This is a genomic window from Comamonas suwonensis, assembly GCF_012844455.2.
GTDB lineage: Bacteria > Pseudomonadota > Gammaproteobacteria > Burkholderiales > Burkholderiaceae_C > Comamonas > Comamonas suwonensis.
This window is the reverse complement of record NZ_JABBCQ020000009.1, coordinates 1-57412: the sequence shown is the minus strand read 5'-3', so window position 1 is coordinate 57412 and position 57412 is coordinate 1. Positions and strand designations below refer to the sequence as shown.

The window sequence follows — 57412 nt, the reverse complement described above, 5'->3', positions numbered from 1 at the left end:
CCTTCATGCATGGTCAGATTCACGGGAGCCAGGGCTTGCAAATGCCCACCCTTGACCTCGTAATTGACGGTCAGATCGCGTATATCCAGAGTCGGCATGAGATTGCCTTCCAAAGAGAAATAAAGCAGGAATTCACGACAGTGCGATTACCGCTGCCGGCCGTCGTGAGCGGATTCAGGCAATTAGCGGCCTAGCGCCTTTTGGACATAGCTGTTGGTCACGAACGCGGCATAGTCTGGCTTGATTTCCTGAATTCGTCCCTGCGACTTCAGAAAGCTTGCGGTGTTGGTCATGGCCTTGGCGGCACCGCCTTCCAGCCATTGCGCGCTGAGTTGCTCTTCTGCACTGGGGAAACGGTACAGCGCCATGGCAGCAGGCACGTCCTTGGGGTCGGCTTTGCTCCATTTGGCAATGGCCTTGATCTCTGGGGAGTCAGGCGTCCATTTGGCCAGGTTGTCGCGAACCTGAGCGCTGGCGCGATTCAGCGCCTTGGCAAAGGCCACCAGGAACTGGGGATTTTCCTGAGCGAACTTGCTGCTGACCGCAATGCCTTCGAAGGTGGGGTAGCCCATTTGCGCAATGCTGCCGGAGGTGGCAATCACCTTGCCTTTTTGCTTGACCTTGGCCAGTACCGGATCCCAGACAAAGGTGCCGTCGATATCGCCGCGCTCCCAGGCTGCGGCAATCTCTGGCGGGCGCATGTTCATGATGTTGACCTTGCGCGCATCAACCCCTTCTTTGCCAAGGGCTGCGATCAGCTGGTAGTGCGCGGTGGAGACAAATGGCACGCCGATGCGCTTGCCTTCCATGCTTTTGAAGTTGCTGATGCCGCCGCCATCGCGTGCCACCAGCGCTTCCGCGCTGGCGATGTCTGCGGAGATCCATAAAAGCTTGATGTCCTGCCCCTGGCTGGCCGCTGCCGTCAGTGGGCTGGAACCTAGCTCGCCCATCTGGACATCGCCCGAGGCCATGGCCCGGATCACGTCGCCGCCACCCGAGAACATGCGCCAGTTGATCTTGTAGCCGGTTTCCTTCTCCACTTCGCCGGATTCCATGACCAGACGCAGCGGCACCAACATGTCCTGGTTGGCAAAGGTCACCGTTTTTTGTTGCGCCAGCGCGGAGCCGGCCAGGGCCAGTGCTGCGGTTGCGATGCCAGCTTTCAGTGTCAATCGTTTTTGCATTTTCATTTCAGATTTCTCCATTTCTAGAACGATATCGGTTGCATATCTCGGCCAAAAATCCCTTGCATCCGTCCATTTCTCCGCCCTGCTGATGTCTTCCTTTTTCTGACTGAACCGATGGAAAGCCATGTCAAGAAGGTCAAAAGCTTTCTCGATGGATCGTAGTGAGCAACCCTGCGAAGCCAGTAGGGCCAGTTGATGTCAATCGTTAGGTCCAGCAAAAACGGAGGCTTGGTTTTTTCGAAAGCAGCAGTGCAGGATCTGTTTGCATGCACAGCAACAGTGCGTCGGAAAGCCATGTCTGGCACGGTTTTCTGTTGAAATTCATGCGTTGAGGAAGTTTGTTTTTTCTGCATTTTTCAGGGTGTTAGGTGTATTCACTGATCGCCGACTTAAACCGTGAATAACTTCATTTTTCTAGCGCTTTAGATGCCGGAAATTACGGCTAAGAGTGCATACGCAAGATGCATTCCAGAGGTACACAGGCACGTTCTTGCTGGAGTTGAGATAGATGAAACTCCAATGAAAAAGAGCAGCTTTCTTGCGGAAGCTGCTCTTCATGTGTTGACGAGTTTGCGGAGTTGGTCTGGCTCAGTTTTTTTCGTCGTTCATGTGATACCAGTGGTAGAGGAAGCGTTGTCCCATGCGGCGAAATGGTGCAAATGCCTCGGAGCGCACCATATTGAACACGTTCGGATATTCGAGCGGTGAGTTGTAGATTGGCAACTCGAAGGCCTTGATATTCTGGCCGGCAATGCGTTGCGCCATACGGCGGCCGGCATGCGCAGAGAAGGACACACCGTTGCCGCCGTAGCCGACCGCATAGAAGATGTTCTCTTTCGGGTCGGGCTGGGTGATGCGCGGCATCATGTCGTGGCTTACGTCAACCCAGCCCCACCAGGAGTAATCCACCTGAATGCCCTTGAGTGCCGGGAATTTGTGGTGCAGACCCTCGACCAGCTTGGCCATGTGAATCGGATTGGGTGCATCGGCACCGGTGATGGCGCTGCGGCTGCCAATCTGCACGCGGTTGTCTGGCAGCTTGCGGTAATAAAAGCGCAGGGTGCGGGTGTCGGTGATGACTTGCGTGGTCTTGAAGTTGGTGGCTGCCAGCTCTTCTTCGGTCAGCGGTCGGGTGACCAACGAGTTCGAAAGAATCGGCATGATCTTCGAATTCAGTTGGCGGTGCAGACCATTGCTGGTGTAGCCGCCGGTGGCAAAGCCGACGGCACGCGCCTTGATGGTGCCGCCCGGTGTTTTAAGGTAATGCACGCCATTGCGTGTTTCCATGCCGATAACGGGGCTGGCGGTGTGCACTTTTACTCCCAGTTCGCGGGCCTTGCTTAGATAGCCGAAGGCCAGTTTGAGCGGGTGAACGCCGATGCCATCGGGCTCATGCATGGCGCCACGGCAATCGGCATCATCGACGTAATCGCGGCGGACTTCGTCAACGCTGAGCATGCGTGCGTCATAGCCGAAGACGTCGCGCATGACACGGGTCTCGTTACGCAGAAAATCCATCTTTCTGTCGCGGTGGGCAATGTACAAATGTCCACCCCGTTGAGGCTCGCATTCAGGGAATTCCTCCACCAGTTTCTTGAAGGTATCAAAGCCTTCGCGGATCTCGGCATCCAGCTTCAGGGCCACGTCCTTACCCCAACGTTCTATCCACTGTGAGCGATAAAGACGGCCGCTGGCATTCTGACCCTGGCCTCCGTTGCGGCTGGTACAGCCCCAGGCGGTTTGATTGGCATCGAGGACGACGGCGCGAATGCCATGTTCGCGGGCCAGAAAGAGTGCGGTGGACAGGCCTGTGAAGCCCGAGCCCACGATGACCACATCGGCCTCCATGTCGCCACAAACAGGGCCATCGTCTTCTGGTGGCCTGCCTGCTGTCCCTACCCAGTAGGTCGGCGCATATCCGGTTCCATGGCCCGGATTGGCTGCCACCAGCGGATCGTATTGCGGATCATAAGGGCGCAGATGGCTGGGGCGAATGTCCTCGGCTTTCATGGTGCTTGTTTCCTTGTCTGCTGCGCTCGAAGCGTCGCTTTGTTGCTGTGGTAGGGGTGGACACAAAGCCGATGCAGATGCCGCTGTGGGTCATCGCATGGGATGCTGAACGCAGCATAGCCAGCCCCTTGCGCTCTTCGTTAGGGCCACGGAATGGGTTTTGATGGAGCCAGGGAGCAGGTTCTGTGAGCGGTATCCAAGGACTGCTCGCTGATACCGAAGCGGCTAGCTCGGGTGCACTTCAGCGGTGCCGTATGTGCTCCAGACTCCCAAAAGATGAACGCAGAGATTCAGCCATTGCGGCTGGTTTCTTTGAGATGGCGATTGCCGAGCAGGCTTGAATAAACCGCCTGCTTGCTATCTATCGTTTTCACCTAAATGGCGATAGAAAAACGGGCGATGCAGATTGCCTGTTTTCGGCGTTGGAAAGAGGTATGAGAGGTGGCGCTTCAGAGGTGGAGGTGGTTTTTTCTCAAGACGTTTTCAACAGTTTTTCTCATTTCGCCATCATGTCGATGCTGCAGCAAGGTATGGCATTGGACTTAACGATTACCGTTAACTGGTTCTACGAAATGGAGCCACTGCTACCTACCATGGGTCATCGGAATTTCTGACATTTTCGATCAAGCGGTACCGCAGTTTCAGAAGCAGGTACCTACGACATCACAGCAATCTGGAGAGTACATGAGCAATAAAGAATCACAACCCGATGCCCAGTTTCTGGCGAGCTTCTCCGATGCCTGGAACCGGCATGACATCGATGCACTGATGAGCTTTATGGCCGACGAATGCGAGTTTCACGCCGTTGCCGGTCCAGACTTGATGGGACGCAGTTTCGTGGGACGTGAGGCCGTGCGTGATGGCTTTCAACTGGCCTGGCAGGCCTTCCCCGATGCATCTTGGGTGGATGGCGAGCATTTTGTGCAAGGTGAACGTGGGGTCTCCGAGAGTACCTTCAAAGGTACCAAGGCAGATGGTCTGCGTGTCGAAGCGCGCATGGTCGATGTGTTCACCTTCCGTGACGGCAAGATCGCTGTCAAGAACGCATACCGCAAGGATCGTCCGCCAGTCGCGGCAGTTTGACTCTAGGTTCAAGCACGATGCCGGGCATTGCTGCTTACCAGCAGATTGTCCGGCACACAGATTTCAGAAGAAATTTTCAAGCACCCAACTGAACGACCACAGCAACAGCTCGCGTGAACTGCAGGGCTGAACTACATACACAAAGCCGTGGTGTCTGACATGCCAATGTCAGTAAGACAGGAGACAAAAAATGATTGGAAATCCGCACTCATCGTCGGATGGGCTGTCGCACGGACTCAAGCAGCGTCACATGACCATGATTGCCCTGGGGGGCGTCATCGGAGCCGGACTTTTTGTTGGCAGTGGCGTGGTCATCAAGTCTGCGGGGCCTGCGGCCGTCATCTCGTTCCTGATCACCGGCCTGCTGGTGGTTCTGGTCATGCGCATGCTCGGCGAGATGGCTTGCTCCATGACGGGGGGCTCATTTTATGAATACGCCCGCGAGGCCTGGATCGACAAGCCTGCCGTGGGGCAACTGGCGGGTTTTCTGACAGGTTGGATGTACTGGTATTTCTGGGTGATTGTGGTGGCGCTGGAGGCGGTCGCGGGTGCTGAGCTGGTGCGCTATTGGTTGCCTGATGTGTCGGCATGGAGCATCAGCCTGGTCTTGTTGATCTTGATGACGCTGACCAATCTGGTTTCGGTCAAATCCTTTGGTGAATGCGAGTTCTGGCTAGCTTCCATCAAAGTGGCAGCCATTGTGGTGTTTTTGTTCATTGCTGGCGTCTATGTACTGGGTTTCACGCCTGCAGCAGGCGGCATGCATATCGCCAACCTGACCCAGAACGGAGGCTTCATGCCCAATGGCATTGTTCCGGTGTTGACTGGGGCGGTGGCGGCCACCGGCTTTTACTTCGGCGCTGAAATCGTGACGATTGCCGCCGCAGAAACGGCGGAGCCGCAGAAGGCAGTGGCGAAAGCGACGAGTTCGGTCATCTTGCGCGTGTTGGTGTTTTATGTCGGATCGGTGTTGCTGGTGGCTTGCCTGGTTCCATGGAGCTCTGCTGGCATCTCCACGCCTTACGTCAGTGCGCTGGAGGCAATGGGTGTGCCGGCCGCTGCACAGATCATGAATGCCGTGGTACTGACGGCGGTTTTGTCGGCGCTCAACTCTGGTCTTTATGCTTCCTCGCGCATGCTGTTTGCTCTGACTCGCCGTGGTGATGCCCCCAAAGTACTGGCTAGGGTCAGCCGCAACGGCGTGCCGGTCTATGCCATTCTGGTCGCCACTTTGTTTGGTTATGGCGCCATCGTCATGTCCTATCTTTCTCCCGACAAGGTGTTCGCCTTTCTGGTGAATTCCTACGGAACGGTCGCCATCTTTGTTTACATCCTGATTGCCATTTCGCAGTTACGTCTGCGCTATCGATTGGAGAACGAGGCTCCACATCTGCTCAAGGTGCGTATGTGGTGCTTCCCGTACCTGACCTGGCTGGCGATTGCCGGGATGGTGTCCATCGTGGTCGCCATGGGCTTTATCCCCGAGCAGCGCACGCCGCTGGCACTGGGTGTGGCCAGTCTGTGCATCTTGCTGATTGCCTATTGGGTACGCCAGTTCCTGCGGCGAGGCGTGTTGCCGGAAGTGCGGCTGGATGAACTGGCGCCGCCCAAGTTGCGCAAGAACTGATGGCTTTAACGAAGGCCCCGGACCCAGCGTCCGGGGCCTTTTTGACGTCTCTATATGCTATGCATGGCTTTGGCCAGCGCCTTGATGCCTTGGTCGATCTGGTCGGCAGGGATGGACTGATAGCCCAGACGTATGAAGTTTCCCGTGTTGCGGGTCGCAGTGAAGAAGACATCACCGGGCTCGATCAGCACGCCATGCTCGGCGGCCTGTTGCGCGAGTGTCTTCGCAGGCACATGAGCTGGTAGCTGAACCCAGCAAGAACCGCCGCCGCGTACCGGAGTGATGCGGCATTCTGGAAGGTGCCTAGCCATGGCCGCTGTCAACTCTGCATGGCGCTCTTTCTGTGCTTGCCCGAGACGGCGTAACTGGGCTTCATAGTGGCCCAAAGAAATGAACATGGCCAGCGTTCGCTGGATGAAGGTGGATGGGTGACGGATCATGAGGCGACGCAGGGCGCGCAGCTCCTTGATCAACTCGGGTGGTGCCACTATATAACCGACGCGCAAGCCCGGAGCCAGGCTTTTGGAGAGGCTGCCGATGTAGATTACGCGGTTGCTGCGATCCAGACTCTTGAGTGCCGGTATGGGCTGTTCATCAAAGCTGCTCTCGCTTTCGTAATCGTCCTCGATGATGATGAGGTCATGCTTTTGTGCGGCCTCCAGCAGGGCTTCACGTCGCTCCAGCGGCATGGTGACACCGGTGGGACATTGATGGCTGGGCGTGACATAGAGATACTCCAGCTTGCGCATGGCATTGACGATCGGCAAGCCATCGCCGTCTACAGCGATGGGGATGACTTGCGAGGTGCGGCTGCTGAAGATGTTGCGTGCATCGGGGTAGCAGGGATCTTCAATGCCGATGGAAGATCCTTCGCGCATCAGCAAATCGGCCACCATATATAGCGCATGCTGGGCACCGACGGTGATGATGATTTCATCGGGCGAAGCCCAGACGCCGCGGCGCGGCAGGATCTTGGTCTGCACCTGCTGGATGAGGCTGTCGTCATCGCGAGTGATGTGATCGGGCGCCCACAAACGGATGTCCACCACGCCCAAGGCCTTGAGGCAACATTCACGCCAGGCGGCCGTAGGAAACAATTCCTTGTCGAACTGGCCGTAGAGAAAGGGATAGGGAAAGCGTTGCCAGTCGTCTTCCTTCACGATGCTGCGCTGTTGGCTGGGGCGCAGCCAAAGGCGTCGCGACCAGTCCGTGTTCTCCTTGGTGTCCATGCACTTGTCGTGGGATGGTTTGCGCTCTGCTCCGGAGGTGCGCCCTTGCAATACATCGGGGTGTATGAAATGGCCTTTTCTCTCACGGCTGAGTAAAAAAGCTTCCTCGCTCAACTGCTGATAGGCCATGACCACGGTGATGCGACCAACGCCCAGGTGCTTGGCGAGTTCGCGGCTTGACGGAACGGGTTCACCGGGCGTCAGAACCCCTGTGAGAATGGCATCCACCAGCATTTCGCGAATCTGGCCTTGCAGGCTGAGTGACGGCCTTGCGCTTCGGCGAAACAGCTGCTCCCACATGGCCACGGAGGGAGGGATTTGGGAAGGGGCTTGTTGGGTGTCTGTCGTCATTTATTGTTGTGAACTCGTTGCCTAAACCCATGAAAAGCCGGGTTTGAGTTGTCTCCTGATACCTTGCTCAGTGGGCGCGAGCCAGGTCCAAGCTTATGCAGGTGCCTTCTCAATTCATTCTTGAGCGAATGCTGCGAGATGCTCAGTTTTGCCAATATAGGGCAGAGCACATGCGTGTTCAATCAATGCGGCTTTTGGGCATCGACAGAGGCCGTCAAGGCACCTGAAAATGTGGAGCATTTCTGCATTGTTTGTTGTTTTACGTTGGGTCTTATTTATTGGTATATAATTCGAGGCTTAGCGGCTGTAGCTCAGCTGGATAGAGTACTTGGCTACGAACCAAGGGGTCGTGGGTTCGATTCCTGCCAGCCGCACCAAACGACAAGCCTCAGAACTGAAAAGTTCTGAGGCTTTTTCGTTTAACCCCTATGTTGAGGGTACTGGTCTGTTTGTAAGGCTGAACCATGACGCTGAAGGGAAATCTGAAGGAGAGTGCGGGTTTTCACTGAGGGGTCTGAAAAATCGCATACAATAGTGGCTTAGCGGCTGTAGCTCAGCTGGATAGAGTACTTGGCTACGAACCAAGGGGTCGTGGGTTCGATTCCTGCCAGCCGCACCAAACGACAAGCCTCAGAACTGAAAAGTTCTGAGGCTTTTTCGTTGATGTCTCGAGTAAGAGCATTGGCATTTCATCGCCTGATCTGTGTGAAGATTGCAGCCTATGAGCAAGGCTTTCACCAAAGAATCAGATGGCGACGAAGATGATGACCTCGGCGGTCTGCCGCCGTTGCCCGCTGGCGGCAAAAATTACATCACTCCTCAAGGCTATCAGCGTATCAAGACGGAGCTGCTTGATCTGATCGACAGCGAGCGCCCTAAGATTGTGGAAATCGTGCACTGGGCGGCCAGCAATGGAGATCGCTCGGAAAACGGTGACTATCTCTACGGCAAGAAGCGCCTGCGCGAGATTGATCGTCGTATTCGCTTTCTGACCAAGCGGCTGGAAATTGCCGAGGTGGTGGACCCTGCCGTGCATGCCGGTAGTGATCAGGTCTTTTTTGGCGCGACGGTGACTTATGTGGATGACGAGGGTGTCGAGCGCACGATCACCATCATGGGCATTGATGAAGCGGAGAGTGCTAAGAACCAGGTCAGCTGGATTGCGCCCGTCTCCCGCGCATTGCTCAAGTCGCGTGTTGGCGATGAGGTCGCTTTGCCCACGCCCGCGGGTGTGCGCATGCTGGAAGTGCTGGACGTGAGCTATCCGCAGCCTGTCGACAAGTCCTGAGTGAACATGCAGCAAAAAGCGCCGCTTCTGAATGAGGCGGCGCTTTTATTTTGTGAGCTGCTAGCGTCTAAATTTTATGGGTTTCAGGTGGTTTTAGTCTTGAGCTCTATGAATATCAGGCGGTAGTAGCTATCTTTTTTAATTAGTTGCTCGCCTGCAGCCGCTGCAGCCGCTGCAGCAGCTCAAGCGTTGGGTAGCCATCAGCCACCAGACCTTGGCTTTGCTGGTACAGGCGCAGGCCTGCTCTTGTCGCGGGCCCCATCACGCCATCAGCCGAGCCGGTGGCAAAGCCGCGCTGGGTGAGGGTCATTTGCATGGCCTTGGTTTGTTCGCGCGTCAGTGCGCTCAGATCGCGTGGCCACTCGGCAACGATGCCGCCATTGCCCGCCAGTTGTGACGACAGCAGGCTGATGCCAAGCGCATAGTTGGTGGAGTTGTTGTAGCGCAGGATAGCGCGGAAGTTGCTTCCGACCATGAAGGCCGGGCCGCGAGCGCCGGCTGGGGCGATGATGCTGGCGCCCGCCATGGCTGGCAGGGGCTGGCCATTCATGCTTTGCACGCCTTCGGCAGACCAGGCGCTGCTGTTTTGGCGAATGGAAAGCTCGGTGCGTGCGTAATCAAAATGAGCAGGCAGGCGGACTTCTGTGCCCCAGGGCTCGTTAGCAGTCCAGCCTGAGCTGGCCAAGTAGTTGGCGGTGGAGGCGGCTACGTCGGCCATGGAGCCCCAGATATCACGGCGGCCATCGCCATCGGCATCGACGGCGTATTGTAGAAATACCGAGGGCAGAAATTGCGTGTTGCCCATGGCACCAGCCCACGATCCGATCATGTGGGCGGCATCAATGTCGCCGTTGTCGATGATGCGCAGCGCGGCGATCAGCTCCTTTTGCGCCCATTCGGCACGACGGCCATCAAAGGCGAGGGTGGCGAGTGCATCAACCGCCGAGAAGCTGCCAAAGTTGCTGCCGTAATTGCTTTCCATGCCCCAGATAGCGGTGATGACCTGCGCTGGCACGCCATAGCGCTGGCTGGCTGCTTGCAGCGCAGATGCATATTCCTGCATCTTGAGTTTGCCGGTCTTGATGCGCTGTGCGGACACGGCGCTATCCAGGTATTGCCAGGGCGTGCGCGTGAATTCGGGCTGTGAACGATCAAGCTTGATGATGCTGGGCTGCAGCTTGGCACTGGCTAGCGCGCTGCGCAGCGTGCGCTCTGAGATGCCAGCGGCGCTTGCGCGCGGGGCAAACTCTTGCTTCCAGTGCGCGAAACTGCTGGCTTGGATGGGACTTTCTGCCGGTGCTTCGCTTTCGCTCCTGGTGTTGCTACCGCTGTTACCGCTGCTTTGCGCTGCTGCGGGCTTGGGCGTGGCTTGTGGCTCAGGCCGGGTAGCACAGCCTGCAAGCAGGGCTGCGGCGACAGTGACTGCCAGCAGGTGTGGACGAGCGTGAAAGAGCGAGAAGGCAGTGTGGAGCATGAAGGTGATTGTCACCTGCTGCCGAGCTTGAGGGTCGCTTGGCATCAGCGATTGAGGTCGCAGAATGCAACAAAATCTTTCACCCATGAAAAAAGCCGCCAACGGCGGCCTGGTGCTGGGTTTACGTTATCAGTATCAGGCGATGATGCGGCTGGCACGAATCACCGAATGCAGGCGCCGCAGATTACGCAGCGCATTTTCAAGCTGCACATTGTTTTGTACCGAGATGACAAAGCGCAGATCGGTGGTGCCCACAGCAACTTCATCCGTCATTTCAACGCGCACGATATCGGCTTCAGCATTGGCCAGCTCAGCCGCAACGCGGGCCAGGACGCCCTTGTTGTTTTGAACGGTGACAACAATGCCTGCTTCAAATGCGCGGGTGATGTCTTCCGCCCAGTCCACAGAGATGAAGCGGTCAACATCTTTTTCGCGCAGTTTGATGGCGTTGTGGCAGTGGGCGTGGTGCACAACCAGACCTTGCCCGCCGAGATAGCCCAGAATAGGGTCGCCGGGCACGGGGCGGCAGCAGTGCGAGTAGTGAACGGAACTGCTCTCGTCGCCATTGAGGGTGACGGCACCCTGGAAGGGGCGGTTGTCGGTGTTGAAGCGCTCTTGCGTGATCAGCAATGCATCGGGGCGTACGCCTTGCTTGGTCATGAAGGAGGTCATGCGCGCAGCGACCAGGGAGGCAATGCGTCGGCCCATGCCGATATCGACCAGCAACTCGGCTGGCGTGCGGTTGCCGGTGATGCGCAAGATCTCGTCCCAGACGCCTTTATTGGCCTCATCTTGGGCGGGAACGCTGTCAATGCCTTCGGAGCGCAGGGCCTGGGCCAGCAAGGTATCGCCCAGTTGGCCGGCTTCGGATTGTGCTGAGTTCTTGAGGAAGGAGCGAATTTTGGAGCGCGCACGCCCGGTCTTCACAAAGCTCAGCCATGCCGGGTTGGGCGTCGCGGTTTCAGACGTGATGATCTGTACCACATCGCCACTCTTGAGTTCGGTGCGCAGCGGTACTTCTTCGTCGTTGATTTTCGCGGCAATGGTGCGGTTGCCAATCTTGCTGTGAATGGCATAGGCAAAGTCCACCACAGTAGCGCCGCGCGGCATGGCCATGATCTCGCTCTTGGGCGTGAACACATAGACGGCGTCAGGGAAGAGGTCAACCTTGACGTGATCCCAGAACTCAGTGGCGTCGCGGGTTTCGTTCTGAATATCGAGCAGTGATTGCAGCCACTGCGTGGATAGGTGCTCGGAGTCGTGACCTTTCTGGGCTTTGTACAGCCAGTGAGCGGCAACGCCAGCCTCGGCCACGATGTTCATCTCTTCCGTGCGCAGCTGAAACTCGATATTGACGCTGGAAGGGCCGACCAGCGTGGTGTGTAGCGACTGGTAGCCATTGCTCTTGGCGATGGCGATATAGTCTTTGAAGCGGCCCGGCATGGGCTTGTATTTCTGATGCAGCACCCCAAGGGCGGTGTAGCAGTCCAGCGTTTTGGGGACGATGACGCGAAAGCCGTAAATGTCGGTGACCTTGGCAAAGCTCAGCTGGTTTTTCAGCATGCGCAGGTATAGCGAGTACAGCGTGCTTTCACGCCCCAGTAAACGCACCGGCAGGCCTTGTGCACCAAAGGCGGTGCTGACTTCGTCCTGCACGCGCTGCACCAGATCACGGCGGCGCGTGCGCGAGCGGGCGATGGCTTTTTCCAGCGTGGCATAGCGCCAGGGATGCAGGTGCTTGAAAGACAGGTCTTGCAGCTCGCGATAGGTCTGGTTCAGACCCAGACGATGTGCGATGGGGGCATAAATTTCCAGCGTCTCTGACGAAATGCGGCCCCACTTGCTGCGCGGCATGTCGCTCATGGTGCGCATATTGTGGGTGCGGTCTGCCAGCTTGATGAGGATGACGCGCACATCGCGGGCCATGGCCAGCAGCATCTTGCGGAAGGACTCGGCCTGGTTTTCTTCGCGGGTATTGAACTGCAGCTTGTCCAGCTTGGTCAGCCCATCGACCAGATCGGCCACATCTTCGCCAAAGCGTTCATTCAGATCGTCTTTGGTGATACCGCAGTCTTCCATGGAGTCATGGAGTAGGGCCGCCATCAGGGCGGGGGCATCCAATTTCCAGTTGGCGCAGATAGCTGTGACCGCGATAGGGTGGGTGATGTAAGGGTCTCCACTGCTGCGCCATTGGTCAGCATGTGCATTGTCGGCATAGAGGTAGGCCTGCCGTACCCGCTCAGCGCTGTCGGCGTCCAGATAGCCGAGATGCTCCATCAAACCTTCAAAAGCAGAGGCAGACACGCGCGCAGCTTGCTCGGCAGACATGCGCAAGGGCTTGGCTGGTGCCGTAGAGGAGGGAGCTATCGTCGAGTTCTGGGCCGCTGTCATATTGCTTAAATGTAGCTTGCAAGTGCAGCGCACAATCTTATAGGTACAAAAAAGCACCGACGAGCGGTGCTTAATTGCGAATTGTGGTGCTGCATTGCAACAGCTTAGCCTGGCACCTTCTTCAGCATCTCCAGGCCAACCTTGCCTTCTGCGATTTCGCGCAGAGCGGTAACGCCAGCTTTGTTCTTGGCTTCAACTTTGGGCGTGTGGCCTTGGTTGAGCATACGGGCGCGGTAAGTCGCGGCCAAAACGAGCTGGAAGCGGTTGGGGATTTGCTCCAGGCTATCTTCAACAGTAATGCGTGCCATCAGGTACTCCGGGAACGGTCAGTTAGATTCAGGGATGTTGAGCGACTCGAAGGTATCGGCGCGAAGGCGCCGCTGGGCCGCATATTTGAGGCGTTGCGCGTGAATGATCGCTTTCAGATCAAAGAGCGCACTCTCAAACAGTTCGTTGATTATAACGAAGTCGAATTTGGCAACTTGCGCCATTTCCTCTTCGGCATTTCTCAGGCGCAGTTCTATCACTTCGGGAGCGTCTTCACCACGGTTTTCAAGGCGTGCGCGCAGCTCATCCCAGCTAGGGGGCAAGATGAAGATCAGGACGGCATTGGGAAATGCGTTCTTGACCTGCAGTGCGCCCTGGTAGTCGATTTCGAGCAGCACATCGGTACCGCCCTGAATGCGTTCTTCCAGAGACTTCTTGGCCGTGCCGTAACGGCGGCTGTGCACATTGGCCCATTCGACGAAGCCGTTGTTGGCGGCCATGGCGTCAAATTCAGCGTCAGAGACGAAGTAGTACTCGCGACCATGCTTTTCCTGACCACGCGGGGCACGCGTGGTGTGGGAGACGGACGGGTAGACGCGGGCATCGAATTCACGCAGCGCGCGTACCAGAGAGGATTTGCCGGCGCCGCTGGGGGCCGACACGACAAATAGATTTCCAGGATGTTCCATGACTTGGGGCATGACTTGGGGCATGAATTTCGGCGTATGGGGTGGATACGCTCAGAGATTGCTTACTCGATGTTCTGCACTTGTTCGCGCATTTGCTCGATCAGCACCTTCATGTCCACGCTGATGCGGGTCAGCTCCAGCGTGGCAGATTTGGAGCCCAGCGTATTGGCTTCGCGGTGAAGTTCCTGAATCAGGAAGTCCAGACGCTTGCCAATTTCGCCACCTTTTTTCAGCAGGCGTTCGATCTCGTCCAGGTGAGAGCCCAGGCGCGTCACTTCTTCGGCTACGTCGATGCGGATGGCAAAGGCAGTTGCTTCAGACAGGGCACGGTCCTGAGCGGCCTCAGGTGCGACAGCGCCGTCGCCCAGAGCCATGGCATCTTTCCAGCGCTCCAGAAATTTCTGGCGCTGCTGCTCAACCAGAAGGGGCACCAGCGGCACGGCTGTTTTGGCCAGTTCGCTCAATTGCTTGATATGGCCTAGCAGCATGTTTGCAAGACGTTCACCTTCGCGGGCGCGGGCGGCCAGCAGATCGGTGATGGCTTGCTCTGCCAGTGGGGGGGCGATCTCGCTCCAGTCCGTGGAGGCCGTGCTGGTCCCGCTGCAAAGGCGCAGCACGTCGGCGACGGAGAGATCTCGCGCCTTGGGCAGCCAGGCCTGAACGGAATCCTGCAGGGTTACCAGTCGCTGCAACTGAGTTGCGGCGGGGATGGACAGGGATTGGTTGTTGGAGACGTCGATGGCGGCGCGCACTTCCACCTTGCCGCGCTTGAGCCGCGCGGTGAGCAAGGTGCGCAGGGCCGGTTCAAGGGCGCGCAGTTCGTCGGGAAGGCGGAAGGACAAATCCAGAAAGCGACTATTGACCGCTCGGATCTCAAGGCCCAGGCGACTATTGGACTGGGACTCTTGACCACCCTCAACGGATGCGCTGTGCTGTGCACTGGCGTATCCGGTCATGCTGTAAACTGGCATTGGACTTTTGATGGATGCTTGCAATTACCCGATTATCCGGGTTTCGAATCATCCTTGAGGTTTACCGGTAAAAAATGTCTACAAAAACCAAGCCAGCCTCTTTACCGTCAGGCAGCACAATAGGCGGTTATCGGGTGGTGCGCAGGATTTCCTCGGGGGGGTTCGGGATTGTTTACTTGGCTCTGGATGCAGATGGCCAGCAAGTAGCAATCAAGGAATACCTGCCAGCCTCGCTCGCCACGCGTGCCGTCAATGAGCTTCAGCCGGTTGTGGCACCAGAAAAGTTGTCCCTGTATCGCCTCGGGCTCAAGAGCTTTTTTGAGGAGGGGCGCTCACTGGCCCAAATTTCGCATGCCTCCGTGGTGAGCGTGCTGAATTTTTTCCGCGAAAACGAAACCGTCTACATGGTGATGAATTATCTGGAAGGGGCCACTCTTCAGGAATTCATTGTCACGGCGCGCGAGCTCAAAGCCGACAAGGTGTTCAGAGAGTCGACCATTCGCTCTTTGTTTGATGAAGTGCTGCGCGGCTTGCGCATCGTGCACCAGCACAAAATGCTGCATCTTGACATCAAGCCCGCGAATATCTTCATCACCAATGACGACAAGGCTGTGATGATCGACTTTGGTGCAGCGCGTGAAGTGCTATCCAAAGAAGGAAACTTCATTCGCCCCATGTACACGCCCGGCTTTGCCGCCCCCGAGATGTACCGCCGCGATTCGCAACTGGGCCCGTGGACAGACATCTACGCCATCGGTGCCTGTATTTACGCGTGCATGCAGGGCATTCCCCCCAATGAAGCACCGCAGCGCCAGGACAAAGACCGTCTGGCTCTGGCCCTGAACAAACTGCGTGGCGTGTACTCGGACAATCTGATTGAGGTGGTGGAGTGGTGCATGGCCATGGACCCACTCTCGCGTCCTCAGTCGGTGTTTGCGTTGCAAAAAGAGCTGAGCCGCGAGGGCGAGCGCCGCTACACCAAGCTCAGCGTGCAAGAGCGTATGCGCATGCAGTTTGACAACATGGTGCACGACGCCAAGAAGAATTTGCAGAAGATTGGGAGCTCCGATCGCGGAGCGGGGGCAGACAACAGCAATCGCAAACCATGAAATTTTCCGTATTCCAGCTCAGTCGCCGCGGGGGCCGTGCACTCAATGAAGATCGCATGGGCTACTGCTATACGCGAGAGGCGGCTTTGTTTGTGCTGGCTGACGGCATGGGGGGGCACCCGGATGGCGAGATTGCTGCGCAGATTGCGCTGCAGGTGGTTTCGCTGCACTTTCAGCAAAAAGCCAAGCCTTTGCTGGCCGACCCCAGGCTTTTTCTGGAAGAGGCTTTGCTGCTGGCCCATCGGCAGATTCTGCGTTATGCCGGTGCCAAGGGCATGATGGATACGCCGCGCACCACGCTGGTCGCCGCTGTGCTGCAAGAAGGCCGGATCACCTGGATTCATTGCGGTGATTCGCGCCTGTATTGGGCGCGCGATGGGCAGCTGGTCGAGCGCACGCGCGACCATTCCTATAGCGAGATGCGCAAGGTCTCGGGTGTGCTCACGCCGGCTAATCGAAATGTGTTGTTCACCTGTCTGGGCTCGCCTTCCAAGCCTATTTTTGATGTGAGCGAGACCAAGCGGCTGGAAGAGGGCGATCAGGTCATGCTGTGCTCTGACGGGCTCTGGAGCAGTCTTTCCAATTCGGAAATTCTCCAGCTCATGCATGGCAAGGCAGTAGCACACTTTGTGCCCATGCTGGTCGATACAGCGCTCAAGCGTGCTGGCGACAGTAGTGACAATGTCACCGTGCTGGCACTGGTATGGGAAACGCCCAATAATTTCGAGCCGTCCTCTATTTCCACGCTGGAGATGGAAGACCAGGGCTTCGAGTCCACGATACAGGCCGGGCCGATCGAAGAGAGCGAGGATGAGCTGGACGACGAGGCCATCGAGCGATCGATTGCCGAAATCAACGAAGCCATACGCCGCTCGGCAGAGCGCCAAAAAGCCAAGACCTGAATGGGCAACCCGCAGTGCCGGGCTTTGGCTTACTACTGAATCAATAGCTGATTGCGCAAGCGCCACAAGCGTTTGTCTGGATTTTTATCATGAAAATTGTGCTGGCATCCAACAACCGCGGCAAGCTCGTCGAGTTGCAGGCCATGTTCGCCCCGCTGGGCGTAGAGCTGATTAGCCAAGGTGATCTTTTCGAGGGCGAAGCCCCCGAGCCCTATGGCACGTTTGTTGAAAACGCGCTGTCCAAGGCCCGCTTTGCGGCCGAAAAGACCGGTCTGCCTGCCATTGCGGACGATGCAGGCATGTGCGTTGATCATTTCGGCGGCCTGCCCGGTGTGGATACGGCGTATTACTGTACCCAGTTCGGCTACGAAAAAAGCGATGACAACAATGTGCGCGCGCTGCTGGAGCAGATGCAGGGCGTGGACAACCGGCGTGCGGCCATGGTCAGCACCTTGGTGGGCGTGCGCAATCCCAAAGATCCCGAACCTCTGATCGCCGTGGGCCGCGTGCAAGCGCTGCTCACCACCGAGCGTCGCGGCAGCAACGGTTTTGGCTTTGACCCGGTGCTGCTCATTCCCGAGCTTGGCATGACCTTTGCCGAGATGACCCCCGAAGTCAAGCACGCGCACAGCCACCGTGGACGTTCTTCGCAAAAGATGCTGGCGATGGTCAGGGAGTGCTGGCTGTAACCAGCTTTTTCCCCTGAAGGGCTGTACCACTGCCCCTCTCTTGCTTTGCTGGAAGGGGACGATGCCCCCGCTGCGGGGCGGCCCCTGCTTGATATCTCAGGTTGGGGGCTGTGCTAGTTTTTGCCGCATCGGTTCTGACGAGATTTTTCCCATGATTCCAATCCAGCCACAGTCTTCCGAGACTGCCGAAGCCGCAGTTCAGCACGATATTCAGCATTACATGCGCCCAGGCACGTTGCAGCTGGGCAGCCTGCCGCCGCTGTCGCTGTATGTGCACCTGCCCTGGTGTCTGAAAAAATGTCCTTACTGCGACTTCAACTCACATGGCTGGAGCAAGAGCGATGCGCTGCCGGAAGATCGCTATATCGATGCCCTGATGGCCGACCTGGAAAGCGCGCTGCCGCTGATCTGGGGGCGCACGGTACACAGTGTCTTCATGGGCGGCGGCACGCCCAGTCTGTTTTCGCCGGAGTCCATCGATAAGCTGATCGCCGGTCTGCGTGCCCGTCTGCGCATGGAGCCGGACTGCGAAATCACCATGGAAGCCAACCCCGGCACGTTTGAGAAAGACCGCTTCAAGGCTTTCCGTGCGGCGGGCGTGAACCGCCTGTCGATTGGCGTGCAGAGCTTTGATGACCGGTTTTTGCAGGCTGTGGGCCGTGTGCATGATGCTGCGCAGGCCAAGGCGGCCGTGCGCGAGGCTGCGGACAATTTCGAGACTTTCAATATCGACCTGATGTATGCGCTGCCCGGCCAGTCCAAGACGGATCTGCAGCGCGATGTGGATATGGCGCTCTCGTTTGCGCCGCCGCATCTGTCGATTTATCACCTGACCATTGAGCCCAATACCTACTTCGCCAAGTACCCGCCGGTGATTCCTGAGGACGATACGGCTTACGAAATGCTGGACCTGATTACGGCCAGCACCATTACGGCGGGTATGAGTCGCTATGAGGTCTCGGCCTATGCCAAGACCGGCCATCAGTGCTTTCACAACAGCAATTACTGGCAGTTTGGCGACTACCTGGGGATTGGTGCGGGCGCACACAGCAAGCTGAGCTTTGCGCACCGCATTGTTCGGCAGGTGCGATTTCGTGATCCGAATCGCTTTATGGATATGGCGCTGGCCGGCACGCCGCTGGCACAGGACCATGAGGTCAAGCGTGCCGATCTGCCGTTTGAGTACATGCTCAATGCGCTGCGTTTGCGCGGCGGCTTTGCGCTGCAGGAGTACATGGAGCGCACGGGCCTGCCCATGTCATCCATTGCCAAGGGGCTGGATGCGGCACAGGCCAAGGGTTTGATTACCCGCGACATGGGGCGTGTGGTGCCCACCGAGCGCGGATTTGACTTCCTGAACGACTTACAGGAAATGTTCCTGTAAAAGGCCTGTGGCCATATTTAGCCGCAGCGCAGGGCGATGATCTTGCCCGCGTCATTGGTGATCACGTTGAGGCGCTCCTCGTTGTATTCCATGGTGGCGGGCTGGTTCTCGCGCAGCACGCGCAGCTGATAAGAGCCGGACTTCTGGCGAATGTTCTCCAGCGTCGATGCCACGGTGTTGTGACCGATAAACATCTGCACCGGCTGCGCATTGCAGACCTGCAACTGGCGCGCGGGCTGGGCCGGTGCAGAAGGCACCGTGCCGTTGCTGGCGCAGCCTGCGATCAGCAAAGCAAGAGTGCCGGTGGCCAGACCGATAAGGATGCGATGGGATGCGTGCATGGTGAATGTGTGACGAGTCATGCCCACACCATAGCGCACTAGCTGGCGAATTCGGCATCAGTCGGTTGGCGAATATGCAAGCGGGTGAAACGAAACAGTGCGCAAGACTCATCGCTGCATGCGCTTTTTTATCAAGCGCCAGAGGCTGATTTGGCGCTATGTCGTAGCCGGTGTTGATTACGGCTTGGCGGTCTTGTCTGCGGGCTGAAAAACCGTGGCGTCGATATTGGCGGCCTGCAACTTGCGGAGGGCCCTTTCAGCGCGCTTGCGGCTTTCAAACGGGCCGCTGCGCAGGCGGGTGACTTCGCCCTTGTTGCTAGTCATTTTTTGCGCCAGCGCAGGTAGTTTGGACTTATGCAGCTGGGCCAGCACCTTGTCGGCATTGGCGGCTTCTGAATACACGCCCACATTCAGATAGAACTTGCCGGGAATCAGATCGGTTGCCGTTGTGTTTGTGTTTGCTGGCGTGGGCGCCGCATCCGCTTTCTGAGGCTTGGCGGGCGCTGCTTTGGCACTGTTTTCGGGAGCCTCAGCTTTTGCGCTCGCTGGCGTTGCAGCGTCAACAGGCGCAGCGATTGCGGCGGGCACAGGGGCGGTGACGGGCTCTGAAACGGATTCAGCGGGCTGAGCGGGCGCACCGGGCTCAATCACTGGCGCAGTGACCGAAGCAACGACAGAAGATACAGCAGGCGCCGCAACAGGCTGAACCACAGGTTGTTCAGCAATCGCAGGTGGCGTGTTGCGAGATGGCAGCAAAGCCAGGCTGGCCCCGGCAATGGCCGCCACTGGTAGTGCCAGCACCAGCAGGGCGGCAACCTTGTTCTGGGCCGGGCTGGCCTGCGCTTGCAGCTCCGCATGGGCTTGTGCCATGTTTGGCGCGGCAGTAATCGCCTGCAGGGTTTCGGCCTTGATCTTGCGCCAGTACCAGCCATTGGCCAGCAGCCCTGGCACGGCCATGGCCACCAGCCAGAGCGCTGCACCCACGCCCAGCGCCATGGCGTGTGGCAGTGCAGGGCGCAGACCCATCCACCAGATCAGCGCGACGACGGTGACGGCTGCAAGGTACTTGGCGGCTTCAAGCCACAGGCCGCGCAGACAACACCAAGCCAGGGTGAAAAAGGCGGCCGCCATATTCCAGCTGGGAAGGCTGCGGTCCAGCGCATCAAAGCGCTTGAACTGTGCGAGGTAATAGGCCTGCGCGCGCGGGCCTATGCGGCTGGCGTAGAGCTGGGGCAGAAGGCCCGCATCCTCCTCAGGCATCTCTGTGCTTTGCAGGCTGTTTTGCAAGGAGTAGGCGGCTGCCGCAAACGCACCGGCGATGGAGGCGGGGAGTGGGCTCGCTGGGTTCGTAGAGCCAGGGCCGGTGCCAGAGTGAGGCGTCTGTCTGAGCACAGGCTCTTGCCGCTGTGGTTTGGCGGCGGGGGCGAGCGCGGGCGTTTGGGTGTCCGAAGCGGAAGGCATGACCCTGATTGTGTCATGACGTTATGAATGGCTTGATAGCGCATTCCCAGCAAAAAACCGGCACAAGGCCGGTTCTTTGGGAGATAGCTTGATGCGCCATCAAGCCTTGTGCGCTGGCAGTACAGTGGCGCGCACTTCACCAAAGCCGATGCGGGCCGCACCGGGCTTTTCGCACCAGCCAGTGAAGACGATGGCATCGCCGTCGAGCAAAAAGGTGCGACTTTCACCGTTGCTCAGGCTCAGTGGGGTCTTGCCGCCTTCGGTAATTTCCAGCAGTGCACCAGCTTGGTCGATGGTGGGGCCAGACAGCGTGCCCGTGCCCAGCAGGTCACCGGGTTGCAGGTCGCAGCCGTTGACGGTGTGGTGAGCAACCAGCTGTGCCATGGTCCAGTAGGCGTGGCGGTAGCTGGTCTGGGTGATTTGTTCGGCTTGCTTGCCCTCGGCACGCATCTTCTCGGTCTGGATGGCGACGGTGAGCTGCACATCCAGCGCACCGTGCTGCGAGTTGGCTTCAGAGCTGAGGTAGGACAGGGGCTGTGGATCGTCGGTTGGGCGGGTGAAGGCGGTGCGGTAGGGCACCAGCGCTTCCAGGGTCACGATCCAGGGCGAGATGCTGGTGGCGAAATTCTTGGACAGAAAGGGCCCCAGCGGCTGGTATTCCCAGGCCTGCACATCGCGGGCCGACCAGTCGTTGAGCAGGCACAGGCCAAAGATGTGGTTTTCGGCATCGTCCATGCCGATGGCATTGCCCCAGGCATTGGCCGAGCCTGCGTAAATGCCCATCTCCAGCTCGTAGTCCAGGCGATTGCAGGGCTTGAGCACGGGGTTCACATCAGGGGCCTTGATCTGGCCGTTGGGGCGCTTGAAGTCCACGCCCGAGACGCGGATGCTGGAGGCCCGGCCGTGGTAGCCGATGGGCACCCACTTGTAGTTCTCCATCAACGGGTTAGTGGGGCGGAACAGCTTGCCCACGTTGGTGGCGTGATGGACGGAGGTGTAGAAGTCCGTGTAATCGCCGATCTGCGCGGGCACGGCATATTCCACATCGGCCTGTGGCACGAGGCAGCCCTTGAGCGCTGCTTCTTCGGCGGCACCGGCACGCAGTGCGCGCGATAACGCCAGACGCAGGGCCGACCAATGCGTGTGGGTCATGCCCATCAGCGTGTTGAGCTGGCTTTGCGCTGCCGCTTCGACCTGGAGCTGAACCTCGCTGCTCAGAATTTTGGCGTTGCGTACTGCGGCCATATCCAGCACCTGATCGCCAATGGCAACACCGCCGCGGAAGTCTTCGCTGTTGCTCTTGCGGCGAAAGACTGCAAAAGGCAGGTTCTGAATGGGAAAGTCGCTCTTGCCGGTGTTGGCGCTGACCACCCAGCTTTGCAGGCCTGCGTCGTGTGTTTCGTTCAACGTCATCGTGTCTCCTTAATTTTTAATGAAATGGGCTTGTTGTGCTTATTTGATAAGCACTGTTAGCTATTAATTTGATAGTTTGATGCTCAAGCGGCGGTAAAGCCCCCATCCATATTCCACTGCGCACCGCGCACCTGGGCTGCGTTTTCGCTGGCCAGAAAACTGGTCAGCGCCGCGATTTGTTCGACGGTCACAAAGGCTTGCGATGGTTGCTTGGCCCCCAGCAATCGGGCACGGGCAGCGGACTCGTCCAGTCCCTCGCGCAGCGCCAGTGCATCGATCTGGGCCTGCACCAGCGGCGTCAGCACCCAGCCGGGGCAAATGGCGTTGCAGGTCACAGGTGTGGTGGCCAGCTCCAGTGCCACGGCCTTGGTCAGACCCAGCAGTCCATGCTTGCTGGCCACATAAGCAGGCTTGTTGGCCACGCCGACCAGTGCGCTGACGGACGCCATATTGATGATGCGCCCCCAGCCGCGTGCCAGCATGGCGGGCGCGCAGGCCTGAATGGTGTGGAAGGGCGCGGACAGGTTCACGGCCAGCATGGCATTCCACTTCTCTGGTGGAAACTGCAGCACCGATTGCACATGCTGGATACCGGCGTTGTTGACCATAATGTCTATCTCGCCCAGCTCGGCCGCAATGCGGCGTGCCAGCGGGGAAATGGCCTCGCCATCGGCCAGGTCCAGCGCGTAGTAACGCGCGGCCACGCCCATGGCGTGCAACTCGGCCAGCTGTGCCTCGGTGGTGGCGGATGCGGCTTTGCTGCCGTGCAGGGCGATGGCGGCGCCTTCGCTGGCCAGCTGCCTTGCAATGGCCCAGCCAATGCCGCTGGTGGAACCTGTGATCCATGCCACGCGGCCGGATTGGGGTTGGCGCGAGGCGGCGATCATTTGAGCAAGTCCATTTCCATGTGCACGTACTGGCTGATAAAGCGCACCTTGGCCCAGTAGACGATAAGTCCCTGTGGGTTACAGGCCCAGCGCAGTGCCTGCATTAGCGGCGCCCCCAGCGGCACGCCAAGATGTTCGGCAATCAGTTCGTCGGCAGGGACCACGCTCAGGTACTGGCGGGCCGTGGCGATCTGGCCGGAGTCATTGCCCAGCGCCTGCGCCAGCGTCGCGCGTTCCAGCTGCTCCTGCAACTTTGGGTAAAGCTCTTGTTCCAGATACAGCTCTGACAGGCAAAACCGCGCATCGTCATGGCTGTGTACGCGCAAAAAGTGCACATAGGCCGGGGCCAGGGTGCCGGGCAGCGGAAAGCCAGAGGGAATGGGCGGCACGCAGTCATTGGCCGTGTGCAGCGTGATTTGTTGAATCTGTTCACCAAAGGCCACCAGCTCTTGCCAGCTAGTGGGCAGCAAGAAAGAGGGCGGCTTGTAGGGCTGGCCCATCACCTTGGTGCCGCCGCGCTTGCGGGTCTCCAGCAGGCCTTCATCGACCAGTGCATGCACAGCCATGCGCACTGTGGTGCGAGAGACGCGGTGCAGGGCTTCGAGTTCCTCGACGGTGGGAATGCTTTGCCCTACCGGCCATTCGCCCGTCGCGATCTTGTTGCGAAATAACCGGGCCAGCTGCAAATGCAGCTTGTCGCGGGTCTGAGAGGTGGTGGGCACGGGAGTCATGGGCAGGGCTCTATCGGAATCAGTGTAGCAAATAAAGTATCTGAATAAATACTTTATTATGGAAAAGGACGAAGACGAGAAAGACTCGCTTATTAGGCCGTCACTAAACACGCCAAGAGTTCACAAATGTCACCATTTTTGTCACTCAAATGACTTTTAAACTCACGGTTTTGATAGCGGACAGTGCCTGTGACCATTGGTTGCACGGCACTTTCACAAGGGCAAGTCTTGCCCGGGAGTTGATGGTTTCATGCAGCAGCAGTACGAGTGGCAGTTTTTCCGCGCCGGCGATGTGGACCAGGTGGTCATACGCACCGGCCAGGACATTGCCCACATTGGTGAGTTAGACAAGAAGCTGTGGGTGGCGCTGGCCTGTCCCACACGCGGAATTGAATTTGATAGCGCAACGCTGGATTTGATTGATGAAAGCAAGGATGGGCGCATCCGCCCGCCCGAGTTGGTCGCAGCCTGTGAATGGGCCGTGGCGCGTGTGCGAGACCCACAAGTGCTGGCCGATGGCGGTGATGTGCTGCAGCTGGTCAGCATCAACGACGCCACGGAAAACGGCGCGCTTTTGCTGGCTGAGGCCCGGCGCGTACTGGAGCTGGCGGGCGAGCCGCAGGCCCAAGCCATCACGCTGGCTCAGGTGCAAGAGCGCCTGGCTTCTCTGCAAGCGCTGCGCTTTAACGGCGATGGCGTGGTCAGCGCGGCAACGGCTGAGGACGACGAAGCGTTGGCTGGCTTGATCGCCCGCATTCAGGAGCTGTATGGCGCGGTCGATGGTCACGACGGTGTGCCCGGCATTGACCGCCCCAGGGCAGAAGCTTTCTGGGCCGATGTGCAAAGCCTGCAAGACTGGTTTGGCAAGGCTGCCGAACTGGGCTGCCACTTGCAGCCCCGTGCGCTGGCGCTGGCTGCCGCCGAGGCGGTGAATGCCGTGCAGGCCAAGGTCGATGACTTTTTTGCCAGAACCCGGTTGGTGGAGTTTGATGCAAACGCCAAGGCACCGTTGAACCCGACTGAAGAGGGCTATGCGGCTTTAGGTGCGCAGGTGCTGAGCAACGCCTCTGAAGCGCTGGCTGCATTGCCGCTGGCAGCGGTCACCGGCGAGCGCAACTTGCCGCTGGTGCATGGCGTCAATCCCGCATGGGCTGCGGCACTGCAAACCCTGCACGAGCAGGCCATTCAGCCGGTCTTTGGCGATGCCTTGATGGTGCTGACCGAAGAGCAATGGGATCAGCTCAAAGCCATGCTGGCGCATTGCCAGCACTGGCTGGCCGAGTGCCCTGCCACGCCGCTGGGCGCCTTGAGCGAAGTCGAGGTTCAAGAGTTGCTGGGCAGCGGTCTGCAAGATGCGCTGACGCAGTTGCTCGACCATGACGACGCTGAAAAAGAGCACAGCCTGCAAGCCAGAGCGCTGGAAAAGCTGATTCGCCTGCAGCGCGATCTGTTGTCGCTGCTCAATAACTTTGTCTCCTTCTCCAGCTTTTATCGGCGCGAAGGCGCGGCCTTTCAGGCCGGTACGCTGTTCCTGGATGGCCGCAGCTGCGACTTGACGGTGGAAGTAGCCGATGCTGCAGCTCACTCGGTGCTGGCGGCCATGGCCAAAACCTATCTGGCTTATTGCGAATGCAAGCGCGAAGGCCAGAAAAAAATCATCGTCGCGGCGTTTACGGCCGGTGACGTGGACTTTCTGTTCGTGGGCCGCAACGGGGTGTTCTATGACCGCGCGGGCAATGACTGGGATGCCACCATCATCAAGCTCATCGACAACCCGACCAGCATTGGTCAGGCCTTCTCATCGCCGTACAAGAAGTTTGTACGCATGATCGAGGAGCAGGTGGCCAAGCACGCGGCTGCCAAGAACGATGTGGTGAATGCCAGCCTCAGCGACAACGCTAACAAGCTGGTGACTGGGCCCAAGGATCTGGCTCCTGCACCGGCCGCAGCCAGCGCGCCGCGCAAGACGGATGTGGGCACCGTGGCCGCCATTGGGGTGGCTCTGGGCTCATTGAGCGCGGTGATGGTGGGTATCTTTGGCAAGTTCATCGAGCTGGGCCCGTGGATTCCGGTCGCCATTCTGGGCATTGTGCTGGCCATCTCCGGCCCCAGCATGTTGATCGCCTGGCTCAAGCTGCGTCAGCGCAGTCTGGGCCCGATTCTGGATGCCAGCGGCTGGGCAATCAATGGCCGCATGAACATCAACCTGGGCCTTGGCCGTAGCCTGTCGCAAACAGCCAAGGTGCCTAGCAATGCCAAGCGCAGCTACGCCGACCCGTATGCGGATAAGCATGGGGTGCGTAACACCTTGTGTGTGCTGGGTCTGGTTGTGGTGGCCATGCTGCTGGCCTGGCGCATGCACTGGGTCGATGCTGTACTGCCCGTCAGCTGGCAGCATGCCCCGACGGCATCAGCTCAGGCGGCTGCTCAAGAAAAAAGCTAGCGCCTTGTGCGGAGTCGGCGGCCAACCGCTGGCTCCGTTTTAGCACTGAGTGCTGAGACTTTGAACCTTGCCAACGCAGGTCTGCTGCGCTCGGATTGGCCGAAGCCGCGGCTTTATGACGCAGCGCTAGGTGCGGGCAGCACCTTGTTGGGGTTGAGCAGGTTTTTCGGGTCCAGTGCCTGCTTGATCTGCCACATCAATTCCAGCTCCACGGGGGTCTTGCACAGCAGCAGGTCGTCGCGCTTGGCCACGCCTATGCCATGCTCGGCCGAGATGGAACCATTTTTCTGGTGGGCAAGCCCATCGACCGCGCGCGATACCGGTGCGTAATGCTCGGACAGGAACTGCGCAGCAGGCGCACTCTTGGGACGCAAGGGATTGAAGTGCACATTGCCATCGCCCATGTGGCCGTAGATCACCATGCGTGCATCGGGAGCCATCTCCATCACCTGCGCCGACGCTTGTTGGATGAAGTCCGCCACTTTGGACAAGGGAATGGAGATATCGCATTTGATGCTGCCGCCCTCGCGGGTCTGGGCATCCGAGATTTCCTCGCGCAGCTGCCAAAAGGCCTGGGCATCGGCGAGGCTGGCAGCGATGGAGGCGTCGGTGATCAGGTCTGCAGCCATGCCTTCTTCGAGGATGCGCATCAGGGTTGCGTCCAGCGTCTGGGCATCGCCACCCGAGCTCAGCTCGATCAATACCATCCAGTCATGCGCGTCGGGCAAGGGGGCGCTCCACTGCGGCATGGACTCCAGCACCAGGGTCAGTGCCGGACCTGAAATCAACTCAAAAGCGGTAACGGCCTGACCGGCGATGCGCTTGGCCTCGGTCAGCAGCTGGACGGCCGCATGCGGGTCTTTCACGGCGACCCATGCCACGGCCGTGGCGCTGGGCAAGGGCATCAGCTTGAGCACGGCGGCAGTGATGATGCCCAGCGTGCCTTCGGAGCCTATGAATAGCTGCTTGAGGTCGTAGCCTGTGTTGTCCTTGCGCAGGCCGCGCAGCGAGGAGTAGATGCGTCCATCGGGCAGCACGGCCTCGATGCCCAGGGTCAGGTCGCGCATATTGCCGTAGCGCAGCACGGCCGTACCGCCGGCATTGGTCGACAGATTGCCGCCGATCTGGCAGGAACCTTCTGAGCCTATGCGCAGCGGGAACAGGCGGCCGGCGTCTTCGGCTGCAGCACGCGCGGCCTGCAGCGTGACACCCGCCTGCAGCGTCATGGTGTCGTTGACGCTATCGATTTCCTGCACCTGATTCATGCGGCGCAGATTGAGTACCACGGCATCGCCCACATCGTCGGGCACTGCTCCGCCCATGAGTGAGGTGTTGCCACCCTGAGGTACTACGGGGATCTGGTGGCGGGAACACAGCGCCAGCACGTCGCTGACCTGCTGCGTCGTGGCCGGCAGCACCACGGCTAATGCCTTGCCGTGGTAGAGCTTGCGGTAGTCCGTGGTGAAGGGCTGCATGTCGGCCGAGGCATCGAGGCAGGCCTTTTCGCCGACGATGGCGCGCAGGCCTTCGAGGAGTTGCGTGGGGGATATTGGGGAAGCTTCGGTCATGTTCAGTAGGCTCCGCGAGCCTCGGCAGAAACGGCTGGGGTGGTCGGTGTTCCCAGAAAATCGGCAGCCAGTCGGCGAGCGGCATTGGCGTAGAGCAGCACATCGACACCGACAGCGACAAAGGTGCAGCCGAGTTCGAGATAGCGCTTGGCCAGCGTGGCGTCAGAAGTCAGTGTGCCAGCGGCCTTGCCGGAGGCCTTGATGGTGCGCATTGCGGCTTCGATGGCAGCCTGCACTTCGGGGTGACCGGGGCGTCCGCGATAGCCCATGGAGGCGGCCAGGTCGGCCGGGCCGATGAAAACGCCGTCCACACCGTCGACCGCACAGATCGCTTCCAGATTGGCCAGCGCCGTCACCGTCTCTACCTGTACCAGCAGGCAGACTTCCTCGTCGGCGATATCGAGATAGTCGCTGCGCGCACTCCATTGCGAGGCGCGCCCCACCGCGCTGCCCACACCGCGAATGCCCAGCGGCGGATAGCGGGTTGCGGATACCAGGCGCTGGGCTTGCTCTGGGGTATCGACCATGGGTACCAGTAAGTTCTTGGCGCCAATGTCCAGCAATTGCTTGATCAGCGCCGTGTCTCCGTGGAGCAGTCGCACCACGGGCTGGGTCTTGTGAGCCGCCACGGACTGCAGCGCGGCCAGGGTGGAGCGAAAGTCATTGGGTGCGTGTTCGCCGTCTATCAGCAGCCAGTCGAAACCCGTGCTGGCGCTGACTTCGGCCATGTAGGGGTCGGCCATGGAAAGCCACAGGCCGACCTGCGGCTGTTGCGCGGCCAGTGCGGCCTTGAAGGGGTTGTTTGCGGGCATGTGATTGCTTGGTGGAGGTGAAGGTCGGGCGAAAAAGCGCCTCAGGCGACCCGGTGGAGGGCGGGCAGGGCGGTGTGGGCTAGATGGTCCACGATGTTCTGTGCCGTCAGGGTGGCGACTTGCAGGCCGGCATCGCGCGTCACGCCCGCCACATGAGGGGTGAGCAATACCTGGGGCAGTGCTGTCAGCGGGTGGCCAGCGGACAGAGGTTCGGTATCGAAGGTGTCCAGGCCGGCACCGCCGAGCTGGCCGCTGCGCAATGCATCGATGAGCGCGGCCTCGTCCACGACGGGGCCGCGCGCGGTGTTGATGAGCAGGCTGCCGCGTGGCAACATGGCCAGCTCGCGTGCGCCGATCAGGCCCCGGCTGCGCTCGGTCAGCGGGCAGTGCAGACTCAGGATGTCGAGTTGGGGCAGCAGGCGGTGCAGTTCGGACTCGGTCGCAAAGTCGTCGGCTTGGCCCTGGGGCCGCCGCACCAGCACCCTGGCACCCAGGGCGCTGGCCAGTTGCGCGGTCGCGCGGCCTATGCTGCCATAGCCGACGATGCCCACCGTGGCGCCGCGGAAGTCGCGGCCTTGCCAGGTGCTGCCAGCCCATTCGCCGGCCCGCACCATGCGGTCCAGCTGCGGCAGCTGGCGCGTGAGTGCCAGCATCAGGGCCACGGCATGCTCGGCCACAGCTCCGGCATTGGCGCCGGGAGCCACGGCCACGGCAATGCCGCGTGCGCGCGCCGCCTCCAGGTCCACGCTGTCCACGCCGGCGCCGTTCTTGGCCACGATGCGCAGTGCCGGAGATGCTTTCAGCACACGGTCGGTGATGGGGGCCGAGCCGCGCAGCACAATAGCTTGCGCGCCGGTCTCGCTCAGGCGCGCAGTCAGTGCATCTTCGGTGAGACTGCCGGGCAGAAAATGTAACTGGCCGCCGGCCTGTTCGATGATGCGTTGCGCAGGCTCGGCCCAGTGTGACGCGGTGACTAGAACGTGGAAGTGTGGGGACATGGGTGCGAAGCTCAGTCGATGCGGATGCCCGCCGATTGGATCACCTTGCCGTAGCGGCTCCACTCGTCGGTTGTGAATTTGGCCAGCTCCTGGGACGAGCCGGACCGGGTGCGCACGCCGAGCAGGGCGAATTTCTCCTGCACCTCGGGTTGCTTGAGCACCTGGGTGAGTGAGGTATTCAGGCGCGCCAGCACTTCCTTGCTGGTCTTGGCCGGGGCGTACAGCGCATACCAAGCGTTGACCTCGAAGCCCGGATAGCCGGCCTCGGCGAAAGTGGGCACGTTCATCAGCTCGGGCAGGCGCGATGCAGAGGCTACGGCCAGGGCGCGCACCTTGCCACTCTTGAGCAGCGGCGAGGCGCTGGTCAAGGTGTCCAGAATCATGTCCAGCCGCCCGCCCATCAGGTCCATGGTGTGGGCGTTGCCGCCCTTGTAGGGCACATGGTTGATCTGCAACTGGGCGCGCTGCTTGAACAGTTCGGCGGCCAGGTGCAAGGGTGATCCGTTGCCGGAAGAGCCGTAGTTGAGCTGACCCGGCTGCTTGCGCGCCGCTTCCACCAGGGTTTTCAGATCGGTGTAGGGCGAGTCCTGCGCGACGACCAGGACCATTGGCACCACGCCTATCATGCCGATGGGCGCGAAGTCGGCCACCGCGTCATAGCCGGGGCGGGCGTACAGGTGGGGGCTGACCGCATGGCTGGCCAGTGAGCCCAGCACCAGGGTGTAGCCGTCGGCCTGCGCCTTGGCTGCTGTCGCTGTGCCGATGGTCGTGCCTGCGCCGGGCCGGTTGTCTATGACCACGGGCTGCTTGAGGTCCTCGCCCATCTTCAGGCCGATGAGGCGCGCCACCGCATCGTTGGCGCCTCCGGCGGGGTAGGGCACGAGCAGTGTGACCGGTTTTGTGGGGTAGGCGCTTTCGGCATGGGCCAGCGGCGCGCCCAGCGGGCAGGCCAGGACTGCGGCGCACAGCAGCAGGCCACGGCGGCTGAAGCGAGAAGGGGTGGAAGAATTCATGGTGCTTGTCTCCTTTTGTGATTGCTCTAATGGCATGGGGCGGTGCCCCTGTTGCGCAGAGCCCCGCTCCATGCTGCGGGCCCTGCGTTGGATCTCTTGCTTTGCTGTGGTTTGGGCTTCCTCGTTGCGTTCAGGTACGGGCCGCAGGCCGCATCGCTGCGGCCTGCGGCTTTAGGCATCCAGCCCGCCTTGGCAGACGTATTTGGTGTGCAGGTAGTCGTCCAGACCGTGCACCGATCCCTCGCGGCCGTAGCCCGAATCCTTCACGCCGCCAAACGGTGCGGCCTCGGCGGCCAGTGCGCCTTCGTTGATGCCGACAATGCCTGTTTCCAGTGCATCGGCCAGGCGCCAGATACGGCGTGTGTCGTTGGAGTAGAAATAGGCCGCGAGCCCGAATGGCGTGTCGTTGGCCTGGGCGATGACTTCGGCCTCGTCGGAAAAACGTGTCAGCGGAGCGACCGGACCGAAAGTCTCTTCGCAGGCGCAGGCCATGCTGGCGTCAGCACCTGCCAGCACCGTGGGTGCAAAGTAGTTGGCACCCAGTGCAGGCAAGCGCATGCCGCCGGTCAGCACGACAGCCCCACGCGCTACAGCGTCTTGCACGTGGCGTTCGATCTTCTCAACGGCGCGCGCATTGATCATCGGGCCGATCTGCGATGCCGGATCGCTGGCAGGGCCGACCTGCAGTGCGGCCACACGGGCCACCAGCAGTGCGGCAAAGCGATCGTGCACGGCCTCGTGCACGAACACGCGGTTGGGGCAGACGCAGGTCTGGCCGCCGTTGCGGAATTTGGCGGCCATCAGGCCTTCGACGGCGGCTTCAAGGTCGGCATCTTCGAACACGATGAAGGGCGCATTCCCGCCAAGCTCCAAAGAGAGCTTCTTGAGCGTGTCGGCCGAGCGGCGAGCCAGGTGCTTGCCTACCGGCGTAGAGCCAGTGAAGGTGATTTTTCGCACCCGTGCGTCGTCAAGCCAGACGTCAACTACTTCAGGTGTGTGTTCGCGCGATGCTGTCACGATGTTCAGCACTCCGGGTGGCACGCCGGCCTCTTGCGCCAGGGCGATTAGCGCCAACGAGGTCAACGGCGTGTCTTCGGCGGGCTTGCAGACCACGGTGCAGCCCGCAGCGAGCGCCGGCGCAATCTTGCGCGCAATCATGGCTGCGGGAAAATTCCAGGGCGTGATGGCCGCGACCACGCCCACCGGTTCTCTGAGGGCGAACATGCGTCGCCCCGGAGCCGGTGCCGGAATCACTTCGCCATTGGCGCGCGTGGCTTCCTCGGCAAACCACTCGATGTAGCTGGCCGCATAACTGACTTCGCCACGTCCTTCGGCCAGGGGCTTGCCCTGCTCGCGTGAGATCAGTCGTCCCAGGTCTTCCTGGTGCGCGAGCACCAGATCGTTCCAGCGCTTGAGAATCTGAGCGCGTTGTTTGGCGGGTGTCTTGCGCCATGCAGGAAAGGCGGCATGGGCGGCATCAACGGCGCTGCGTGCGGTTGCGGCGTCGGCATCGGGGATGGAGGCAATCACGGTGCCGGTAGCCGGATCGGTGACGTCGAAACTGGGTCCGACTTCAGGACGCTGCCATTGGCCTGCGATGAAGTGGGTGCTGCGTTGCAGGTCGGGGCGCGAAAGAGTCAAAGGCATGGCGTGGGGAAATTTAAAAATGTGGGGAGGGCGAACAATCAACTCACGATGCCCAGGTGCCAGGGCACGAACTCGTGGTCTCCCAGACCCAGCAGCTCGCTCTTGGTCGGTTCGCCAGAGGCATGCCAGAGAATCTGTTCGAAAATGCGCTGGCCCAGCTCGGGCACGGATAGCTCGCCATCGATCACCACGCCGCAGTTGATGTCCATGTCTTCTTCAAGGCGGCGGAACATCGGCGTGTTGCTCGCCAGCTTGATGGTCGGCGCGGGCTTGCTGCCAAACATGGAGCCGCGCCCGGTGGTAAAGCAGATCAGCTGGGCACCGCTGGCAATTTGGCCTGTTGCCGCCACGGGGTCGTAGCCGGGTGAGTCCATGAAGACAAAGCCTGACTCGACGATGGGTTCGGCATACTGGTACACGGCGCGCAGCGGCGTGGTGCCGCCCTTCATGGCCGAGCCCAGCGATTTCTCGAAAATATTGGCCAGACCACCGGCCTGGTTGCCATGGCCGACCACGCCGTTGAACTGCGCGTTCTGGCCCGCCGCATAGCGCTCCCACCAGGCCAGGCGATCCAGTAGCTTTTGACCGACTTCCGGGGTGGCCGCGCGGCGCGTGAGCATGAACTCCACGCCATGGATCTCGGGCGTCTCGGACAGGATGGCGGTGCCGCCGTGGCGCACCAGCAAGTCCATTGCTGCGCCGAGCGCGGGATTGGCGGTAATGCCGGAGAAGCCGTCGGAACCGCCGCATTCGAGGCCGATTTTCAGGTGCTCAGCGCTGACTTTGGTGCGCCGTGCGGCGTTGGCTTCGGGCAGCATCTCTTCGATGGCGCGAATGCCGGCCTCTATGGTCTGGCGCGTACCACCGACTTCCTGCATCACCAGCGTGCGCAGCAGACGCCCGGACTCCAGACTCTGGGAGTCGAGCAGCGCATCAACCTGGTTGCGCTCACAGCCCAGACCCACGATGAGCACACCGGCCAGATTCGGGTGGCGTGCATAGCCAGCCAGTGTGCGGCGCAGCAGGTCGAAATGCTCGCTGGGCGATGACATGCCGCAGCCGCTGGACTGGGCAAAGGCAGCCACGCCATCCACGTTGGGGAACGCCGCCAGGCGTTCGGGCGTGAAGTGTGCGGCAATGCGCTTGATCACCGTGGCAGAGCAGTTCACCGACGACAGAATGCCGATGAAGTTACGCGTGCCCACACCGCCGCCGGGCCGCTCGAAGCCCATGAAGGTCGCGCGCTGCGCTTCGGGCACAAAATCCACAGCACGCACGTCTTGGCAAAAGCCTGGGTCGCGGTAACTGTCCACCAGGGAGAGGTTGTGACTGTGCACATAGTCGCCGGCTTGCAGGTCGCGCGCGGCCACGCCGATCATCGTGTCGTACTTCAACACGCTCTCGCCAGCCGCAATGGCCCGCGCTGCGATCTTGTGGCCGGCGGGAATCTGCGCCCTGGCGCGCACGCCGAATTCGGCGATCACCTCGCCCAGGGCAATGGCGGTCTTGGCAACCAGTACGTTGTCGTTCGGGTGCAGACGAAGCAGGGAGCTGTGGTTCATGAGAAAAGTAGAAAAGCGGCAAGCGGACGGGACAGGCAATGGCGGGGGTTAGCCCTTGGCCATCAGCTCCTTGAGATTGAGCTTGCGGATCAGATCGGTCTCTTGCTGGTAGACGGCCTGTATGTATTTACGGTAATCAGGGCCGTCCTGGTACATGACCGGCGCATCGATGCTCTCGGCCACCTTGCGAAACTCCTCGCTGTTGATGGCATTGCGGAAGGCATCACGCAGGCGCTTTTCGACGGCGGCGGGCAAGCCTTTGGGGGCACCGATGCCGTTGGGTGCCTCCACCACCACGTCAAAACCCAGCTCCTTGAGCGTGGGAGTGTCCTTGAAGCGTGGCGTGCGTGCCTCGCCCCAGGTGGCCAGCAGGCGCATCTTGCCGGCTTCTACGTGCGGTGCCCAGGAGGAGCTGTCGGCCAGCAGGTCGACCTGTCCGCCCAGCACGTCCTGCAAGGCTGCAGAGCCGCCTTTGTAGGCGATAGAGTTGAATTTCACGCCCGCTGCTTGTGCGAACTGCTCCATGCCCACATGGGTAGCGCTGCCGATACCTGCGTGCGCATAGGTGATGACGCCGGGCTGGGCCTTGGCTTTGGCGACCACGTCGCGCAAAGACTTGAACGGAGAGTTCGCGGGCACGGCAATGCCAAAGGTCTGGCCCGAGGTCCGTGCCAGATAGGTGAAGTCCTTCAACGGATCAAGTTGTACCGTGCCCAGCTGGGAAAAGCGGGTTACTGAAATCGGAATCTGACCGATGGTGTAGCCGTCGGGACGCGCCGAAGACAGGGTCTTGGAGCCGATCATGCCGGAGGCACCGGCACGGTTTTCCAGCGCAATCGGTTGGCCGAGCTCGCGGGCCGCGATCTGGCAAATGACGCGCATGGAGCGATCGGCGGTGCCGCCGGCCGGCCAGGGGCAGATGAAGGTGATGGGACGCTCGGGGTACTCGGCGGCGAACACGCGTGCCGGTATCGTGGTCAAGGCTGCGGTGCCGAGGCTGCCAAGCACGAGCTGGCGCCTGGTCATGGGGCGGGAGGGATTCATCGTTGTCTCCGAATCATTGTTTTAGGGTCTGCCCGCGGATTATTCTGAAGATAATGATTGCAATCTAATGACATAGCGGACTCGCTTCATAGCTTTTAGGTTATGAAGCTGCAGATCCTGCAAACACCCCATGAGCCAGATAGATCGCGTTCTGAGATCCAACTTGAAGCTGCGCCACCTGCAATTGCTGGTGGCGCTGGACGAGTTTCGCCACCTGGGACGGGTGTCGGAGTTCCTGTCGATCACTCAGCCTGCGGTGTCCAAGATGCTGGTGGAGATCGAGAAGATGTTCGACCTGCAACTGTTCCTCCGCTCCACACGCGGCACCGAGCCCACCTCTCATGGAGTCACCGTGGTGCGCTTTGCCCGCTCGGTGCTTGCCGATTACCAGCGCACGCGCGATGAAATTACGGCGCAGGCTAGCGGCGGCGTGGGCAGGACCAGCGTGGGTGCGATGGTGGTCGCTTTGCCCAGCCTGCTGATGCCGGCCATTTTGCAGCTCAAGCAGCACTCTCCTCTGACGACGGTCATGGTGGAGGAGGGCGACCTCACGCGGCTGCTGCCCAGGCTGCGTGTGGGAGAGCTGGACTTGATCGTAGGCCGGCTGGAGCCCGGTTATGCATCGCCGGATCTGGAAACCGAGTCTCTGTACCCCGAGACCATGTGCATTGTGGTGAGTCCCGAGCATCCGTTGGCCAAGACGCCGCAGCCGGACTGGACGCTGCTGGCGCAGCTGCCCTGGGTGGTGCCACCGCCATGGGCTTCATCGCGCTCGAAGCTGGCTCAGATGTTCTACAAGCACCAGCTGGTGCCGCCGGCGGACATCATAGAAACCTCGTCTTTTCTGGTCACGCTGTCGAGCATGCAGCAGCGGCCAGCGATTGGCTTTCTGGCCCGCAGCGTTGCCGAGCATTTCGAGCGCCAAGGCTTGCTGTGCATCCTGAATCTCAAGCTGCCGATCGAGCTGCCGCATGTGGGCATCATCACGTTGCGAGGGCGAGCGAAAACGCCGGCCAGCCAGCTGTTGGTGGACAGCTTGCGTGAGACGGCTGCGCTTGGAGTGGATGCCTGAATGCTATTAAAAAATGAGCTTTTAGCGCTTGAATATAATCAATCTCAGCTAATTTATTAGCTGAGATCTATATAAGTAAAGCGCTATTCGCTTCCTTTTTTGATTCCCTGTGGGTCTGAGTCAAGCGCGTTGCGCCGGGATGGACGATAGCAAGGGCATGCCGGTGCGCCGCGTGAACTCTTCATAGCTGATGGGCGCGCTCATGCGGGTGTCGGCGCTGTTCGCCTGCCAGTAGACCCAGCTCTTATAGGTGCTGGCGTCATAGACCAGCTTGAAGATGTAGTCGGGTACCGCTACTTTGCCCGGACCGATCACCGCGGCATTCTTGGTGAAGACAGGGCCGGTGAAAACATAGACATCGCCCTTGGCGCGCAGCGCATATTTGCGCGTGGCTTGCTCCACCTGACTCCAAGCGCCAGCGTTGTGAATCTGATTTTGCGGAACCATATTCGCCAGACTAAAGCTTTGCGCCATGGCCTCGGGCGTGCTCATGTCCGCGGCCGGTGCCATGTGGCCGCGCGAGTAGCCCGAGTGCTTGTAGTCGTCCAGCTCTGAGCGCTCAGCCCGGGGGAGGCGGGCATCGGCATAGAACTTGTCGGCGCGCTTCAAGCCCTGGCCTTGCTCCAGCAGGCGTCGGTTCAGCCGCTGGGCGACAAAGACCGGTGTCTTGGTCGAGCCGTTGTGCAGCACGGCGAAGCTGCTGAAGCACAGCTCACGTTCATGTGGGTGAAGCTGTAGAGTTGGTGCCTTGCCGCCGGGAAAGAACTGCGAGCAGTTGGCGAAGCGCGTGGGCTGGCCAGAAGCCGTGACGTCGACCTTGTCAACCTTGCCGCCCACGGAGCTGGTGTGGCCTGCAGGGGCATCGAGATCGGGCCAGCCGTTTTTGCGAAAGGCGCTGAGCGTCTCATTCAGAGCGCTCAGGGCAGGGATGTTCAGTGCCTGAATATGCAGTGCGGCCAGCGCCTGATTGAGCAGCTTGTCAGCCGATGAGGCCGGGTCGAAGCTGCAACTGGCAATCTGAAAGCTGGCAAGCGCCGAGGCTCCGGCAGACAGCACAAAGCGCTTGATGCGGAAGATGCCGAAGGCAGCAGCTCTGGAAGCAAGGCTGCGCTTGCGCGCAGGCGATTTCTTTTTCTTGGCGGTCGTCATTCAGGCGGCAATGGTACGCCGGATGCGTGCTCCAAAAAGCATAGTGCGGCCCGCAGGCCGCACTTTATGTTGTGATGTCCGAAAGGACTTGTTTCCTGGTGCTTGTCAGGGCTGTTGCGCCGCGCTTGCCGGGCTGACGATTTCTGGAATTGCACAATGTGTGCTGGCTTCGTTCATGACAATGTCCTGCTCGTGTTTGGCCACTTCTACCGACATGGCTTGGGGCAGCGGCACTGCATTTTTCACGGCCAGAATTTCGGCCATCACGCTCACCGCAATCTCGGCCGGAGTTTTGCTGCCGATATAAAGGCCGATAGGCCCGCGCAACTTGGCCAGTGATTCTTCGGTCTCGCCAAAGTGCTCCATCATGCGTTCGCGGCGCGCATGGTTGTTGCGGCGCGAGCCGATGGCTCCCACGTAAAAGGCGGCGCTTTGCACGGCTTCGAGCAGGGCCAGATCGTCCAGTTTGGGGTCGTGCGTCAGAGCCACAATGCAGCTGCGTGCATCGGGCTTGAAGGCGGTGACGGCATCGTCGGGCATGTCCATCACCTTGCTGACTTGCGGCACAGACCAGCTGCCTATGTATTCCTCGCGCGGGTCGCAGACGGTGACGGTGAAACCATTGAACAGCGCCATCGTGGCCAGATATTCGGCCAACGCGCCCGCGCCAATCAGCAGCATGCGGTAGCCGGGGCCAAGGTGGTTGGTAAGCGTGTGGCCGTCAAACTCCAGCGCATCAGGCTGCTCGGCCAGCTGCAGGCTGGCTTCGCCGGTGGCGCAGTTCACGCTACGTTTCACCAGCGATCCGGCTTCAAGCTGGATCACCAGCTCTTGCAGACTGGCGGCGTCGGGGTTGAACTCCAGCAGCAGCTCTAGCGTGCCGCCGCAGGGCAGGCCAAAGCGGTGGGCTTCATCGGCGCTGACGCCGTAGCGCACCAGTTGCGGTGGAACATCCGGAATGCCTTGGTTCTGGTTCAGCGAATGGGTGTGGCGCGCAATCAAATCGTCTTCAATGCAGCCGCCAGAGACCGAGCCAATGGCGCGGCCGTCTTCACGCAAGGCCATCATGGAGCCAACGGGACGGGGTGATGAGCCCCAGGTGCGCACGACAGTGGCCAGCAAGGCGCGCTGTCCGGCGCTGCGCCAGTCGCGTAAGGCCTTCAGGACCAGGACGTCGATATTGTCCATTGCTTGCTTTCTTTATTTAGCTGGCAACTGCCGAATCAGTCATGTGCCGCTGTCGGCGTAAAAAGGCCTTCCATGGCCATTGTGAAGGACAGGGAAGGCCAGTGGGGAGTGCTGTGTATCAGTGCTGTGCTTGAGACTGTTTACGCAGCTGGCCTACCTTGGCGGGAAGGTCCTTCCATGCATCCACGCCGTATTGCATGCGCATGGTGTTGAGCAGGGTGGCAATTTGCGCATCGCTTAAAGCATGGCGGAAGGCGGGCATGGTACCCAGATCTGCATGGGCTGGGTTCTGCACGCCTTCCAGGACGGCCATGATGGCGTTGTCAGGCGAGGCGGAATGCAGGCTGGTGCTCAGTGCCAATTGCGGGCGCACGCCAAAGGTGCTGGCCGAAGGGTCGGCGCGGTGGCAGGCCATGCAGGCACCCTGGTACAGACGGTAGCCTTCAGTGTCCAGTGCCAGCTTGGGCTTGGCAGTCTTCTCTTCGATCAGCGCTTTGGCATCGCCGGGGGCGGCATTGGCGTCGCGGTAGCTCATCAGGTAGGTGGCAATGGCGTCAATGTCGGCATCGCTTTGCTGGGACAGACCGTGGGCCACGGGGGCCATGGGGCCGGCAGCCACGCTGTGGCGCTCGGAGAAGCCGGTCTTCATGTAGTCAACCAGATCACCCTTGGTCCAGGGCAGGGGCGATGCCGATTTGGAGGTCAGAGCCGGTGCGTCCCAGCCTTCAGCGCTGCCGCCTGCAAAGTGGAATTCGCCAGTCTTCTCAGCGGCCATGCCGTTGCGCGGGGTGTGGCAGGCGCTGCAGTGGCCCAGGCCTTCGACCAGATAGGCTCCGCGATTCCACTCGGGGGCTTGCTGTGCATCGTCAGCGACCACGCCGGGTTTGAGGTTGAGCCAGTTCCAGGCGGCAATGCCGCGGCGCACGTTGTAAGGGAAGTTCAGCGCGGTCTTGGGCGCTTCATTCGATACAGCGGGCTCGCTCATCAGGAAGGCGTACAGATCCTTCATGTCTTCATCGGTCACGCGGCTGAAGGCCGTGTAGGGGAAGGCGGGATAGAGGTACTGGCCTTCGCGGTCCACACCGTGGCGCATGGCGCGCTCAAAGGCTTCATAGGTCCAGCTGCCAATGCCGGTCTGCATGTCTGGCGTGATGTTGCTGGTGTAGATGGTGCCGAAGGGGCTGGGCATGGCCAGACCGCCGGCATTGGTCTTGCCGTTGGCTGCGGTGTGGCAGACGGCGCAGTCGCCCATGGCGGCCAGCAGCTTGCCCTTGGCGATTTGCTGGGGGGTAAAGTCAGCGGATGGAATGCTGGCTTGTGTGGCGATCTCGCCCTGATGGGTGAGTGCCAGACCGGCGACTGCCAGCACGGCAACCAGTGCTGCACCGCCAGTCAGGATTTTTTTGAACGTTCGCATGTGTGTGCTCTTTATCTGTGGGGTCACTTGGACGCAGCGGTACCGGTATCTGCCTTGGCTGCCTTGAGTGCGGCCAGCACGCGGCTGGGCGTGAAGGGCACTTCAAACAGGCGCACGCCAGTGGCGTCAAAGAAGGCATTGGCAACGGCAGCAGCGCTGGGCACGGAGGCCGATTCGCCAGCGCCCATGGGGGCTTCGTTGGGGCGCTCGACCAGCAAAGAGTCAATCTCTGGCAGCTCGTCAAAGCGCAGGATGGGGTAGCCACCCCATTCCAGCGAGGTCACACCGCTCTTGTCGAAAGTGACAAATTCTTTGAGCACGCGGCTGGTGGACTGCACCACGTTGCCATGCACCTGGTGGCGCACGCCTGCGGGGTTGACCATGGCACCGGTGTCTTGTGCGACAAAGACCTTGTCCACCTTGATTTCACCGGTTTCGCGGTCCACGGTTACATCGACGGCCCAGGTCGCCCAGGCTGCACCGTAGCCGGGGAACTTGCTATGGATGTAGCGCGCATAGGCAAAACCGCGACCCTTGACCAGGCGTTGGTCTGCAGGAGCGGGGTTGCGATGGGCAGGGCCGTCCTGCCAGTTGCATTGTTTCTTGGCTTCAGCAATCAGGGCCACGGCGCGTGGGTCCTTGAGGTAGCGCAAGCGGTACTCGATAGGGTCGGCCTTGGCCAGATAGGCGCATTCATCAATCCAGGATTCATGCGCAAAAACATTGGGCAAGGCCGAAACGCCACGCATCCAGGAGGCGCGCACGATGGGCACGGCATCCTGAGAAATCATGCGCATCTTGGGGTATTCGTATTGCGGAATCGCCGTGCGGTCACCCATTTGCTGCGCATCGATCTTGGCCGAGACCTTGCCAGTGAGGATCAGAGCCAGTGCGGAGGCATTGTTGGAGGGGTAGCAGGTACGCAGCTCGTAGGCAGTCACATTGTGTTGCTCGTCCATGCCGCCGCGCACGCGAATCAGCTGGCCGGTGCCCTTGGGTTCCCAGCCAGACTCCTGCTCGCGCATCAATTGCACGCGCACGGGCTTGCCCCCAACAGCAGCAGACATCAGGACGGCATCAGAGCAGACGTCATCGGCGCAATTGCGGCCATAGCAGCCGGAGGCCTCCAGGCGGGTCACGTTGACGTTGTCGGCATTCACGTCCATGAGCTTGGAGATGTCCTTGCACACGTCGTGAGGGTTTTGGGAGCCAGTCCAGACCTGAATCTGGGCATCGCCGACTTCAGCAATTGCGCAGGATGGGCCGATGGAGCCATGGGCGTGATAGGGCCAGACATAGTCGCGTGTCAGCTGAATCTTGGCTTGCTCTACCGCTTGCAAAGCGCCTTCATCTTCTTGCAGCACACGATCGGTCTTGGTGTGATCGACCAGGGTTTGGTGCAGGCCGTTCAGGGACAGGTCAGGCAGACCTGCCCATTCCTTCCAGGTGACCTTGAGCTGGCGCATGGCCGCAATGGCTTGTTCCTCGCGCTCGGCGACCACGCCGACGAAGTCACCCTTGACCACGACCTTGACGATGCCGGGCAGGTGGGCGATGGATTTTTCATCGACCGAGACCAGACTGGAGCCCAGGGGGGCCGTGGCGTCAGCACCGGTATAGGGCGGGCGAATCACACGACCATGCAGCATGCCGGGCACGCGCAGATCATGGATATAGGTGAGGGCTCCCAGCACCTTATTGGGAATGTCCACGCGCTGAACACTCTTGCCGATGTACTCAAAGCCCGATTTGCGCAGCTCGATCTTCTCGTCCACTTCGATCTGCAGGTCCAGACCTTGCACCAGCTCGCCATAGCCAAAGCGCTTGCCGCCTGCAATGACAGCGCCCTTTTGCGTGGTGATGCGATCAGCAGGAACGCCGGACTTTTCGCTGGCAAGCTTGATCAGAAGCTGGCGCACCTGGGCTGCGGCGTGGCGCATGGGCAGGGACGACACCTGAATGGTGTTGCTGGCAATGGTGGGGCCAAGGTCGGGGGTGCGGGCGGTGTGGCCAAGCACCATGGTCACGGCGGCAAAGTCCACATACAGCTCGTCAGCCACCAACTGGCCCAGCGCGGTGCGGATGCCGGTGCCCAGATCTACGTGACCGTTGTAGGCGGTGACTGAGCCGTCAGCACCAATGGCGATGAAACTGTCCACCATCTTGGCCGAAGGAATCGCAAAAGGGCCCTTGGTGGCTGCTTCGGGGGCAGTCTGGGCCATGAGCAGATGGCCGCCGGCGACGGAGCCGACCATCAGCATGCCGCCGGCCTTGAGCAGCTGGCGACGGGTCAGCTGGGCTTGATTGTCTTTGGTGAAAAATTTCATAATCAGGCAGCCTTTGCTTGTGTGGATGCGCCTGCGGCGGCCGCAGTTGGAATGGCAGGGCTATGGCCTTGAGCAATCAATTCGCGGGCACGTGCGGCGGCTTGCATGATTTCCACATGGGTGCCGCAGCGGCACAGATGACCAGACAAGGCGTGCTTGATCTCATCGTCCGTGGCCTTGGGCTGCTGGTTGAACAGGGCGACCAGTGCCATGACCATGCCGTTGGTGCAGTAGCCGCACTGTGCAGCTTGAGCGTCGACGAACGCTTGCTGCACCACATGCAGGGTGTAGGTGCGCGATGCGGCGGGCGCATCGTTTTTTGCAGCGCTGACATCGAGCACCGCGCGGTCTTGCAGCGCCTTGGTGCTGGCGGCCTTGCTGGCATCCGGCGACAGGCCTTCAAGCGTTGTGACCTTCTTGCCGGCGACTGCATTCAACGGTACCGAGCATGAGCGCGCCACCTTGCCATCGATCAGCACGGCGCAGGCACCGCATTCGCCCAGGCCGCAACCGAATTTAGGACCGTTGAGCTGCATGTCATTGCGCAGTACATACAGAAGAGGAGTGTCGGCAGTGGCGCTTTGCGCATCCACTTCCTGGCCGTTTAGTGTGAATTTCATGACGTCAGCTGATCGTAGGTTTCAAGAATTTGGGTCTTATATATGTGTAGTCAATTATATGACTATACAAAAATAGACCGGGTTGACTTGATCTAAAGCAGAGTCGGCTGATCTGGTGTGTGCGAGCCAGATGCGTGTTGGTCTGGTAGTGAGCAAATGCTCTTGCTGAGCGTGAAAGCCTGACCATCAGGGCTTTTGCGGCGCAACAGGGCGGCTGTGATGGATATATAAGCCTGTTGCTGGAACCGTTACGGTGCGCAAAGCGGATATTGGTGGCTGATGCCCGCGCAGATAGCTCTTGGTATTGAGTTCGCAGGCGAATGCGAGTCCAATTTAATAACGCTGTGAGTCGAAAATACCCACGGCTTGTTTGAGAAGCTTTCACCACCCGCAGAGATGTCTCTGCCTTTGTTCAGGAGCGCTCCTTATGGTCAGCAAAAATGTGATTTGCCTCTGGTATGAAAGCGAGGCTCTGGAAGCCGCAAAGTTCTACGCCCAGACTTTTCCTGATAGTTCAGTGGGAGCTGTCAGCCAGGCACCGGGTGACTATCCTGCAGGCAAGCAAGGCAATGTATTGACCGTCGAATTCAGCGTAATGGGAATTCCGTGCCTGGGTCTGAACGGAGGGCCTGCTTTCAAGCACAGCGAGGCATTCTCATTTCAGGTGGCGACGGACAGTCAACAAGAAACGGATCGGCTTTGGAACGCAATTGTTGGCAACGGCGGGCAGGAAAGCCAATGTGGTTGGTGCAAAGACAAGTGGGGGCTGTCGTGGCAAATCACGCCGCGTGTGCTGACTACAGCCATAAGTGATCCTGATCGCGCAGCGGCCAAGCGCGCTTTTGACGCCATGATGGGCATGCGCAAAATCGATATCGCCGCAATCGAAGCCGCATGGCGTGGGTGATTTCGCCTGCAGGCGGTGTATTGGGCTGTCGAGAAACACTCGGCAGCTATTTTCTTGTGCACCGAAGTCGTGGGCTGCGGCAAGGCTGTACACCAGCTTGGCGCACTTTGCCAAGCTCAGAACGCAATAGGGTAAATGGTCTCAGCACAGCTGATCTACATTGAATTTGCTTTCAATTTCGACGATCCGGTGCCTGCTGGCTGGTGCAGTTCATGTCTGTATGAATGTCTGGTGACATTGCAGATGAGAGGCATGCTCAGGTTTTGCTGTCCGTCGAAGTCCGCATTCAAATTGGAGACTAGCAATGAACTTTCTCGACGGCCACCTGTTCCCCGAAAACCAGCAACCCCTGATCATCACCGCCGCCCCTTACGCGCCGGGCTGGTTGCCTTCGGACTTTCCTGAAGACATTCCCGTCACCATGGAAGCGCAAATCCAGAAGGCCGTGGACTGCTACAACGCTGGTGCCACCGTGCTGCACCTGCATGTGCGTGAGCTGGATGGCAAGGGCAGCAAGCGCCTGTCCAAGTTCAACGAACTGGTGGCCGGCGTGCGCAAGGCTGTACCCGAGATGATTATTCAAGTGGGTGGCTCCATCAGCTTTGCCCCCGAAGACGAAGGCCAGGCCGCGAAATGGCTGAGCGACGACACCCGCCACATGCTGGCCGATCTGGACCCTGTGCCCGATCAGGTGACCGTGACGGTCAACACTTCGCAGATGAACGTGACCGATCAGGCAGAAGACGCTGACTTCGCCGGTACCTCGCGCCAGAATCCCGCGCTGTTCAATGCCTACAAAGAGATGACCGTGCCAGCCCAGCCAGGCTGGGTGGAGGAGCATGTGCGCCGCCTGACCAAGGCCGGTATTCAGAGCGCCTTCCAGTGCTACAACCTGAACAGCTTTGAATCGGTGGAGCGCCTGATGCGCCGAGGCTTCTACATGGGCCCGCTGGTCATGAACTGGGTGGCCATTGCCGGTGGCATGGACACGCCTAGCCTGTACAGCCTGGCCAACTTTGTGCGCTCCGTACCTGATGGTGCGGTTCTGACAGTGGAAAGCAATGTGCGCAACGTGCTGCCCGTTAACATGTGGGGCATTGCCGCGGGTCTGCACGTGCGCTGCGGCACGGAAGACTGCCTGTGGAACCAGAGTCGCACTGAAAAGGCCAGCACCGTCTCGCAAATCGAGCAGCTGGTGCGTATCTCGCGCGAATTTGGTCGCCCGATTGCCACGGCCAAGGAGGCCCGCGAGATCAGCAAGATCGGCGTGTTCTACGACACGGTGGAAGAAAGCCTGGCCGCCAATGGCTTTGCGCCCAATCGCAACGGTTGCAACCAAGGTTTCCTGCGCAAGACTGCCTGATGACCAGCCGTGCGCAATGCAGCGGTGTATTGCGCACGGCGTCTGCTGAACTGACATGAGCAATAAAAAGGTCTCCCTAGGAGACCTTTTTTCTTGGGGCTTGCAAGCATGTCAGTGGCTGAGCTTAGTCATGGGGGCTCTTTTCTGCGAGTTCTCCAGTGACTCATGTACTGGCTCCTGGCGGGCACTGCATTGAGACCCGTCAACGGGCTTTGCAAAGGTGCAGCCTCGGCGGTTGTGTTTGCATGCTTCCAAGGTCACGATACAACTTCATCAGCAACCGCAATGCAATGACCGCTCCACTCTGGATCATGCTTGGCATGGCAGCCATGCGTGGCAATGCTTTTGACGTTTGTTGCTATTTCCACCTCCTGGGCAGGCATGGCACCAGTGGCAGGCAAGCCGCTGACCATCGGTGCGCTGCTGGTGCTCCCATTGGTCATTGCGGCAAAGTGCGAATGGACTGTCGCAGCTTCAGCCGTATTCGCGTACTTCACCTATTTTGTTTTGAGCTTTGCCGGGATGCTCGTCCTGATGCGAAAAACACGAAGAGCGAGACCCAGTCTTTAATCCACGGCGTATCCAGTAGATTTCTGTAGCACAAATAACAATAGCTGCAAGCGCTTATTCATAAAGCACTTACAGCTATTTATATGCTGATACGTAGACGATGCATACGCTAGCAGCTATGGTTCTAGTGATTCATCAAGTGATGCTGGAGCCACAGCAGAGGAGTCCATCACGGAGCCCCAGCAGTATTTCATTCTTAGAACGGCTTGTCGCCAATGATGGCGGCGCGCTCCATCTTGCGGGGGGCGGGCCAGTAGTCCTGCACCGCGTAGTGCTGGGTGCAGCGGTTGTCCCACATGGCAACGCTGCCGGGTTTCCAGCGGAAGCGTACCTGATACTCAGGAATGGCGGCCTGGCTGATCAGGTAGTTCAGCAGCATGCTGGCGCCGGGTGTCTTGTCCTGGCCGTAGCGCACGTTCTCGGGCGTGTGGTAGTTGGAAAAATGGGTGGTGAAGCTGCACACATACAGAATCTGCTCGCCGGTTTCAGGGTGGGTGCGTACCACCGGATGCTCGACTGGAGGATGCAGGCGACCGAGCTCCAGACGCTTTTCTTCGGGCATGACCGCACCAAAGCCGTGCTCGATGCTGGACTTGGCCTTCAGGCCATCAATCTTCTGCTTGATGTCATCGGGCAGGTTGTCATAGGCCGCAGCCATATTCACCCAGATGGTGTCGCCACCGACGGCCGGGCCTTCGACGCAGCGCAGCACGCAGCCCATGGTGGGCGTCTCGCGCCACTGGCCGTCGGTGTGATAGGTGTTTTCGTAGTTCTCGCGCTTGTCGCTGCGGTAGATCTGAACCAGACCAGGGTGGTCTGGGTCGCTGCCGGCGACGGGGTGGTCTTCCAGATCGCCAAAGTGGCGGGCAAAGGCTGCGTGCTCACCGCGTGTGATGTCCTGATCGCGAAAGAAAAGCACCTTGTGCTGGAGCAGCAGTGCTCGGATTTCTTCGGCCAGACCGGTGTCGCGCGAGGCATCGCCCAAGCTGATGCCGGAAACTTCAGCACCAATGCTGCAGGTTAGTTGTTCGACTTTCATCGTCTTTTCCTCAATTCTAAAAACAGCTGCGGCTCTGCTTGGGCAAGGTTTGGAGCCTTATTCCGAGCGCATCACAAGCGGTGCCAAGAGTCTGTATAACGAGGCCTTCAGAAAGGCTTGGCGCTCTATCCACTCACACCAGCAGATGGGAAAAATTTTCGGCGCAGCAGGCTTGGGAGTGCTTGACCAATCGCGTCAGCTTGTTGCCCTCTGCGTCAGCAAATGGAAAACCCTAGGTGGCGGGCGTGGGCTGGTTGGGTGCGCGTTGTGCCGGTTTCAAGGTTTGCAATGGACTGGCAGTGAGTAAGCAAAAGCTTCAAAGTGGGACAGGTTTTCAGGGGAAAGTCTGCTTTCCTGAGGACAAAACTTGCAAGGTTCTAGTGGTATCTATTGATTGACTTGTTGTCCATGCATTGATAAATATCAAGTCCCAAAAAATGCAGGACTACTCTGAAGGTCTGCCTCCCATAAATGAACTTGAGCCGCGCGCAGGACTCAGGTCAATAGATTTGTTGGTCACGATGAAGCCCCGTATCCGTAGTGTGAACCTGAGCAAATACGCCAGAGTGGCGAATGAGCTGGGAATCGACCCGCTGAGCATGTTCCGCAAGGTAGGTCTGGATCACAGCTGCCTGAACACCCCTGACCTGCTGGTTCCTGAATCCGCGTTTGCCACGTTGCTGGAGACTTCGTCTGCCCAGATGGGTCATGCATCGCTGGGCCTGCTCATGGGCTCTTATTGGCGCTTGTCAGACTTTGGACCTATCAGCCTGCTGCTACAGCACCAGGAAAGCCTGGCTGCGATGCTCAAGACGCTCAAGGACTACAACCACCTCATCAGCAGCACGGTGGCCACCGAGGTGGTGACACAGGGCCGCTACTCCATCATTCAGCTGCACCTGGATACCGAGCGTGAAACCCCTGGTCGTCACCCCACAGAGCTGGGCATTACCGCTCTGTTGAGCCTGTGCCGCCACCAGCTGGGTAAGAGCTGGAGCCCGAGCAGTATTCACTTCTCGCACAGCTCGCCAAGCAGCACCATGAGCCACCGCCGGGTGCTGGGCAGCGAGATTGTTTTTGCTTCGGACTTTGACGGCATTGTGGTGAGCAATGACGAGATGACGCAGCTCAACGTCGATCATGACAGTCTGATGGAAAGCCATGCCCGCAGCCTGATGGAAATTCATGCGCCGCGTCCCGCATCCAAGTCGCTGGAGCAGCAGGTGCGCAACACTTTGCAGTCTTTGCTGCCGCATGGCCGCCACAGCATTGCCCATGTGGCTGGGGCGCTGGGCTTTACGGCGCGCTCGTTACAGCGGCATCTTGAGACGAATAACACCAGCTTTCAGGAAACCTTGGACGCCGTGCGCAGTCAGGCTGCACTGCGGGCGCTGCAAAATTCGCAGCTGTCGATCAGCGAGGCGGCCACGCTGACCGGGTTTGCCGAGAACAGCTCGTTCACGCGCTGGTTCAGCAAGCACTTCCAACAAAGCCCCAGCAGCTGGCGGCAGCAGAATCTGAACCGCAGGCTTTCCTGAAGCCTGCTCCATGAAAAAGCCAACCCTAGGGTTGGCTTTTTACGAACTCAGGGCTTGGGCAACATGGCCGGTCGGACTTCTTCCCCGGGTTGGGCCTTGGTCAGCAAGAAGTCGATGCAGGTGCGCACGGCCTTTGTTTGGTGGCGGTTGGGCAGGTACAGCAGGTACATGTGGGTGCCAAAAATACTGAGCCGGTATTCGTCCAGCGTGGTCAGTACCTCGCCCGTGGCCAGCTTGTCTTGAACCACATAGTCGGGCACCAGCCCGACGCCCAGACCGGCCAGAATTCCGTCGCGCAAAAAGGGGAAGTGCTCGGAGATCATGGTGGGCTCCAGCATCACCTCGTGGCGCTCTGTCCCCAGATAGGCGGCCAGGCGCAGCTGCCGTCCAGTCACCCCGGCCGTAATCAATGGGCTGGCACGCAAGGCGTGCAAGGTCTTGGGCAGGCCATGGGTCTGCGCATATTCGCGTGAGGCACAGGCCAGATAGCGCACCGTACCCAGACTGCGTGCCACCAGCGACAGCGGCGGCTCCTGGATCACGCGGATGATGATGTCCATATCGTCGCGCAGATTGTCGGCACGGTTCTCAAACAGCACATCGAGCACGATGCCGGGGTACAGGCGCTTGAACTCGATCAACCACTCGCTCATCACGATCTGGCCGTAGCCGCTGGGCACGCTGATGCCTACCCGGCCCTGCAGGCTCTGGCCCAGCGCCGTAATGGCTTCGCGTGCGGCCAGCATTTCGTTGTGAATGTTGCGGCCATGCTCGTACAGGCGCAGGCCGATCTCTGTCGGCTCCACACGGCGCGTGGTGCGCTTGACCAATTGCACGCCCGCAGCCTTCTCCAGCTGGGCGAGGTGATAGCTCACATTCGCGCGAGTCATCTTGAGCTTTCGCGCAGCCTGGCTGAGGTTGCCGCTATCAATTATTTCGACCAGCAGGGTCAGTGATTGCGAATCCATGGGAGATTGTTTGAATTTTTTTGACAGTCTGTCAATGATTCATGGGATTGTTAGAAAACATTGTCGCCGTAAGAATGATGCCTATTCCATAAAACCATATCGGAGACACGCATGACTTCTGAGACTGCCGCTTCTGTCGTTGAACTCAAGCAAGACGGCGACGTCCTGCTGGTCACCATTAACAACCCGCCGGTCAACGCCCTGGGCGCGGCCGTGCGTCAGGGGCTGGCGGCAGCGATGGAGCAGGCAGACGCCAGCGCCGAAGTCAAGGCGGTGCTGATCGTGGGTCAGGGCAAGGCCTTTATTGCCGGTGCCGACATCCGTGAATTTGGCAAGCCGCCGGTCGCGCCCTTCCTGCCCGACGTCTGCAACCGCATCGAAGCCTGCAGCAAGCCCGTGGTCGCCGTGATTCATGGCGCAGCTTTGGGTGGTGGTCTGGAGATTGCCATGGCCGCCCACTATCGCCTGGCCTTGCCTGCGGCCAAGCTGGGCTTGCCAGAAGTTTCGCTGGGTCTGATTCCCGGAGCCGGCGGTACGCAGCGCGCCCCGCGTTTGATGGGCGTGAAGGCTGCTGCCGAGCTGATGCTCAGCGGCAAGCCCCTGAGCGCCAAGGCCGCACAGGCGGCCGGTCTGGTAGACAAGCTGGAAGAGGGCACCGACCCCGTGGCCGCCGGCATGGCCTACATCCGTGAACTGCTGGCCCAGGATGCGCCTGTCCGCGCCACCAGCGCCGATCAAAGCCAATTGGCCGACAAGGCCGCTGCCCATGCCGAGCTGGAAGCGCTGCGCGCCGACACCGTCAAGAAGTCGCGCGGTCTGTTCTCGCCGCTGAAGATCATTGACTGCGTGCAAGCCGCCGTGGACCTGCCTTTTGCAGAAGGCCTGAAATTCGAGCGCGTCCAGTTTCTGGCCTGTATCGACAGTCCGCAGCGCCAAGGCCTGATTCACGCCTTCTTTGCGGAAAAAGAAACCGCCAAGATTCCCGAAGCCAAGGCCGCAGCACCGCGCCACTTTGCCAAGATCGCCATCATCGGCGGCGGCACCATGGGTGCCGGCATCACCGTGTCGGCCCTCGATGCCGGTCTGGTCGTGACCATGATCGAGCGCGACGCTGAATCCATCGCACGCGGTCAGGCCAATGTGGAGAAGGTCTACAACGGCCTGATCGCCAAGGGCCGCATGACGGAAGACGCCAAGGTCGCCGTGATGGCGCGCTATACGCCTTCGACAAGCTACGACGACATTGCCGATGTGGATCTGGTGATCGAAGCCGTGTTTGAAGACCTGGAAGTCAAGAAGGCCGTGTTCAAGGAGCTGGATCGCGTCTGCAAGAGCGGCGCGGTGCTGGCCACCAATACGTCCTATCTGGACATCGACGCGATTGCTGCCGTTACCAGCCGTCCTCAAGATGTGATCGGCCTGCACTTCTTCAGCCCGGCCAACATCATGAAGCTGCTGGAAATCGTTGTGCCGTCCAAGGTGGCGGCCGATGTGGTGACCACGGCGTTCGAGCTGGCGAAGAAGATGAAGAAGGTGCCTGTGCGCGCTGGTGTGTGTGATGGCTTTATCGGTAACCGCATTCTGGCCACCTACAAACAGGCTGCAGATTACCTCATGGAAGACGGTGCCAGCCCTTACGAAATCGACGAAGCCGTGCGCGGCTTTGGCTTTGCCATGGGTCCGTTCCAGGTGACCGATCTGGCCGGTGGTGACATTGGCTGGGCTACGCGCAAGCGCCGCGCCGCCACGCGCAACCCCAAGGCACGCTATGTGGAAATTGCTGACCGCATCTGCGAAAACGGCTGGTTTGGTCAGAAGACCCAGCGCGGCTTCTACCTCTACCCCCAAGGCGCGCGCGTCGGTCAGCATGACCCCGAGGTGCTGGCCATCGTCGATGCCGAGCGCGCCAAAAAGGGCGTGACAGCGCGCCAATTCACGGCCGAAGAAATCATGCGCCGCTATATGGCCGCCATGGTCAACGAAGGCGCCAAGGTGGTGGAAGAGGGTATTGCCCTGCGCCCGCTCGATGTGGACGTGACTTTTATCTCCGGCTACGGCTTTCCCCGCTATCGCGGCGGTCCCATGAAGTGGGCGGATATGCAGGGTCTGGACAAGGTGCTGGCGGATATCGAAGCCTTTGCCAAGGAAGACGCACTGTTCTGGAAGCCCGCGCCCCTGCTGCAAAAGCTGGTGGCCGAGGGCAAGAATTTCGACAGCCTGAACAAGTAACCCACTGAGGCGCAGTGCGCCTTCGCCCAAGCCAAGGGGAACAACGCCTTCGCCGTGAGGCGGCTCTTGGTCGGCGCAGCGCGCTTTGGGAGTGCGCCAGTTGTGTCGCCCGGTTAATTAAAAAGAGGAGCTGTTAGCGCTTGATTTGTATTGATTTCTGTATTGAAAGTATCTGAAATCTATGAAGAACAAGCGCAAGTAGCTACTAAAAAGTTTTCAAACATTCACAGAGACAACAACCATGCGTGAAGCCGTCATCGTTTCCACCGCTCGCACACCGCTGACCAAGTCGCACCGCGGCGAGTTCAATGTCACTCCCGCCGCCCAACTGGCTGCCTTCTCCGTGAAGGCCGCCGTGGATCGTGCTGGCATTGACCCCGCCATGATTGAAGACCTGATTCTGGGCTGCGGCAACCCCGACGGTTTCCAGGGCCGCAATCTGGGACGTCAGGCCGTGTTGCGTGCCGGTTTGCCTTTGTCCATTGGCGGTGCCACCGTGGCGCGCTACTGCGCATCGGGTCTGCAATCGATCGCCATGGCTGCGGGCCGTGTGGTGGCCGAAGGGGTGGATGTGATGCTGGCCGGTGGTATCGAAACCATCTCCGGCATGCGAGCCGGCAACAATCTGCCCACCGATATGGATCCCTGGCTGGTGGAGCACAAGCCCGAGCTGTTCATGGCCATGATCGACACCGCCGATGTGGTGGCCAAACGCTACGGCATCACGCGCGAAGACCAAGACGCCTTCTCGCTGCAAAGCCAGCAGCGCACGGCAGCAGCCCAGGCGGCCGATCTGTTCAAGGATGAAATCATCCCCTGCGCCACGCGCATGATGGAGAAGAACAAGGAAACCGGCGAAGTCACTTACCGCGACGTGGTCGCCACCGTGGACAACTGCAACCGGGCCAGCACCACGCTAGAAGGTCTGGCCAAGCTCGAACCCGTCAAGGGTGCGGGCAACTTCATCACCGCTGGCAATGCCTCGCAGCTGTCGGACGGCTCCAGCGCCTGCGTGGTGATGGAAGCCAAGCTGGCCGAGCGCCTTGGGCTGAAGCCTCTGGGGGCTTTCCGCGGCTTTGCCGTGGCGGGTTGCGAGCCTGATGAGATGGGCATCGGCCCCGTGTTTGCGATTCCAAAGCTGCTGGCACGCCACGGCCTGACTGTGGATGACATCGATCTGTGGGAGCTGAACGAAGCCTTTGCCTCGCAAGCTCTGTACTGCCAGCGTCAACTGGGCATTCCCAATGATCGCCTGAACGTCAATGGCGGCGCCATTTCCATCGGCCATCCCTTCGGCATGACGGGTGCGCGTCTGACCGGTCACATCCTGCTGGAAGGTCAGCGTCGCAAGGCCCAGAACCCCAATGTGAAGTGGGGGGTGGTCAGCATGTGCATCGCCGGTGGCATGGGCGCTGCAGGCCTGTTCGAGATTTTCTAAACACCCCCAGAGCGGCTTTGCCGCTTCCCCCTCTCTCGCTGCGCGGGAGGGGGCGACGCCCTTGCTGCGGGACGGCCCTTGTTCGGCTTCTCTGGTGGCGAGCGCGCCAGTTTCAACCGCCGTGAAGGCGCATCGCGCCATGGATTACTAGGACATAGCAATGGATTTGCAATTCACTCCCCAGGAAGAAGCGTTCCGCGCCGAGGTGCAGACTTTCCTCAAGGACAAACTGCCCAAGCATATTTCGCAAAAGGTCAAGGCGGGTCAGCGTCTGAGCAAGGCCGATCAGGACGAGTGGCATGCCGTCCTCAATGAGCGTGGCTGGTATGCCAATCACTGGCCCATGGAAAACGGCGGCCCCGGCTGGGGTGCGGTGGAAAAGTTTATTTTCGACACCGAGTGCGCACTGGCCGGTGGCCCTCGCGTCGTGCCTTTTGGCGTGAACATGCTGGGCCCGGTGCTGATCAAGTACGGCAACGAGCAGCAAAAGAATTACTGGTTGCCCCGCATGTTGAAAGGCGAGGACTGGTGGTGCCAGGGTTATTCGGAACCGGGTGCGGGCTCGGATCTGGCCTCGGTCAAGACCACGGCGGTGCGCGAAGGCGATTTCTACATCGTCAACGGCCAAAAGACCTGGACCACGCAAGGCCAGCACGCGAACATGATCTTCTGCCTGGTACGCACCAATCGCGAAGTCAAGGCACAGGCCGGTATCAGCTTCCTGCTGGTGGACATGAACACGCCCGGCGTGGAAGTGCGCCCCATCCGCACGCTGGACGGCGACAAGGATGTCAACGAGGTCTTCTTCACCGATGTGAAGGTGCCGGTGGAAAACCTGGTGGGCGAAGAGAACCGAGGCTGGACTTACGCCAAGTACCTGCTGACCTATGAGCGCACCGGCATTGCAGGCGTGGGCTTTTGCATTTCGTCCCTGGCCAAGCTCAAGGTGGTGGCTGCCAAGGCACACAAGAATGGCAAGCCTCTGAACCAGGATCCGTTGTTTGCGGCACGTATGGCCAAGGTCGAGATTGATCTGGAAAACATGAAGACCACCAATCTGCGCGTGATTGCCGCCGTGGCCGGTGGCGGCGTGCCCGGTGCGGAAAGCTCGATGCTGAAGATTCGCGGTACGGAAATCCGTCAGGAAATCCTGTCGCTGATCCGCCGCGCCATGGGTGTCTATGCCGTGCCTTACATCGACGAAGCGCAGTACGAAGGTTACGAGGACGCGCCCGTTGGTCTGATTGACGAAGCCGCAACCGCTGCCGCCAACTACTTCAACTATCGCAAGCTGTCGATCTTCGGTGGCTCCAACGAAATCCAGAAAAACATCATCTCCAAGATGATCCTGGGCCTCTGATTCGGGCAAGGCAAGGAATAAGCACATGAACTTCACACACACCGAAGACCGTCGCATGCTGGCGGACAGCCTGAACCGCTTCATCTCCGAGCAATACGGCATCGAGCACCGCAATCAGCTGGCTTATGGGGCAGAAGGACACAGCCCCGAGCTGTATGCGCAGTTTGCCGAGCTGGGCACGATTGGTGCCTTGTTTCCCGAGGAAGCGGGCGGCTTTGGCGGCTCTGGCTTTGACATCAGCGTGGTGTTTGAAGCCCTGGGCCGTGGGCTGGTGGCCGAGCCTCTGCTGGGCGCGCTGGTCGTGGGTCAGGCCCTGATTGCTGCGGGCACCGAAGCGCAAAAGCAGAAGCTGGACGACATCATCGCCGGCGGCGTGATGGCCGCGCTGGCGCACGACGAACCCGGCAGCCATTACGAGTTGAATAACGTCGGCGCGACGGCCGCCAAGACGGCCACGGGCTGGGTACTGAGCGGTGCCAAGAGCGTGGTGGCCTTTGGCGAAAAAGCCGAGCTGCTGCTGGTGTCGGCCCGCACCGCAGGCGCTCAGTTTGATGAAGCCGGTATCAGCCTGTTCCTGGTGGACGGCAATGCCGCTGGTCTGGCCAAGCGTGGCTACAGCCGCATGGAAGGCGGCCGAGCGGCCGAGCTGACTTTTGACAATGTGCAGCTGAGCGCCGACGCGCTGCTGGGTGCCGAAGGCCAGGGCTATGCCGTGCTGGAGCATGTACAAGGCTTTGCGCTGCTGGCGCTGGCAGCCGAAGCGCTGGGTGCCATGGATGTGGCCAAGCAACACACGCTGGAATACCTGCAGACCCGCAAGCAGTTTGGCGTGGCTATTGGCACCTTCCAGGCGCTGCAGCACCGCATGGCCGACCTGCTGCTGGAGGTCGAGCAAGTGCGCTCCACCGTGGTCAACGCCGCTGATGCCATCGACAACGCCGAAGGTGTGGAGCGCGCCAAGATGCTGTCTGCCGCCAAGTACACCGTGGGCTATGTGGGTGCGATGGTGGCCGAGGAATGCATTCAGATGCATGGCGGCATTGGCATGACCTGGGAGCTTCCACTGGCGCATTACGCCAAGCGACTGGTCATGATTGACCACCAGTTTGGCGACGAAGATCACCACCTGGCGCATTTCATGGCTCTGAGCCAAAGCGCCTGATTGATTGGGAGCCAGCCTTGCCTTGTGCAAGGCTTTTGCTCTTTCAGAGACAGAGATTGGAGAACAGCAAAATGAGCAGCCAGCAAGAATTGCCGGACGATATCGATTTCCCTCTCGAGGGGGTACGCGTACTGGATCTGTCGCGCGTGTTTGCCGGCCCTTTGTGTGGCCAGGTACTGGCCGACTTTGGCGCCGAAGTGATCAAGGTGGAGCACCCCAAGCGCGGCGATGACACCCGCGACTGGGGGCATCGCATCGGCAAGACCGAGACCACCTACTACAACAGCATGAACCGCAACAAGCGGTCCATCACGCTGGATCTGCAAAGCGCCGAGGCGATTCAGATCATTTACGACTTGCTGCCCCAGTTTGATGTGGTGATTCACAATTTCAAGCATGGCGGTGCAGACAAGCTGGGTCTGGGCTATGACAAGCTCAAATCCATCAAGCCCGATCTGATTTACTGCAGCGTGGCGGGCTACAGCAGCGAGACCCCCGAAGCCAAGCGCCCCGGCTACGACCTGGTGATTCAGGCCGAAGCCGGGCTGATGGCCATCAACGGTGTGGAAGGAACGCCGCCTTTGAAGTTCGGCATGGCCGTGGTGGACATGATGACCGGCATGTATGCCGCACAAGCCGTGCTGGCCGCGCTTTACCGCAAGAGCCGTACCGGTCGTGGCCGCAAGATCGAGATGGCGCTGTATGACTGCGGTTTGACCATCACCGGCTATTACGCGCTGGATGCCATGCAACTGGGTCACGACACACAGCGCTATGGCAATGCCCACCCCTCCATCGTGCCTTACGGTCTGTTTGATGCTGCCGATGGTGCGCTGATCATTGCTGTGGGCAATAACAGCCAGTTCGATGCCTTCTGCCGCAGCGTGATTGAGCGCCCCGATATTGTGGAAGACCCCCGTTTTTCCACCAATGTGGAACGTGCCAAGCATCGCGCTCTGATCTTGCCGATGCTGACGGAAATCATCGCTTCCAAGCCCCGCAAGCTGTTGCTGGAGCGCATGCATGCTGCCGGCATTCCCTGCGGCGAGGCTGCTGGATTGCATGAAGCCTTGACCAGCGAGCGTACCCGCCAGGCGGGTGTGTTCCAGCAGATGCCCCATCCCGTGGCCGGTCAGACATGGGTGTTCGCGCCGCCTTATCGCCTGGACGGGCAGTTGCTGCCCATTCGCCACACGCCGCCTGTGCTGGGTGAAGCCACGCGCGAAGTGCTGCAGCAGCTGCTGAACCTGCCCGAAGCGGAGTTACAGGCGTTGCAGGCCAAGGGCGTGTTGACCCTGCCTGCCTGAATTCCTCGATTTCTAGAACAACTACCGGAGACAAATATGCAAACATCCATGGGCCGCCGCTTGGTATTGGCAGCTGTTGCCGCAGCCAGCCTGGGAATGGGTCTGCCCGCGCAGGCCAACGAGTTCCCGAATCGCCCCATCACGCTGATCGTGCCTTTCCCGGCCGGTGGGCCCACGGACCGCCACATGCGCATATTGGCCGACATTGCCAGCAAGCATCTGGGGCAGCCCATCATCGTTGACAACCGACCGGGTGCTGGCGGTACCTTGGGTCCGGCTACGGTGGCGCGCACGGCAAAGCCCGATGGCTACACGGTTGTCCAGTTCCCCATGTCGATGCTGCGCATGGCGCATATGCAGAAAACGGCCTGGAATCCGATCACCGATTTCACCTACATCATTGGCGTATCAGGCTATACCTTCGGTGTGGCAGTGCGTACGGACTCACCCTATCGCAGCTTCAACGACTACATTGCTGCGGCGCGCAAGCGTCCCGGCAAGATCGACTATGGCTCGACCGGCATTGGTTCATCCCCCCATCTGCTGATGGAAGAGTTGGCCGAGAAGGCCAAGGTCTCGCTCAACCATGTGCCCTTCAAGGGCGATGCCGATCTGCAGCAGGCGCTGTTAGGAGGCCATCTGGCTGCGGAAAGTGGTGCCTCTGGCTGGGAGCCCCATGTCGAAAGCGGCAAGATGCGCTTGCTTGTCACCTTTGGTGAAAAGCGCACCCAGCGCTGGCCTGATGTGCCCACCGCTAAGGAGCTTGGTTATGGCGTGGTGTCGCTTTCTCCCTACGGGCTGGCAGGCCCCAAGGGCATGGATCCCGCCGTGGTGCAGAGGCTGCATGATGCGTTCAAGAAAGCCATGGACGATCCGCGCCATACCGAGGTGTTGACGCAGCTCAATCAGGGGCTGTGGTACCGCTCCGGTGCTGACTATCTGCAATGGGCCAAGGATGCCTATGCCAAGGACAAGGTGCTGATCGAGCGCTTGGGTCTGGCAGCCAACACCAAATGAAGTCAACCCGGTACGCATGAATTTTTCGCCTCCATATGCCCCTGAAACGCAGGCATATGAAGGAGTGGTTTCATGCCGATGTCAGAGTATTTAACTCCTAAATTCATAGCTGCCAGCGCTTGCTGAATAAGTGCTGGCATCCATTTCAATCACTAATCTGTGGAAGAGCA

47 protein-coding genes and 2 tRNA genes (1 of these 49 cut by a window edge) are annotated in these 57412 nt (G+C 59.8%); 21 read left to right on the top strand and 28 right to left on the bottom strand.

From position 1 onward, the window contains the following. From HF327_RS11605 to HF327_RS11595, 3 genes are all read right to left on the bottom strand, one after another. Positions 1–98: the start of a taurine ABC transporter ATP-binding protein gene (locus tag HF327_RS11605; RefSeq protein WP_169108383.1), read on the bottom strand. The gene continues 691 nt to the left of window position 1, outside the view; 98 of the gene's 789 nt are visible here — the first part of the coding sequence; the start codon lies at positions 96–98; the stop codon falls past the left edge of the window. A gap of 84 nt (positions 99–182) precedes the next feature. Then, positions 183–1190, bottom strand: coding sequence for a taurine ABC transporter substrate-binding protein (gene tauA / locus HF327_RS11600; RefSeq protein ID WP_169108382.1), 1008 nt, complete (start codon positions 1188–1190; stop codon positions 183–185). 585 nt (positions 1191–1775) lie between these two features. Further along, on the bottom strand, positions 1776–3197 hold the full coding sequence (locus HF327_RS11595) for an NAD(P)/FAD-dependent oxidoreductase (protein WP_169108381.1): 1422 nt from the start codon (positions 3195–3197) through the stop codon (positions 1776–1778). Positions 3198–3881: 684 nt separating this feature from the next. Here HF327_RS11595 and HF327_RS11590 point away from each other — a divergent pair. Continuing rightward, positions 3882–4280 (top strand): nuclear transport factor 2 family protein, encoded by a 399-nt coding sequence (locus tag HF327_RS11590; RefSeq protein WP_169108380.1) that lies wholly within the window; start codon positions 3882–3884, stop codon positions 4278–4280. 190 nt (positions 4281–4470) lie between these two features. Continuing rightward, positions 4471–5907 carry an amino acid permease gene (locus HF327_RS11585; protein ID WP_169108379.1) on the top strand — a complete coding sequence of 479 codons (1437 nt, stop codon included), beginning with the start codon at positions 4471–4473 and terminating at the stop codon, positions 5905–5907. A 50-nt stretch (positions 5908–5957) separates the two neighbouring features. Here the strand turns inward: HF327_RS11585 and pdxR are convergent, their stop codons facing one another. Further along, entirely contained in the window at positions 5958–7487 is a 1530-nt protein-coding gene (pdxR, locus tag HF327_RS11580) for a MocR-like pyridoxine biosynthesis transcription factor PdxR (RefSeq protein WP_169108378.1), read from the bottom strand. A 300-nt stretch (positions 7488–7787) separates the two neighbouring features. Here pdxR and HF327_RS11575 point away from each other — a divergent pair. The 3 genes from HF327_RS11575 (at position 7788) to greB (ending at position 8775) form a co-directional block, all read left to right on the top strand. Next, positions 7788–7864, top strand: a tRNA-Arg gene (locus HF327_RS11575). A gap of 165 nt (positions 7865–8029) precedes the next feature. Then, positions 8030–8106: transfer RNA gene (locus HF327_RS11570), tRNA-Arg, on the top strand. A 102-nt stretch (positions 8107–8208) separates the two neighbouring features. Continuing rightward, positions 8209–8775, top strand: coding sequence for a transcription elongation factor GreB (greB, locus tag HF327_RS11565; protein ID WP_169108377.1), 567 nt, complete (start codon positions 8209–8211; stop codon positions 8773–8775). Positions 8776–8917: 142 nt separating this feature from the next. On the opposite strand, the gene HF327_RS11560 is transcribed toward greB, so the two are convergent. The 5 genes from HF327_RS11560 to HF327_RS11540 all read right to left on the bottom strand — a co-directional run bounded on the left by HF327_RS11560 (position 8918) and on the right by HF327_RS11540 (position 14552). Further along, positions 8918–10258: a lytic murein transglycosylase gene (locus tag HF327_RS11560; protein WP_198460483.1), complete on the bottom strand. Its 1341-nt coding sequence runs from the start codon at positions 10256–10258 to the stop codon at positions 8918–8920. A 126-nt stretch (positions 10259–10384) separates the two neighbouring features. Continuing rightward, the gene (locus tag HF327_RS11555) at positions 10385–12640 is read right to left on the bottom strand and encodes a RelA/SpoT family protein (RefSeq protein ID WP_169108375.1); all 2256 of its coding nucleotides are present in this window, start codon (positions 12638–12640) and stop codon (positions 10385–10387) included. Between the two features lie 104 nt (positions 12641–12744). Further along, positions 12745–12948 carry a DNA-directed RNA polymerase subunit omega gene (gene rpoZ, locus HF327_RS11550; protein ID WP_169108374.1) on the bottom strand — a complete coding sequence of 68 codons (204 nt, stop codon included), beginning with the start codon at positions 12946–12948 and terminating at the stop codon, positions 12745–12747. 18 nt (positions 12949–12966) lie between these two features. Further along, positions 12967–13596, bottom strand: a complete 630-nt coding sequence (gene gmk, locus HF327_RS11545; RefSeq protein WP_169108524.1) for a guanylate kinase — start codon at positions 13594–13596, stop codon at positions 12967–12969. A gap of 62 nt (positions 13597–13658) precedes the next feature. Further along, on the bottom strand, positions 13659–14552 hold the full coding sequence (locus tag HF327_RS11540; protein WP_169108373.1) for a YicC/YloC family endoribonuclease: 894 nt from the start codon (positions 14550–14552) through the stop codon (positions 13659–13661). An 89-nt stretch (positions 14553–14641) separates the two neighbouring features. On the opposite strand from HF327_RS11540, the gene HF327_RS11535 reads away from it, so the two are divergent. The 4 genes from HF327_RS11535 (at position 14642) to hemW (ending at position 18651) form a co-directional block, all read left to right on the top strand. Then, the gene (locus HF327_RS11535; protein WP_099735956.1) at positions 14642–15676 is read left to right on the top strand and encodes a serine/threonine protein kinase; all 1035 of its coding nucleotides are present in this window, start codon (positions 14642–14644) and stop codon (positions 15674–15676) included. Next, complete coding sequence (locus tag HF327_RS11530) at positions 15673–16578, top strand: PP2C family protein-serine/threonine phosphatase (protein ID WP_169108372.1); 906 nt, start codon at positions 15673–15675, stop codon at positions 16576–16578. Before HF327_RS11535 ends, HF327_RS11530 begins: the two co-directional genes overlap by 4 nt. Positions 16579–16667: 89 nt before the next feature. Next, positions 16668–17267 (top strand): non-canonical purine NTP pyrophosphatase, encoded by a 600-nt coding sequence (locus HF327_RS11525; protein ID WP_099735958.1) that lies wholly within the window; start codon positions 16668–16670, stop codon positions 17265–17267. 151 nt (positions 17268–17418) lie between these two features. Continuing rightward, complete coding sequence (hemW, locus tag HF327_RS11520; protein WP_169108371.1) at positions 17419–18651, top strand: radical SAM family heme chaperone HemW; 1233 nt, start codon at positions 17419–17421, stop codon at positions 18649–18651. A 17-nt stretch (positions 18652–18668) separates the two neighbouring features. Here hemW and HF327_RS11515 read toward each other — a convergent pair whose 3' ends face one another. The 5 genes from HF327_RS11515 to HF327_RS11495 form a co-directional block, all read right to left on the bottom strand. After that, positions 18669–19013 carry an I78 family peptidase inhibitor gene (locus HF327_RS11515; protein ID WP_169108370.1) on the bottom strand — a complete coding sequence of 115 codons (345 nt, stop codon included), beginning with the start codon at positions 19011–19013 and terminating at the stop codon, positions 18669–18671. A 156-nt stretch (positions 19014–19169) separates the two neighbouring features. Then, positions 19170–20453, bottom strand: coding sequence for an SPOR domain-containing protein (locus HF327_RS11510; protein ID WP_169108369.1), 1284 nt, complete (start codon positions 20451–20453; stop codon positions 19170–19172). A 99-nt stretch (positions 20454–20552) separates the two neighbouring features. Beyond that, positions 20553–21866 (bottom strand): fumarylacetoacetase, encoded by a 1314-nt coding sequence (gene fahA / locus HF327_RS11505; RefSeq protein WP_169108368.1) that lies wholly within the window; start codon positions 21864–21866, stop codon positions 20553–20555. 83 nt (positions 21867–21949) lie between these two features. Beyond that, positions 21950–22753: a 3-hydroxybutyrate dehydrogenase gene (locus HF327_RS11500; protein ID WP_169108367.1), complete on the bottom strand. Its 804-nt coding sequence runs from the start codon at positions 22751–22753 to the stop codon at positions 21950–21952. After that, positions 22750–23484 (bottom strand): GntR family transcriptional regulator, encoded by a 735-nt coding sequence (locus tag HF327_RS11495; protein ID WP_169108366.1) that lies wholly within the window; start codon positions 23482–23484, stop codon positions 22750–22752. Before HF327_RS11495 ends, HF327_RS11500 begins: the two co-directional genes overlap by 4 nt. Before the next feature lie 250 nt (positions 23485–23734). Between HF327_RS11495 and HF327_RS11490 the strand changes: the two genes are divergently transcribed. Then, positions 23735–25927 carry a hypothetical protein gene (locus HF327_RS11490; RefSeq protein ID WP_169108365.1) on the top strand — a complete coding sequence of 731 codons (2193 nt, stop codon included), beginning with the start codon at positions 23735–23737 and terminating at the stop codon, positions 25925–25927. Positions 25928–26040: 113 nt separating this feature from the next. Here HF327_RS11490 and HF327_RS11485 read toward each other — a convergent pair whose 3' ends face one another. The 7 genes from HF327_RS11485 to HF327_RS11455 form a co-directional block, all read right to left on the bottom strand. Next, on the bottom strand, positions 26041–27495 hold the full coding sequence (locus HF327_RS11485) for an FAD-binding oxidoreductase (protein WP_169108364.1): 1455 nt from the start codon (positions 27493–27495) through the stop codon (positions 26041–26043). Between the two features lie 2 nt (positions 27496–27497). Continuing rightward, on the bottom strand, positions 27498–28307 hold the full coding sequence (gene hpaI / locus HF327_RS11480) for a 4-hydroxy-2-oxoheptanedioate aldolase (RefSeq protein ID WP_169108363.1): 810 nt from the start codon (positions 28305–28307) through the stop codon (positions 27498–27500). A 41-nt stretch (positions 28308–28348) separates the two neighbouring features. Beyond that, positions 28349–29305 (bottom strand): hydroxyacid dehydrogenase, encoded by a 957-nt coding sequence (locus HF327_RS11475; RefSeq protein WP_169108362.1) that lies wholly within the window; start codon positions 29303–29305, stop codon positions 28349–28351. Between the two features lie 11 nt (positions 29306–29316). Further along, on the bottom strand, positions 29317–30318 hold the full coding sequence (locus HF327_RS11470) for a Bug family tripartite tricarboxylate transporter substrate binding protein (RefSeq protein WP_169108361.1): 1002 nt from the start codon (positions 30316–30318) through the stop codon (positions 29317–29319). Between the two features lie 171 nt (positions 30319–30489). Continuing rightward, positions 30490–31965, bottom strand: coding sequence for an NAD-dependent succinate-semialdehyde dehydrogenase (locus tag HF327_RS11465; protein ID WP_169108360.1), 1476 nt, complete (start codon positions 31963–31965; stop codon positions 30490–30492). Between the two features lie 38 nt (positions 31966–32003). Next, positions 32004–33527, bottom strand: coding sequence for a UxaA family hydrolase (locus HF327_RS11460; protein ID WP_169108359.1), 1524 nt, complete (start codon positions 33525–33527; stop codon positions 32004–32006). Positions 33528–33575: 48 nt separating this feature from the next. Further along, positions 33576–34571 (bottom strand): Bug family tripartite tricarboxylate transporter substrate binding protein, encoded by a 996-nt coding sequence (locus tag HF327_RS11455; RefSeq protein WP_169108358.1) that lies wholly within the window; start codon positions 34569–34571, stop codon positions 33576–33578. 130 nt (positions 34572–34701) lie between these two features. On the opposite strand from HF327_RS11455, the gene HF327_RS11450 reads away from it, so the two are divergent. Next, a complete protein-coding gene (locus HF327_RS11450; protein ID WP_169108357.1) occupies positions 34702–35643 on the top strand; it encodes a LysR substrate-binding domain-containing protein in 942 nt (313 codons plus the stop codon). Between the two features lie 120 nt (positions 35644–35763). On the opposite strand, the gene HF327_RS11445 is transcribed toward HF327_RS11450, so the two are convergent. The 5 genes from HF327_RS11445 to HF327_RS11425 all read right to left on the bottom strand — a co-directional run bounded on the left by HF327_RS11445 (position 35764) and on the right by HF327_RS11425 (position 42344). Continuing rightward, positions 35764–36792, bottom strand: coding sequence for a DNA/RNA non-specific endonuclease (locus HF327_RS11445; protein WP_169108356.1), 1029 nt, complete (start codon positions 36790–36792; stop codon positions 35764–35766). 105 nt (positions 36793–36897) lie between these two features. After that, positions 36898–37980 carry an XdhC family protein gene (locus tag HF327_RS11440; protein ID WP_169108355.1) on the bottom strand — a complete coding sequence of 361 codons (1083 nt, stop codon included), beginning with the start codon at positions 37978–37980 and terminating at the stop codon, positions 36898–36900. A 118-nt stretch (positions 37981–38098) separates the two neighbouring features. Continuing rightward, on the bottom strand, positions 38099–39397 hold the full coding sequence (locus HF327_RS11435; protein WP_169108354.1) for a c-type cytochrome: 1299 nt from the start codon (positions 39395–39397) through the stop codon (positions 38099–38101). Between the two features lie 23 nt (positions 39398–39420). Next, positions 39421–41724 carry a xanthine dehydrogenase family protein molybdopterin-binding subunit gene (locus tag HF327_RS11430; RefSeq protein ID WP_169108353.1) on the bottom strand — a complete coding sequence of 768 codons (2304 nt, stop codon included), beginning with the start codon at positions 41722–41724 and terminating at the stop codon, positions 39421–39423. A gap of 2 nt (positions 41725–41726) precedes the next feature. Beyond that, complete coding sequence (locus HF327_RS11425) at positions 41727–42344, bottom strand: (2Fe-2S)-binding protein (protein ID WP_169108352.1); 618 nt, start codon at positions 42342–42344, stop codon at positions 41727–41729. Positions 42345–42771: 427 nt separating this feature from the next. On the opposite strand from HF327_RS11425, the gene HF327_RS11420 reads away from it, so the two are divergent. The 3 genes from HF327_RS11420 to HF327_RS11410 all read left to right on the top strand — a co-directional run bounded on the left by HF327_RS11420 (position 42772) and on the right by HF327_RS11410 (position 45184). Continuing rightward, positions 42772–43251: a VOC family protein gene (locus HF327_RS11420; protein WP_169108351.1), complete on the top strand. Its 480-nt coding sequence runs from the start codon at positions 42772–42774 to the stop codon at positions 43249–43251. Positions 43252–43555: 304 nt separating this feature from the next. Then, complete coding sequence (locus HF327_RS11415; protein ID WP_169108350.1) at positions 43556–44614, top strand: BKACE family enzyme; 1059 nt, start codon at positions 43556–43558, stop codon at positions 44612–44614. Positions 44615–44953: 339 nt separating this feature from the next. Continuing rightward, positions 44954–45184 (top strand): hypothetical protein, encoded by a 231-nt coding sequence (locus HF327_RS11410; protein WP_169108349.1) that lies wholly within the window; start codon positions 44954–44956, stop codon positions 45182–45184. Positions 45185–45380: 196 nt separating this feature from the next. Here the strand turns inward: HF327_RS11410 and HF327_RS11405 are convergent, their stop codons facing one another. Beyond that, positions 45381–46223 (bottom strand): TauD/TfdA dioxygenase family protein, encoded by an 843-nt coding sequence (locus tag HF327_RS11405; RefSeq protein ID WP_169108348.1) that lies wholly within the window; start codon positions 46221–46223, stop codon positions 45381–45383. Between the two features lie 521 nt (positions 46224–46744). On the opposite strand from HF327_RS11405, the gene HF327_RS11400 reads away from it, so the two are divergent. Continuing rightward, positions 46745–47761: an AraC family transcriptional regulator gene (locus HF327_RS11400; RefSeq protein ID WP_169108347.1), complete on the top strand. Its 1017-nt coding sequence runs from the start codon at positions 46745–46747 to the stop codon at positions 47759–47761. Positions 47762–47808: 47 nt separating this feature from the next. Here the strand turns inward: HF327_RS11400 and HF327_RS11395 are convergent, their stop codons facing one another. Continuing rightward, the gene (locus HF327_RS11395) at positions 47809–48729 is read right to left on the bottom strand and encodes a LysR family transcriptional regulator (protein ID WP_169108346.1); all 921 of its coding nucleotides are present in this window, start codon (positions 48727–48729) and stop codon (positions 47809–47811) included. A gap of 111 nt (positions 48730–48840) precedes the next feature. On the opposite strand from HF327_RS11395, the gene HF327_RS11390 reads away from it, so the two are divergent. From HF327_RS11390 to HF327_RS11365, 6 genes are all read left to right on the top strand, one after another. After that, positions 48841–50958 (top strand): 3-hydroxyacyl-CoA dehydrogenase NAD-binding domain-containing protein, encoded by a 2118-nt coding sequence (locus HF327_RS11390; RefSeq protein WP_169108345.1) that lies wholly within the window; start codon positions 48841–48843, stop codon positions 50956–50958. A 241-nt stretch (positions 50959–51199) separates the two neighbouring features. Beyond that, complete coding sequence (locus HF327_RS11385; protein ID WP_169108344.1) at positions 51200–52396, top strand: acetyl-CoA C-acyltransferase; 1197 nt, start codon at positions 51200–51202, stop codon at positions 52394–52396. Between the two features lie 160 nt (positions 52397–52556). Then, complete coding sequence (locus HF327_RS11380; RefSeq protein WP_169108343.1) at positions 52557–53756, top strand: acyl-CoA dehydrogenase family protein; 1200 nt, start codon at positions 52557–52559, stop codon at positions 53754–53756. A 25-nt stretch (positions 53757–53781) separates the two neighbouring features. Then, positions 53782–54918 carry an acyl-CoA dehydrogenase family protein gene (locus tag HF327_RS11375; RefSeq protein ID WP_169108342.1) on the top strand — a complete coding sequence of 379 codons (1137 nt, stop codon included), beginning with the start codon at positions 53782–53784 and terminating at the stop codon, positions 54916–54918. A 71-nt stretch (positions 54919–54989) separates the two neighbouring features. Then, positions 54990–56225 carry a CaiB/BaiF CoA transferase family protein gene (locus HF327_RS11370; RefSeq protein WP_169108341.1) on the top strand — a complete coding sequence of 412 codons (1236 nt, stop codon included), beginning with the start codon at positions 54990–54992 and terminating at the stop codon, positions 56223–56225. Positions 56226–56261: 36 nt separating this feature from the next. Continuing rightward, on the top strand, positions 56262–57242 hold the full coding sequence (locus tag HF327_RS11365; protein ID WP_169108340.1) for a tripartite tricarboxylate transporter substrate binding protein: 981 nt from the start codon (positions 56262–56264) through the stop codon (positions 57240–57242). The last annotated feature ends 170 nt before the right edge of the window (positions 57243–57412 follow it).

Bases quoted from the DNA above. Each gene is read 5' to 3' on its own strand.
- tauA (WP_169108382.1), bottom strand. From the start codon at position 1,190: ATGAAAATGCAAAAACGATTGACACTGAAAGCTGGCATCGCAACCGCA.
- HF327_RS11595 (WP_169108381.1), bottom strand. From the start codon at position 3,197: ATGAAAGCCGAGGACATTCGCCCCAGCCATCTGCGCCCTTATGATCCG.
- HF327_RS11590 (WP_169108380.1), top strand. From the start codon at position 3,882: ATGAGCAATAAAGAATCACAACCCGATGCCCAGTTTCTGGCGAGCTTC.
- HF327_RS11585 (WP_169108379.1), top strand. From the start codon at position 4,471: ATGATTGGAAATCCGCACTCATCGTCGGATGGGCTGTCGCACGGACTC.
- pdxR (WP_169108378.1), bottom strand. From the start codon at position 7,487: ATGACGACAGACACCCAACAAGCCCCTTCCCAAATCCCTCCCTCCGTG.
- greB (WP_169108377.1), top strand. From the start codon at position 8,209: ATGAGCAAGGCTTTCACCAAAGAATCAGATGGCGACGAAGATGATGAC.
- HF327_RS11555 (WP_169108375.1), bottom strand. From the start codon at position 12,640: ATGACAGCGGCCCAGAACTCGACGATAGCTCCCTCCTCTACGGCACCA.
- rpoZ (WP_169108374.1), bottom strand. From the start codon at position 12,948: ATGGCACGCATTACTGTTGAAGATAGCCTGGAGCAAATCCCCAACCGC.
- gmk (WP_169108524.1), bottom strand. From the start codon at position 13,596: ATGGAACATCCTGGAAATCTATTTGTCGTGTCGGCCCCCAGCGGCGCC.
- HF327_RS11540 (WP_169108373.1), bottom strand. From the start codon at position 14,552: ATGACCGGATACGCCAGTGCACAGCACAGCGCATCCGTTGAGGGTGGT.
- HF327_RS11535 (WP_099735956.1), top strand. From the start codon at position 14,642: ATGTCTACAAAAACCAAGCCAGCCTCTTTACCGTCAGGCAGCACAATA.
- HF327_RS11530 (WP_169108372.1), top strand. From the start codon at position 15,673: ATGAAATTTTCCGTATTCCAGCTCAGTCGCCGCGGGGGCCGTGCACTC.
- HF327_RS11525 (WP_099735958.1), top strand. From the start codon at position 16,668: ATGAAAATTGTGCTGGCATCCAACAACCGCGGCAAGCTCGTCGAGTTG.
- hemW (WP_169108371.1), top strand. From the start codon at position 17,419: ATGATTCCAATCCAGCCACAGTCTTCCGAGACTGCCGAAGCCGCAGTT.
- HF327_RS11515 (WP_169108370.1), bottom strand. From the start codon at position 19,013: ATGACTCGTCACACATTCACCATGCACGCATCCCATCGCATCCTTATC.
- HF327_RS11510 (WP_169108369.1), bottom strand. From the start codon at position 20,453: ATGCCTTCCGCTTCGGACACCCAAACGCCCGCGCTCGCCCCCGCCGCC.
- fahA (WP_169108368.1), bottom strand. From the start codon at position 21,866: ATGACGTTGAACGAAACACACGACGCAGGCCTGCAAAGCTGGGTGGTC.
- HF327_RS11500 (WP_169108367.1), bottom strand. From the start codon at position 22,753: ATGATCGCCGCCTCGCGCCAACCCCAATCCGGCCGCGTGGCATGGATC.
- HF327_RS11495 (WP_169108366.1), bottom strand. From the start codon at position 23,484: ATGACTCCCGTGCCCACCACCTCTCAGACCCGCGACAAGCTGCATTTG.
- HF327_RS11490 (WP_169108365.1), top strand. From the start codon at position 23,735: ATGCAGCAGCAGTACGAGTGGCAGTTTTTCCGCGCCGGCGATGTGGAC.
- HF327_RS11485 (WP_169108364.1), bottom strand. From the start codon at position 27,495: ATGACCGAAGCTTCCCCAATATCCCCCACGCAACTCCTCGAAGGCCTG.
- hpaI (WP_169108363.1), bottom strand. From the start codon at position 28,307: ATGCCCGCAAACAACCCCTTCAAGGCCGCACTGGCCGCGCAACAGCCG.
- HF327_RS11475 (WP_169108362.1), bottom strand. From the start codon at position 29,305: ATGTCCCCACACTTCCACGTTCTAGTCACCGCGTCACACTGGGCCGAG.
- HF327_RS11470 (WP_169108361.1), bottom strand. From the start codon at position 30,318: ATGAATTCTTCCACCCCTTCTCGCTTCAGCCGCCGTGGCCTGCTGCTG.
- HF327_RS11465 (WP_169108360.1), bottom strand. From the start codon at position 31,965: ATGCCTTTGACTCTTTCGCGCCCCGACCTGCAACGCAGCACCCACTTC.
- HF327_RS11460 (WP_169108359.1), bottom strand. From the start codon at position 33,527: ATGAACCACAGCTCCCTGCTTCGTCTGCACCCGAACGACAACGTACTG.
- HF327_RS11455 (WP_169108358.1), bottom strand. From the start codon at position 34,571: ATGAATCCCTCCCGCCCCATGACCAGGCGCCAGCTCGTGCTTGGCAGC.
- HF327_RS11450 (WP_169108357.1), top strand. From the start codon at position 34,702: ATGAGCCAGATAGATCGCGTTCTGAGATCCAACTTGAAGCTGCGCCAC.
- HF327_RS11445 (WP_169108356.1), bottom strand. From the start codon at position 36,792: ATGACGACCGCCAAGAAAAAGAAATCGCCTGCGCGCAAGCGCAGCCTT.
- HF327_RS11440 (WP_169108355.1), bottom strand. From the start codon at position 37,980: ATGGACAATATCGACGTCCTGGTCCTGAAGGCCTTACGCGACTGGCGC.
- HF327_RS11435 (WP_169108354.1), bottom strand. From the start codon at position 39,397: ATGCGAACGTTCAAAAAAATCCTGACTGGCGGTGCAGCACTGGTTGCC.
- HF327_RS11430 (WP_169108353.1), bottom strand. From the start codon at position 41,724: ATGAAATTTTTCACCAAAGACAATCAAGCCCAGCTGACCCGTCGCCAG.
- HF327_RS11425 (WP_169108352.1), bottom strand. From the start codon at position 42,344: ATGAAATTCACACTAAACGGCCAGGAAGTGGATGCGCAAAGCGCCACT.
- HF327_RS11420 (WP_169108351.1), top strand. From the start codon at position 42,772: ATGGTCAGCAAAAATGTGATTTGCCTCTGGTATGAAAGCGAGGCTCTG.
- HF327_RS11415 (WP_169108350.1), top strand. From the start codon at position 43,556: ATGAACTTTCTCGACGGCCACCTGTTCCCCGAAAACCAGCAACCCCTG.
- HF327_RS11410 (WP_169108349.1), top strand. From the start codon at position 44,954: ATGCTTTTGACGTTTGTTGCTATTTCCACCTCCTGGGCAGGCATGGCA.
- HF327_RS11405 (WP_169108348.1), bottom strand. From the start codon at position 46,223: ATGAAAGTCGAACAACTAACCTGCAGCATTGGTGCTGAAGTTTCCGGC.
- HF327_RS11400 (WP_169108347.1), top strand. From the start codon at position 46,745: ATGAAGCCCCGTATCCGTAGTGTGAACCTGAGCAAATACGCCAGAGTG.
- HF327_RS11395 (WP_169108346.1), bottom strand. From the start codon at position 48,729: ATGGATTCGCAATCACTGACCCTGCTGGTCGAAATAATTGATAGCGGC.
- HF327_RS11390 (WP_169108345.1), top strand. From the start codon at position 48,841: ATGACTTCTGAGACTGCCGCTTCTGTCGTTGAACTCAAGCAAGACGGC.
- HF327_RS11385 (WP_169108344.1), top strand. From the start codon at position 51,200: ATGCGTGAAGCCGTCATCGTTTCCACCGCTCGCACACCGCTGACCAAG.
- HF327_RS11380 (WP_169108343.1), top strand. From the start codon at position 52,557: ATGGATTTGCAATTCACTCCCCAGGAAGAAGCGTTCCGCGCCGAGGTG.
- HF327_RS11375 (WP_169108342.1), top strand. From the start codon at position 53,782: ATGAACTTCACACACACCGAAGACCGTCGCATGCTGGCGGACAGCCTG.
- HF327_RS11370 (WP_169108341.1), top strand. From the start codon at position 54,990: ATGAGCAGCCAGCAAGAATTGCCGGACGATATCGATTTCCCTCTCGAG.
- HF327_RS11365 (WP_169108340.1), top strand. From the start codon at position 56,262: ATGCAAACATCCATGGGCCGCCGCTTGGTATTGGCAGCTGTTGCCGCA.